This window comes from Nitrosarchaeum koreense MY1, assembly GCF_000220175.1.
Taxonomy (GTDB): Archaea; Thermoproteota; Nitrososphaeria; order Nitrososphaerales; family Nitrosopumilaceae; genus Nitrosarchaeum; species Nitrosarchaeum koreense.
In genome coordinates this window covers 1321997-1379667 of sequence record NZ_AFPU01000001.1, presented here as the reverse complement: position 1 = coordinate 1379667, position 57671 = coordinate 1321997, and the positions used below count along the sequence as shown (strand labels likewise).

Genomic DNA, 57671 nt, shown 5'->3' with positions numbered 1-57671 from the left:
TGGGGGCCCATTTTCAATAAATAATCCTAATTCAGATATTGTGGATTTTAGCTCAAATATTAGCCCTCTTGGAATTTCTTCTATTGTTCGTAAAACAATAAAAAATCAGATAGATTCAATACAAATCTATCCTGATTCAGATTCTAGCCAACTTAGAAAAAATCTAGAACATTATACCAAAATACCATCTTCTCAAATTGTTGTAGGAAATGGGGCTACAGAAATAATCTATAATTTCTGTAGAACTTTTCTATCCAATAAAACACCTGTTTTAATTCCGATTCCAACATTTGGTGAATATGAATCTGCAGCAAAACTATGTGGGGCAAAAATTACATTTTTTAAAACAATGAATCTAGAAAAAAATACTGATGAATTTATTTCTAAAATTCCAAATAATGGATGCATCTTCATCTGCAATCCAAATAATCCCACTGGAAATTTACTCTCAAAAAAAACATTACAAAAAATAATCATATTAGCAAATAAACACAAAACTTTAGTGTTTGTAGATGAATGTTTTATTGAATTAGTGCCAGATTATGATGAATCCATTATTAATCTAATTAGAAAATATAACAATTTATTTATTTTAAGATCTTTGACAAAATCATTTGCATTAGCTGGATTAAGAATTGGTTATGGAATAGGTTCAAAACAAATGGCTATAGTTTTAAATAAAATTAACATTCCTTGGAATATTTCTGGATTGGCACAACAAGCAGCATCTGTTGCTCTTTCGGATAGATTTTATTTAGACAAAGTTAAAAAACTAATCAAAAAAGAATCTATATATCTCATAAATAGCATTTCTAAACTTAAAAATTTTCAATGTATTGATACCTCTACAAATTTTATTTTAATAAAAACAAAAATAAAATCAAACGTATTACAAAAAAAACTACTTGAAAAAAAAATTTTAGTTCGTGATTGTAAAACAATTCGGGGATTAAATAATAATTATATCCGAATTGCTGTAAAGACAAGACAAGAAAATCAAAAATTAATCAATGCTTTGGAGAGATTATGAAATCATTAATGATACAGGGTACATCATCTGGATCTGGAAAAACTACTCTTGTTACATCTCTATGTAGAATTTTTTCAGATAAGGGATTTTCAGTAGCACCTTTCAAGTCTCAAAATATGTCAAATTATGCGTATAAAACAAATGATTTTGAAATATCTCGTGCACAAGCAATCCAAGCAATAGCAGCTAGATGTGAAATTACCTCAGATCTAAATCCAATTTTATTGAAACCTCAAGGAAATTACTATAGTGATGTATACCTCAATGGAAAACTGTTTAAAAAAATGCATGCTTCAGAATATTATAAAAAATTTGTAACAACTAAAGGACTAACGATTGCTACTAAATCATTTAAACATCTTCAAAAAAATTACGATTTGATTATTCTGGAAGGAGCTGGTTCTCCTGCTGAAATTAATTTGCAAAAATTTGATATTGCAAATATGAAAATGGCAGAAATATCAAATTCTTCAGTATTATTGATTTCGGATATTGATAGAGGTGGTTCATTTGCCAGTATCGTAGGTACCATGGCTCTTTTAGAGAAAAAATATCAAAAGTTAGTCAAAGGTTATGTAATTAATAAATTTCGAGGTGATATCAATATACTAAAACCAGGTTTTAAAAAAATTAAAGAAATAACAAATCGACCAATAATAGGTACTATACCTATGATTAACTTAGATTTACCTGAGGAAGATTCTTTGAATGTTAATGCCAAGAATTTGACTTGGAATAAAAAAAATCTTGTTAAAATAGAAAATGAAATTGATAAACTAAGTAAATTAGTAAAATCAAATTTGAATATTGCCGAAATAGAGAGGATGATTAGTTGATAATTGAATCAATTCTAATTGTATTTTTTGCGCTCGTATTAGATTTCACAGTTGGTGATCCAAGAAATAAATTTCACCCTACTGCTTGGATTGGATCCTTAATTGCAAAATTGACCCCTCATACAAAAAATTCATCAGAAACTTTGGAAAAACTTGGAGGTATTTTGATCATTTTAATTTCTATTGGAATAGTTATATCATTAGTTATTTTTTTGGAAATTGGAATTAACTTAATTTCCATAGATTACATCTACATAATTATTTCAATAATCGTAGGAAGTGTATTGTTAAAATCAACTATTGCAATAAAAGGAATGGAAAAACATGCAATAGCAGTTGTTACTGCACTAGAGCAGGACAACATTTCTTCTGCTAGAGACAATTTATCGATGATCGTAAAGCGAAATACTAAAAATCTTGATAAAAATCACGTATATTCAGGCGTACTAGAAAGTATTAGTGAAAATACGGTTGATGGTGTAACTGGACCTCTTTTCTATTTTGCATTTTTTGGTTTACCTGGTGCCTTTGTTTATCGGGTGGTTAATACCGCTGATTCTATGATTGGATACAAAACAGATATTTTCAGAAATATTGGGTGGTTTGGAGCAAAATGTGATACAATTTTGAATTACATTCCATCAAGACTTACTGGATTTATCATGGTAATCAGTGCTATGATTCTAGGAAATAATTGGAAAAAATCTTTTGAAATAATGATTCGTGATGGAAAGAAAACTCAAAGTCCTAATGCCGGATATCCCATGGCAGCTATCGCAGGAGCATTAGGAACAAAATTTGAAAAACTGGATCACTATTCATTAGGTGATGGAAATATTTCATTTACTAAAGATCATGTCAAGTCAGCAATTTTAATAATGAAAGTTACATCGATATTATTTTGTGGAATGGTTGTAGTTCCACTTCTTTTATTTTTATCATATTTAGGTTGGTGGATTCATGCTTAAGGAAATTGGCTCTGTTTTTTCATTTTTGACTATCATTCCAATTGGCAATTCAAATCTTGAAACAATTGCAAAATACATGTATATTTTTCCAGTTGTAGGGATTGTAATTGGTTTAATTGTTGGATCAATAGGATTTGGGCTCTCATTATTTTTAGATCCATTGATAGTAAGTTTACTAGTTGTTACTTCATTTGCAATACTTACAGGTATACATCATACTGACGGTTTAGCAGATTTTGCTGATGGTTTAATGGTAAAAGGTACAAAAGAACAAAAACTTGCAGCAATGAAAGATCTCTCTACTGGTTCTGCAGGAATGGTAACAATAGTTTTGCATATTGTGGGATTGTTAATTGTGATATCATTATCTACTGGATATCAATTATTTTTAGCAATTTTACTAAGTGAAATAATTGCAAAATTTTCAATGGTTTTAATGGCAAGTATCGGAAAATCTGCCTCTCTAGGTTCCAATTCTCCTTTTATCGAGATGATGAAAAATAAAAATAAGTTATTACTATCTGCCATTATTACTTTAATCCCTATGATTTTGCTTGGTAGCCACATAGGTTTACTTGTATTTGGAATAGGCGTGACTTTAACTATGTTCCTAGTTATTTTGAGTACTCGTAGCTTTGGAGGAATCACCGGTGATGTTTTTGGGGCTACTAATGAATTGACACGACTAGTATCTCTTTTGGTTTTTATTTCAGTATGATTGGCATTGTGATGGCAGGTGGCAAAGGAAGTCGAATGAGTTTAACTGGAGAAAAACTCCTTCTAAAATATAAAAAGCCTGTAATACTTCATGTACTTGATGCTTTAAGAGATTCTAATTGCTTTTCAAAAATATTGGCAATCACTAGTTCTAACTCCCCACAAACAAAGAAATTTTTAGAAGAAAATAGTATTGAACTTTTTAATACTCCTGGTGATGGTTATGTAAATGATCTTAATTTAGTTCTTAAATCATTAAATGATTTTGTTTTGATTGCATCAGCTGATTTACCTTTTTTAGATGGTGATATTATTAAAAAAATTATAACTCAATGTAATTTAGAAAATGTTTGGACGACAATCATTATTACAAAAAAATTTCTTGATTCTTTACATCTTTCATCTGATTATTGGTTTGAGTTTGAGAATCAACAATGCTGTTATTCTGGAATTTCATTAGTAAATGCAGAAAAAATTTTAACTATGGAAAATATATCTGAAAAATTTATAATAATTGATGACAAAAGAATTGCTTTTAATCTAAATACAAAACAAGATTATGATTTACTCGGCACTGCCTGAGATCTTACCATTAATTTTTGCTTTAGAACCTGTTGGTTCTGCAATGTTGTTCCCACAAGAATTGCATACAACAACTTGTGAAGCATGAGAATATACCACTTGTAATTCACCGCATTCATTACAATTAACTTTCTGGAATTTACTTGATGGCTTTGGAATTTCAACGTGATCTTTTTTCATGCTGCCACCAACTCAAATTTTCTAATTCTAATACCTATTTTATTATATTTCTTTTTGCATACTGTGCATGTCATTATAGGAGTCACTTTCTTTGTAGTTTTTGCAGGTTTTGCAAGTTTTGGGAATTTTTGTCCACCATACCCTCGTTTACGCTCAGCATGTCTACGTTCTCCTCTTGCTGAACCCCTTCTTTTTCCAGCCTTGTATATGGAGACCTTTTGCTCAGTATGTGTTTTACATTTTGCACAATACTTTCGCATAACCTTGGGTATGTTCATATGAAAAAAACCGCCTCAACGGTAATTTAAGCATTGAATCTATAATAGGTGCATAATCTAAGAAAATTTGTGACTTCGAGCCTAGCAAATTCGATTTCTTCATTAAATTCAGTAGCTATGGGTGACAAAAAAGCAGATCTTGTGTTAAAAAACTGTTCATTGGTGTCTGTTTATACTAAAGAAATTATTCCAAAAATACAGATCGCAATAATAGATGATCGTATAGCATATGTTGGACCAGATGCTGAACATGCAGTTGGATCAAAAACAACTATTATTGATATTGAAGAAAAATATGTAGGCCCAGGTTTTGCTGATCCGCATTTACACATAGATCAATTTGTTTTACCGTCTGAACTTGCAAAAAAATCACTACTATGTGGTGTAACATCTCTTTTCTCAGATCCAATAGATATTGTTAGTGTATCTGGATACAAAGGATTTCAAGAATTTCTAAAACTAGGCGAAAATTTACCAATTAGAATATTTCAAGTTGTTCCAGGAGGTCTACCAGTAGATAGAAAATTTAGTAATAGCAAATCTTTATCGTTATCACAGGAAAAATTAGCAGTAAAACATCCTCATGTTTTAGGACTGGGAGAAGTTTTTTCATGGACCAAAGTAACTTTACGAGATCCTAAAACGATGAAATCTTTGAGTGCTATGTTGGAAGGAGATTGCATAATTAATGGACATACTGCTGGAGCAAGTGAAAAAAAACTTAATGCATACGTTGCATCTGGAATTCTATCTTGTCATGAACCTATCAATTTTGATCAGGTTTTAGAAAGATTACGTCTAGGAATGTGGATTATGATTAGAGAAGGATCAATTAGGCGTGACTTAAAAGAAATTATTCCACGTGTTTTGTCTCATGGGATTAATCTGGATAGACTGATGTTTTGTTCTGATGGACTTGATCCTACAGACTTGATACAGTATGGTCATATTGATCATTGTGTAAGGGAATCTATCAAACTTGGTCTAAACCCAATTGATGCTATTTCAATGGCTTCAAAAAACTGCTTTGATTATTACAACATGAATAAAGACCTAGGTGGCATTGCTCCAGGAAAGCTTGCTGATATCTTAATTTTTGATGATTTAAAATCTGTAAAACCTAACAAAGTCTTTGTTGGTGGAAAATTAGTTGTATCTAACGGTAGTATTATTACTTCGGTAAAGAAAAAAGCAATTCCTCCATGGATTAAAAAAACTATCAAATTAAAAAAACTCTCTCCCAAAGATTTTGTTATCAAGTCAAAAAAGAAAAGTGTTCTTGCAAATACTATTTTTATGCAAACTGAAATTATAACAAAACTCGGTTCTGTTGAATTATTTACTGAAAATGGAAACGTTTTAACTTCTTTGGATCAGGACGTGTGGAAAGTAGCTTCTTTTGATAGAATTCATGGAACTAACAAACATGTTATAGGATTTCTTGAAAATTTTGGAGCAGATATAGGTGCATTTGCATCTACTTGGTGTTTTCATGAAAATGACATGATTGTAATTGGATCTAATGATTCTGACATGTCTATAGCTGCAAATATTCTTATCAAAAATCAAGGAGGACTCGTCGTAGTAAAATCTGGAAAAATTATTGCATCATTACCATTACAATTGGCAGGAATTATTTCTACTGAATCGTTTGAAAAAGTTTTAACTAATTTTCAGCAAATAAATAGTTCAATTGTAGATTCTGGATGCAAGTTTTCACGACCTCATTTGATCCCGCTTTTCTTACCTTTTCTTGCTCTTCCCTCCATTCGAATACTTTCTGGAGGGATTGTCGATGTAAAAAAACGATCTTACATTAACCCAATCTGCTAAGTAATGTTAAAAAGGGGGATCACGAGGATTGTAGTTTATCTAAATGGCATCAATTCAACAAACTCCAAATGGACCAGTTTTAGTTCTAAAAGAGAGTGCGTTACAACAAAAAGGTAAGGACGCTCAACATAACAATATTGCTGCTGCTAAACTAGTTGCTGAATTAGTTAGAAGTAGTTTAGGACCACGAGGATTAGATAAAATGCTAGTTGATTCCTTAGGCGATGTTACTATTACTAATGATGGTGCAACCATCTTAAAAGAAATTGATGTTCAACATCCAGCTGCCAAAATGATGGTGGAAATTTCAAAAACAGTTGATAATGAAGTAGGAGATGGAACCACATCATCAGTAGTTTTTGGTGGTGCTCTTTTAGCTAAAGCAGAAGATCTTCTCAAAAAAGATGTCCATCCTTCTGTAATTATTGAAGGCTATCAAGCAGCAGCTGAAAAAACATTGGAGATCTATTCTCAAATGGCAAAAAAAATCTTACCTGATGATAGAGAAACACTTCTCAAAATTGCCACAACCAGTATGCAGTCTAAATTAATCTCAGAAGATAGTGATGTACTCTCTAAAGTTGTAGTTGATGCAATCTTAAAAGTTGCAACAAAGAAGGCAGAGACATATTCAGTTGATCTTGAAAATATTAAAGTTGAAAAGAAAGCCGGTGGTTCTATTACAGATACTCAAATTATCAAAGGCATTGTTTTAGACAAAGAAGTTGTCCATAGTGGAATGCCAACAAAAGTTGAGAAAGCAAAGATTGCATTGTTGAATTCCGCCTTAGAAATTGAAAAGACTGAGATGAGTTCAGAGATTAGAATCACAGATCCAACACAAATGCAAATGTTTTTGGAAGAAGAAAATAGAATGCTCAAAACAATGGTTGACAAACTTCACAATGTTGGTGTTAATGTATTAATTTGTCAAAAAGGAATTGATGATATTGCACAGCACTATTTAGCAAAATATGGTATCATGGCAGTTAGACGTGTTAAAGAAAGTGATATGATAAAACTTGGTAAAGCAACCGGTGGACGTGTTATTTCTAACCTCGATGATCTTACAGAAAAAGATCTTGGTATTGCAGATATTGCTCATCAGAAGAAAGTTGAATCTGATAAATGGGTATTTGTTGAAGGTTGTAAAAATCCACAATCTGTTACCTTGCTTATCAGGGGTGGTTCACAAAGAGTAATTGATGAAGTTGATCGTTCCATACATGACTCCTTAATGGTAGTAAAAGATGTAATTGAAAAACCAGAAATTGTTGCAGGTGGCGGAGCCCCAGAATCATACGCAGCATCCCAACTTAAAGAATGGGCAGATAGTTTTGATGGTAGGGAACAACTTGCAATCAAAAAATATGCTGAGGCACTTGAAATTATTCCTCTTACAATAGCAGAAAATGCTGGAATGGATCCAATTGATACAATGGCTACATTAAGAGCAAAACAAAACCAAGGTCGGAAATGGACTGGAATTGATGCACGAAATACAAGAATTGCTGATATGCTCTCTATAGATGTTGTAGAACCGCTAGCAGTAAAAGAACAAATAATTAAATCAGCAACAGAAGCAGCTTGCATGATTCTCAGAATCGATGATGTAATTTCTGTTTCTGGCGCACGATAAAATAATTTAACAAATTTAGCTAAAACTTAAGCAATCCTAACTATATTGAATTATTGTTGTACAAACTAGGAATAGATCTAGGCGGTTCTAAAACAGAGGCAATTCTACTCGATGAAAATCTAAACATTATTCAAAGAAAAAGAGTTACAACCCCCAGAAATGATTATTTCAAAATACTAGATACAATTACTTCACTGAGTTCTGAACTTTTAGCAAATATGAAAAATTATTCTATAGGATTATGCTCTCCTGGTGCAATCTCAAAAAAAACTGGTTTGATAAAAAACAGTAATACTCAATGTCTTATTGGGAAATCACTTAAAGAGGATTTAGAACAAAAATTAGGTCAAAAAATATCTATGGAGAACGATGCAAATTGTTTTGCAATGGCTGAATCTACATTAGGTGTTGCAAAAGGATTTGATGTAGTTTTTGGTATCATTATGGGGACTGGTGTGGGCGGAGGAATAGTTATCAATGGAAAGATTCACCAAGGTAGGACAAATATTGCAGGAGAATGGGGACATCATACATTACATCAAAATGGAAATAATTGTTATTGTGGAAAGAAAGGTTGTGTTGAGACATACATTAGTGGTCCAGCATTAGAAAAACGATGGAAAGAACTTACTGGAAAATCACAAAACATGCCTGAAATTTTACAAAATATCGATAATTCTAAACAATGGAAAGATGAGTTTTTGGAAAATTTTGGATTTGGATTGGCAAATGTTATTGATATCTTAGATCCTGATGTAATTGTCTTAGGAGGAGGTTTATCTAATATTGATTTTTTATATACTGAAGGAAAAGAATCAGTATATCAGAAAGTTTTTTCAGATTTAGTTGATACGCCCATTTTACAAAACAAGTTGGGTGATTCTGCTGGAGTCTTTGGTGCAGCATTATTATAAAATTTTATAATAGATTTTTTTCATTTTACGTTTGATTATTTTTTAAATTATATTCTTTTACAATTTTCCATTTTTTTATATTTGGAGAAAATTTTTGTATTGCTAGTTTACTTACCTGAAATTCATTTTTAATATCTAAATTATTTATTATTTTCATTTTTTCTTTAATTGGTAAGATTTTATAAATTAGACTTATGTGTGGTTTGAACTTATATTTTGATACTCTGTCAAAATATTTTTTAAAATTTTTATGAATTAACTCCATCTGATCATTTGATTTTAATTCAATGAATACTGTCTTCCATAATTCCTCAGACTGCAAAATTTCTGATTTTTTAACTAAAAATGAATTTTGATTTAAAATTATTTCTTTCATGATTTTATCAATTTCATTAATTTCTGTATCTATTAATCCATAAACTGTAATATGTGGTTCAAATTTTGGAGCATGATATTTTTCTGAAATTTCATCAATTGTATTTTTTAGATACTCTCTATCGCTTTTCGAAAATGTAAACCAAATAGCATACATAATTTTTCATATTTTAATTAGGGCAACCTTCCATTTTTGCAATAAAATAACCATTTGTCATTATCTCAATTTCTATTTCTTCAGATACTGATTGTGTATGGCAAAATCTACACTCTTTTGTTGTAACTACAGCGTCTTTCTCTCCAATACTATTTAGCCACTCTTTTGCAAACATGATTGCGTTTTCTATATTATTTTTGTCAGTTATTACATCAAAATGCATAGTATGACCATCTTTAGCTTTGACATATGTATCAAATACATGAAAACCCATACCAATCTCAAAAAAATTTGAATATTAATGGATTACTTTTGAAACAATTGAGTTGAATCTACGTCAGATCCTATGCACATATCACTAAATTCATCTGGATTTAATGAATAACATACTTTTGGCTCAAACCGTATGACTTGAACTTCTATTTTTTCACTCAATTTTTTTATTTTCTCTGATGAATTTTTTTCTAATGTTTTTTTGATAATTGATTCTTTTATTTCTAATTTTGTTGGCTCATCTGTTATAAAATTTACAATTCCTCTAAATTGAAATCCTTTCAAATCATCTTTATTAAAAACAGAGATAGTTACCCATGGATTTGCTTGTATATTCTTGTAAGATTTATGTTTAAAAAAATCTAACCAATAGATAACATTTTCATCAACCCTAAAAAAAATTCTTGGAGATATATTTGGTATATTATTTACTCCAGTAGTTCCTACTGCAAAAATTCCTTGTAACTCAATAAACTCTTTAATTTCTCTAGGAATTGTTATCATGAATTTATTATAATTATTTTATATTAAAAAGGTCTTTTGAACATCAAACTTGAGAGCAATCTGAGTTGTTTGAATGTAATTGTTTTATTGTGGCTCAATCGTTGCAGGAGGTTTACTTGAAATAGCATATGTTACCCATGTTACATCTTCAACCTCATTTGTGATTCTATTACTGATTTTTTCTAGTAATTCATGCGGTAATCTTGTCCAATCAGCTGTCATTGCATCAATAGAGTCTACTACTCTAATCATTACAATATTCCCGTATTTTCTCTCATCGCCAACTACGCCTACTGCTTTATCGTCGCCTACTGCTGCATATGCTTGCCAGACTTTACCGTAAAATCCAGATGCTATCAATTCATCTTCAACAATTTTACTTGCTACTTTTGATATTTGCAGCTTTTTTGGAGTTACTTCACCAATAATTCTTACAGCAAGTCCAGGTCCTGGAAATGGATGTCGCATGAAAAGTTTTTCTGGAACACCTAAAATTTTAGCAATTTTTCTAACTTCGTCTTTGTATAACTCACGTAAAGGTTCTAAAATTTCCAAATCGAGCCAATCTGGTAGTCCCCCAACATTATGATGGGATTTTATCACTGCCGCAGGACCTTTTGAAACTCCACTCTCTATTACATCTGGATACAACGTACCTTGTGCCAGCCATTTGAAAGGTCCTTTATTTTTTGCAAAATCTGTAAAAACATTGATAAATTCTTCACCTATGATCTTTCTTTTTCTCTCAGGATCTTCAATGCCTTTTAATTTACTTAAAAAATCTTGAACAGCATCAACCATTGTAAAATTCACATTAAAGTTTTTTTCAAACATCTCTTTGATTTCTATCTCTTCGTTTAATCGTAATAGGCCATTATTTACAAAAACACATTTTAGTCTATTACCAATTGCCTTGTGAATAAGTAAAGCAGCTACTGTTGAATCTATTCCGCCACTAACACCGCATAAAACATCTCCTTCAATTTTTGAAATTTTATTCACTGCAGAATCTATGAATCCCTCCATTGTCCAATCTTGTTTAGCTCGGCAAACTTTCAAAACAAAATTTTTGAGAATTTCAGTTCCTTGCTCTGTATGAACCACCTCTGGATGAAATTGAATTCCATAGATTGATCTTTCATCTGAAGCAATTGCCGCAGCCTTTGCACTTTCAGTGTGTCCTATTACTTTGAATCCTGGTGGTATTTGTTCTGCTTCATCACCATGACTCATCCATGCTCTAACTGAACCTCCAATCCCGCTTAACAGATTCTTATCGTTATCAATTGTTAGTAGTGATGAACCATATTCTTTGTTAGCCCTTTTTACCTTTCCTCCAAACTTATTTACAATTAATTGATGTCCATAACAGATTCCTAGTAACGGTAAATTCATGTCAAAAATTTTATTTTCAGGAACAGGAGCATCGGAGTTATAGACACTTGATGGACCTCCGGAAAAAATTATTCCTTTAGGATTGTGCTTTTGTAATTCTTCATGACTGATATCAAAGGGAACTAGTTCTGCATACACTGAAAATTCTCTTATTCTTCTGCAGATCAAATGACTATACTGAGATCCAAAATCTAAAACTACTATCTTATCCATAAAATCACTTTTTGATTTTTTCTAGCATTCGTGTAAGTGACCATCCTGCGGTGTTGATTATTTCATTTACTCTTTCTTTTTGTCTGTAATTTTTAATGATTATTTCTCGTATATCTGAACCATTTTTGTTAATAATATAATCAATAACTGATTCTTTCTGAATTTTACCATTTTCAGCTTCCGCAGAATCTTTTCGTTTCATCTCTCCAATGATTCTATCAATAAAGAATGATTTGAAGGGTGGAGTATCTGCATTTATCTCCATATTTTCTGCTAAAATTATTGAAACTTGATCAGGTGTGATGTAAGCATTCGCAATAATCTTACCATCACTTCCACTAGTAATTGGGATTGTGCTTTTTTCTAATTTTTCAGTAGGCTCAATAGGGATATTTTTTGATGATTCTGATGTTTTTACTTGTTTAATGGCAGAAGCTTTTGTAAAACTAGATTCTTTTAATATTGAATCTAAAATTGCCAAATTTTTCTGTAATGTCTCAATAGCATTTTGATGCTTATCCATTTGTTTGACAATGTTGTCTCTCATGGCAATAATATCTTGTATTTGCTCGTCTGAAAACTTCATAATTTCTTTGATATGTATATGGGTATTAAATGCATTCTAGGTAATTATAATATCAAGTTCATTATATGATATTTTTTCAAATCCATTGATTTGGCTTGATGTTGTAAATAACTGCGATCTTGAATTTTCTGATAGCCATTCCAAAAGCAATTTAGCTCTTTTCAATTTCTTTAATTTGATTTGTCTTTCGGATGCTTTTGTTTGGGAATATTTTCCAATTCTTTTTCCAAAATCCATTCCAAATAAAATAATTTTCTTTGCCTCAAAATGATTTGCAAGAAAAACACTTCTATCTCCGTCTGTAAAGCCGCCAAAATTTTGTATTTTTTTAAATGGGTTTGTTTGTGTTGTTCCAATACAATTTTTAAAATTTTCAGCAAGTTGTAATTTACTAATATTATCGCCATGTGCATGAACCACAAAAATTGAATCTGTTTTACCAATTTTTTTCAAAGAATGCTCATCTCCATCCAAGTCTGTTACAACAATGTTTGGTTTGATTCCATTCTCTATCAATGGCTTTACTGCGCTATCGGCTACAATTTTTACAACTTTTTTAAATTTTTTCAATTTTGGTATGGCTAATGACAATGAAGGTCCCGCGCCTATTACAAACACTGTCTTACCGGATATTTCATCTCTGATTTTTTTATTAGAAATATTTTTCCTTAAAATTGAATCTAAAATTATTGCTGATTCTTTATCTTGTTCTTTGCTATATTTGAATTCTTTTCGAATCATTGCATATTTTTTATTCCAACCTGCAATCACCATATGACTCAAATTGACATGGTTTATGATAAATCATGTGACTAAGCTTGGAAATATAGGCGTAGGAGGAAAGAACCCGATCCGAATAATGGCAATTTTAAACACTAGTCCTGAGTCATTTTACAAAAAATCAATTAAAATAACAAAACAACAGATTACAAATACAATAAAACAGATGGAAATTGATGGTGCAGATTTTATTGATGTTGGAGGAATGTCCACTGCACCATATCTTTCGACATTAATATCTGAAAAATTAGAAACAAAAAGAGTTCTTGATGCAATAAAGATTATTCAAAATGTATCTAATCTACCAATATCAGTTGATACATGTAGGGCCAATGTTGCAAAATCTGTTTTAGAATATGGAATTGAAATAATTAATGATATTTCTGGTTTAAAATATGATGATCAAATGATTAATGTGATCGAAGATTATTCTCCGTCACTTGTTTTATGTGCCTTTGATTCAAAAACTGTATCTGGAGATCCCAAATCGACTAAAAATCTCTTAAAAGATAGTATTTCACTTGCAAAAACTGCTGGTATTCCGTCAAGCAAGATTGTTTTAGATCCTGCTATTGGATTTTTTAGAAAATCTGAAAGTGGATCTTTTTTTACAAAAATTAAATCTAATTGGATAGATAGAGATCTTTTTATTATTCAAAATTTAAAATCTATTAAGATGAGGTATCCAATTTTGATCTCAGTTTCAAACAAATCATTTATTGGAAAACTTTTAGGTAAGGAAAATGTTTCAGATCGATTATTTGGATCTCTTGCAGCCGAAGTTGTATCTGTTCTTAATGGTGCTGATATCATTCGTACTCATAATGTAGCAGAAACAAAAGATGCCATTACTATTGCATCAAAACTGTCTAGGTGACACAAAGGCTTATAATCCATCTTAGACCATCTTTACAAGGTTTCATTGGAATTCAAAGAAGGATTAACTTTTGATGATGTTCTTCTCGTACCCAAATATTCAGACATCACTAGCAGATCTCAAACAGATTTAAAAACAAAATTATCCCGTAATATTTCAATTAACATTCCATTTGTTAGTGCAAATATGGATACGGTAACTGAATCTGCTATGGCAGTAGCAATGGCTCGGGCTGGAGGAATAGGAATCATTCATAGGTTTTTGACAATTAAAGAACAGGCAAATGAAGTTCTAAAAGTAAAGCGTTCAGGAAGCGTAATGATTGAAAATCCATATGTGATTAATCTTGATAAAACTATTCAAGATGCAATAAATTATGCTGAAGAAAAAGAAATTTCTGGTCTTTTAGTTATTGACTCAAATTCCAAATTGGTTGGAATAGTTACTGATAGAGATCTTTTGTTTGAAACTGATACTACTCATCTTATCAAAGATGTTATGACAAAAGATGTTGTAACTGCTAAACTAGGTGTAAGCTTGGATGAAGCAAAGAAAATTTTACATCAACATAGAATTGAAAAATTACCAATAATTGACGATAATGGCTCTATTAAAGGTCTAATTACAAGCAAAGACATTACAAATATTGAAGATTATCCTTCTGCATCAAAAGACAAGAAAGGAAGGCCTCTTGTTGGTGCTGCAGTAGGTGTAAAAGGAGATTTTATGGAAAGATCAGAATCTCTACTAGATGCAGGTGCAGATGTACTAGTTGTTGATATTGCCCATGGTCATAGTGAAAACGCAATAAGCACAATTCGTAACATCAAAAAGGCATTTCCTAAATGTGAATTAATTGCTGGTAATATTGCAACTGCACAAGGTGCTGAGGATCTAATTAAGGCTGGAGTAGATGCAGTAAAGGTTGGTGTAGGGTCTGGCTCAATTTGTATTACTAGAGTAATTACAGGTTCTGGAGTACCACAATTAACTGCAGTAATGGATTGTGCAAAGATTGGAAAAGATTATGGCATTCCAATTATTTCTGATGGTGGAACTAGAACATCTGGTGATGCCACAAAAGCATTAGCTGCAGGTGCATCTTCTGTAATGGTAGGCAGTATGTTAGGAGGTACTGATGAATCCCCTGGTACTGTATTGACTAAAAATGGTAAACGATTCAAAATATATCGTGGAATGGCCTCACTTGGAGCTTCATTAGGAAGAAAATCAAAAGAAACAGGTTCAATTTCACTTGATGAAGATCTTAATGATTATGTTGCAGAAGGAGTTGAAGCAATGGTTCCATACAAAGGAACAGTGACCGATATTTTAAAACAATTAACTGGTGGCGTTCGTTCTGGTCTGAGCTACTGCGGTGCACACACCATTCCACAAATGCAAGCAAATGCAGAATTTATCAAAATGTCTAGGGCAGGGTTTGCTGAAAGTCAACCGCATGATGTATCTTTGATGTAGTTAATTTTTTAAACGGCATTACAACTCATACTTTTGTGTTATCCAAAAGAACTATCATTGGAATTATTGTCGGAAGTGCTATTATCGGAATTGGGATTTATTCCTTAATTTCTGATATTGGATTGAAAACAATTGAGATTAACGAAACATTTGGAGTCGGCGAAACTACTTCATACCAAATTCGTGCAAGTGATCATGCCAAACAACATATGAAGATTATGGGAGATAAATTTGATATTTCTTTAGCTAGTCCTGGTTTAGGTCTTCAGATTCCAAAAACATCTCACACTAAAGAAGTTACTTTAGATTGGGTCCATCTTGAAGATGGCGTAACTGAAATACATCTTCAAAATACAGGTTCTTCTGAATTAAAAGTAGAAGCAACGTTAGAAATAACAACAGATCCTATTTTGTTTACATACCACATTATTGTTATTACTTCTGGAATGGTAATTATTGGATTTAGCATGGGTTTTACTTTAAGAAAGCCAAAAGGATTCTAGTTTAACTTTGCCGAAGGATAAGATCCAAGTATTTTCATAAATAATGTTTCATCTTTGATTTTTACTAACATCTCTGCAATCTTTGGATTTTTTGCATGTCCTTCAAAATCCACGTAGAAATTATATTCCCATGTATTTGCTTTGGTAGGTCGTGATTCAATTTTTGTTAAATTAACATTGTAATTGTAAAATTTTTCTATAATTCTGTGTAATGATCCGGGTTCATGTTTTATTGAAAAAATTATTGATGTCTTGTCTTTTCCAGTTTCTTCCTTATTGTTTTTTGATAATATCAGAAATCTAGTATAATTATTCAAATTATTTGCAATGTTTTCTGATATTACAGGCATATTGTAAATTTTAGATGCATCTTTGCTTGCAATACAGGCTATGTTTTTTTTATTCAATTCTTTGATTATCTTTACACTTCCTGCAGTATCATACGACGGTACTGTCTTCATGTTGTGTTTTTCGATAAAATTCCTGCACTGCCCCAATGCTTGTGGATGAGAGTAAACAGTATCTATCTCTTCTAACAAACCACTTCCTATCAAGCAATGTTCAATTCTATGATAAATTTCACCAATGGCATTAAGTGATGTTGAATACAACAAATCATAACTTTCTCCAATACTTCCTTCCAATGAGTTTTCTACTGGTAAAATAGAATACTCTGTTTTGTCTTGTATTGTATTTTCTAAAACTTTTGCAAAGGTTGGATGGGGTACTACATTAATCTCTATGTTGAAAAATGCCTTAGCTGCTGCTTCACTATATGCCCCTCGTTCACCTTGGAACGAAACACTTGTCATTTCTTACTCTCTCAGCTTTACGAAATCACTATTGCCATAATTCGTTGAAAGTTTTCTTTCATCAATCCAAGAACATTCTGTACATTTTATGGCATCGCGCATCTGGACTACTTTTTTACCACATTTTCTACATTTTGTAAATAATACCCCCAAATGTGGTTCCTCAATTGTTGCATGAATTGTACCGTTTAGGTGATTCAAAATTTTTAGTGTAACAATATCGTTTACCAAAGCAACATTCTTTTTTCTAAGATTTCTTGTTGAGCAAATACATTCAACTTTAGAAGTGGTTGGTTTACCATTAATGTAATCGATTGATACTGCGATCATAGAAGACATTACTGCTGCTACAGTTCCTATTATGATGTCTCCTACTTTAGGAATTGATATCATTTTTGGATGTTTTATGTTTGCAACTCTAGCTTCTTTGTCCAGTTCTGTCTTACCTACAGTTGATGCACGGACCATATCTCCGTCATCAAAAGTATTGTAGCCTGTTTCATATTCTTCAATAGATGCTATTTTGTCTCCTGGAAGTGCAGCAATTTCAGACATGTTGTATTTTTTGGAGTTATGATTATAATTGTTTGTGGTTTGAGCCTAATTTGACAAATCATATAACCGGAAAAAGTTTGAAATAATCATGAAAGCCCTAGTATATGATAATTATACTACGGATGATGATTTTTCAAAAATTTTAAAAATTAAAGATATTCCTGAACCTATTCCAAAACCAAATGAAGTTGTTTTCAAAGTAAAATATGCCTCTTTGAATTATGATGATATTTGGGGAATGAGAGGAAAACCTTTAGCTGTACCTTTACCTCATATTTCTGGTACTGATGCTGCAGGAGAAGTAATTGCAGTAGGTGAAGATGTAAAAAATATCAAAATTGGTGATAGAGTTGTATCTCATGGAAATATGTCATGTCGAGTTTGTAAATTATGTACAAGTGGAAGAGAATATGATTGCAAAAAGAGAAAAATTTGGGGATTTGAAACTGGTCCACTTTGGGGAGGATATTGTGAAGTTACACATTTACCAGAAGTAAATGTTGTAAAAATACCTGATAATGTAACATATGAATCCGCAGCTGCAGCTTCTATGACTCTGCTTACCTCATGGCATATGTTAGTTGGTAGAGCAAAGATTCAACCTGGACAATTGGTATTGGTTATGGGTGGCAGTTCTGGTGTAGGAAATTATGGAATTCAGATAGCTAAATTATTTGGCTGTACCGTAATTGCAACAGCTAGTCCTGATAAGTTAAATCAATTATTAGAACTAGGTGCTGATTATGCAGTAGATCATAGAAAAGAAGATTGGCATAAAGAAATTCGTGATATTGCTAAAAAAATTATCAAACCATTTGGTGATTCTCCAGGGATAGATGTAATTTTTGAGCACATTGGTGGTTCCCATTGGAATAAAGAATTAACTTTGTTAAAGTATGGTGCAACAATTGTTACTACTGGAGCAACAACTGGCTATGACGCTAAAACAGATTTGCGCCACATTTTTTTCAAAGGAATTAATATTTTAGGCTCAACTCAGGGAACTAGATCTGAATTAGAACATGCTCTATATTGGATGTCTCAGGGAAAAATAAGATCTATTATTGATTCTGTTTATACATTTGAACAAGCAGTAGAAGCTCATACTAAAATGTTAACTGGCAAAGGTCTCTTTGGTAAAATCTTAATGAAACCATAATTTAGAATCAATTATGGCTGGTAATCCAAAAATTGATTCACTTCTTGATGAAGCAAATAGATTGTTTTTAAAAGGAAAATTGCAAGACGCAATTACTTATTATGATAAAATTTTAGATGATGATTCAAATCATATTGCTTCGCTTAACAACAAAGGATATGCATTAAATAAGTTAAAAAATTATGATGGTGCAATTCAATGCTATGATATTGCATTAAAATTAGATCCTAACGATCTGTCTGTTTTAGTAAATAAAATATCTTCGCTGAGAAAAAAAGGTGCATTTACTGACGCATTAATTTACTGTAATGCTATTTTAAAAAACAATCCCAAATACAACATTGTTTTATATCATAAAGAAAGAATTTTGTTTTCGTTGAATAGTTTTGAAGAATCAATTCATTGTTGTGATATTATTTTAGAGGATTATCCTAATAACGGTGATGTTCTTTTTGACAAATCTTGTAATTTTGCAATGCTTTCTAGGTTCGATGATTCACTTGATACACTTGAAAAAGCAATTTCACAAGGAATTCAATATAAAATCAAAGCAAAAAAAACTAAATCTTTTGAAAAACTAATTGGAAATCAAAAATTTCAAAAACTAATATCTTAATTTTAAAGCCAATGAGGAATTTCTAGATATTCATCAATGCTTTCATGTCTTAATATTTTTAAAAGTGCGTTTGCTTGTGGTGTTGAAAGAACAGGCTTATCAAATTGGTTATCTGTAGAAATTCTAGGACATGCTACTTGAATAAATGCATCAATACCTTTTAGATTTTTTAATCTCTCATTTGTGATATCTGTTAATGCAAATAATTGAACAGTTTTTCCTTCTTTTTCTAATTCTTTTTTAAATTTTAAAGCAAATACTTTGGATAACTGTCCTTCTTTAAGTCCTATGATTATTCCAAATGATTGAGCATCAGCTGCTTTGTATATTGCAAGTGTAGCTTTCTTTTTTAATTTTTGAGCAAATTCTGTCACTTCACGTACTTCGTTAAAATATGGATCTAAAACATACGTTAGCTTGTTAGTTGATAGAGCAATTCCAGCTGCATGAAAATTACTTTGTCCTAAGAAAACATATGCATCGACTTTGTCTTTAAGCTCTGTGGCTGGATAAAATTCGCAACCAAACACTTGTCCATCATTTAATTGTCCTTTACCTTTTCCAATTTTCACATAAACTCCTCCGTTAGTCAAAATCTCATTTACTTTATCCATTTGATGTAAATGCTGACTATCAGTGACCAACGATATTTGCTTTCCCTTAAGAATGTCAACACATTTTTTGGCAACGCTATCAAATTCAACATCGTCAAATGCATTAATTAGAATTAGATTTTTTTCAAATGACTCTGTATTTATTGTATGTCCAATATTAAATTGAATTTCAGCTCCTAATACTTTGGAACCATTTGAATTAAGATCACACGTTCCCCAGGTCGTATCAGCTAATACGTATGCAGGAATACCAAATCGCCTAGTGATATTCATTGCAGTTTCTTGTACTTGAGGTAGAATTCCATCTGGCCCGTTTAGTGATACTGAAGCAGGTTTCTTTATTTCAATTTCTTTGAATATGCGTTCTTCATCTATTACTATCAATTCCAGCTAAAAATATGGTGTTATTAATTTAAACCAACTGTACCTTCCAACAACTAAAAATGTCTGAAATTCTATAATTTGTTTATGGCTAATTCACAAATACTCAATATCGGTTTTGATGATACAGATTCTCCAAAAGGAATGTGCACAACTTTTCTTGCTTACAAAATTGTTGATTCACTAAAAAAACAAGATATTGAATTTCTAGATTTCCCAAAATTAATTCGATTTAATCCAAACATTCCTTGGAAAACACGAGGAAATGGTGCAGTTTCAATGAAAATAAGAACAAAAAATTCATCTAAAATTAAAAATCATATTAAAAAACTTGTAGAAAAATACTCTGACATCAAAAATGGTGCAAACCCTGGATTAGTTTTTTATGAGAATAAAGAAATTCCAGATCAGTTTTCTAAATTTAGTAAATTAGCTTTATGGCAATTGATAAACAGAAATCATGCAAAAAAATTTGCCCGAAAAAATAACATGGAATTTTTTTATCAAGGAAATGGTCAAGGTCTTGTAGGTGCTATCGGTGCAATTGGTTATGATTTTAAAGATCATACATTGGAGCTATTAAGCTATAGAAAAAATTCTAAATTTGGAAAAAAACGAAATCTTTCTGCTAAAAGTGTAAAGATAATGCAGGAAAAAACATTACCGTTTACATTTAACAGCTTCGATAATAAAAAAGAGCGAGTTTTAATTACTCCTCATGGTCCTGATCCTGTTTTTTACGGCGTACGTGGCGAAAATATAGATTCACTATTACGTGCAACTAAAATTTTGAAAACAAGTGAAAAATTATCTGGTTATATGATATTCAAATCTAATCAAGGCACTGGAGACCATTTAAAAAATGAACTAAATCCAAAAAATATTAAACCTTATGCTTCCGGAAAAATTACTGGTATTATATCTGATGAACCAACGATAGTAAAAGGTGGTCATGTTTTTTTCTCTATTAATTCAGATGGATTTGAATTATGTTGTGCTGTGTACAAACCTACTGGAATAACATCTGTGGCATCGAGTTTGATCAAAGGAGACAAAGTTTGTGTTGGCGGTGGTATTAGAAAAGCATCAAAAAATCACCCACGGATTCTAAATCTTGAATTTATTGATATAATCGAACTTAAAAAAAATATGATAAAATCTAATCCAAATTGTAAAAAATGTAATAAAAAGATGAAATCAAAAGGAAACAATCAAGGTTTTCAATGTATAAAATGTGGTAAAAAATCTGAAAATAAAGTATCTAGAGAAATTCCTAGAAAAATCAAAAAGCAACTGTATGTTCCAATAGTTTCTGCACATAGACATCTTAGTAGACCAGTACAAAGAATTGGAAGAATTAACAAGGAATCAAAATTTGATGAATCATCTTCATGGTTTTGTGTATATGATAACTAAGTAGCGGGGAGTAGATTTGAACTACTGAACTGCGGGTTATGAGCCCGCCGGGATGACCTAGCCCTAAAGAGTCTGGCTTCCCCACCCCGCTGATACATGAATGAGCACGAGCCGTATATACGCTTTATCAAATTCTTGAAAGTAATTAATAGGATTTCAATTGAATGATTTTTTATGGACAAAAAACTAAGAATCGCAGGAATTATAGCTGCATTATCATTTTCAATATTTTATTTGACATTCTCTTCTAATTCATTACCGATTCCAGAACCACTTTCACCAGTTCCTGAAAACAATTCTGTAGATATTTTGGCAGAAAATCTTGATGAACCACGTTCCATTGCAATATCTGATGATAGAATTTTTGTGACAGAAAAAGATGGACTCATTAGAGTTATTCAAAATAACACTCTGCTTGATGAACCACTTGCTGCATTGCGTCCCGCAAAAGTATTTGATGGCGGATTACTGGGGATTGCACTACATCCTGATTTTTCAAACAATCATCTAATCTATGTTTTTTTGACATATGAAGAAAATGGCGAACTGTGGAATAAAATACTGCAAATTACTGAATCTGAAAACAAACTAGTTGATGCAAAAACTATCTTTGATAAAATACCTGGTTCTGTGTTTACAAACGGTGGCTTTTTAAAATTTGGTCCTGATAAAAAATTGTATGTAGGTACCGGAACAGTTTCTGAATCTTCACATATGCCCCAAAATCTAGATTCTTTATCGGGAAAAATTTTACGATTAAACGATGATGGTACAATTCCTACAGATAACCCATTTCCAAATTCCTCAATCTATTCTTTAGGTCATAGAAATCCACAGGGGATGACCTGGGATGATAAGGGCCAAATGTATTTGTCAGAACTTGGCCCCGAAAAAAATGACGAAATTAATCTCATTAAACCCGGAAAAAATTATGGTTGGCCTGAGCAACAGTGTTCAGGTAATGGTAAATATGAAAATGCAATAATGTGTTATGACCCTAGCATTGAACCTGGTGGTATATTGTATTATTCTGGCGATAAGATATCTCTAGAGGCTGATTTTGTCATGGCTTCCCTACGTGCAACCAATCTATACCAACTAGATTTTTCTGAAGGTCTTTCATCTCAAAAAACTATACTAAGTGGGGTTGGACGTATACGTGATGTCGTGCAAAGCCCAGATGGTAGTCTTTATGTAATTACTTCAAATACTGATGGTAAAGGTTTTCCAGATAGTATGGATGATAAGTTATTGAGGATAAAAAAATGAGCGATTCATCAATTTCAAAATTTTTTGAAAAAACACGAAAAGAAAGATTGGATATTGTTGGTAATTTTGCTGATTTATCTTCTGAAGAGTTGGAAATTTTACAAAACAATGACGGCGGTATCTCTTTTGAAAAAGCTGATAAAATGATTGAAAATGCCATTGGTATTTTTTCATTGCCGTTGGGAATAGCAACTAGTTTTAAAATTAATGGCAAAGACTATCTTATTCCGATGGTTATTGAAGAGCCATCCGTGATTGCTGCAGCTTCAAAGGGTGCAAAAATTGCAAGAATAAAGGGAGGATTTAAAGCAACATCTGATGAGTCTTACAGTATAGGTCAAATCCAAGTATTGGATGTTGATATTGACTTAGCAATTAAAAAAATACAAGAGACTTCTGAAGAGATCATATCTCTTGCAAATTCAAAGAGTACCACATTATCTAAAATGAATAAAGGCACAAAGGAAGTTTCTTGTAAAATAATTGATACTGATTTTGGAAAAATGTTGATTGTCGAGCTGTTAATTGATGTAGGTGATGCAATGGGTGCAAACGTTACAAATACAATGTGCGAAGCTGTTTCACCATTATTAGACAAAATAACTGGAGGTAGAACACTACTTCGTATTTTATCGAATTATTCTACTCGTAGAATTGCAAAGGCTACGGCAATATTTGACAAAAATGAAATTGGTGGGGAAGATGTGGTCGATGATATTGTTTTGGCATATCAGTTTGCCAACAATGATGTTTACCGAGCTGTAACTCATAACAAAGGAATAATGAATGGTATCATAGCTGTCGCAAATGCGACTGGCCAAGACAGTAGAGCAATTGAGGCAGCTGCTAATGCATACGCTGCACGATCAGGCTCATACCGCTCTCTTAGTAATTGGACTAAAGATAATGATGGAAATCTTGTTGGCTCTTTAGAATTGCCTTTATCTGTTGGAACTGTTGGTGGTATTGCAAATGTTCATCCTATTGCAAAAATTTGCATGAAGATTCTCAAAGTTAAATCAGCACAGGAGCTTGCATGCATAATGGCTGCAACTGGGCTTTCCCAAAATTATAGTGCAATTAGAGCATTATCAACAGAAGGAATCCAAAAGGGACATATGAGATTGCATGCAAGAAACTTGGCATCTGCTGCAGGTGCAAAACCTGATCAAATAGACGAAATTGTTCAGAAAATGATTGAACAAAAACAAATCTCACTTGATAAAGCCAAAGAAATACTACAAAGTCTGAATTAGATTATAATTCTTTTAAAACTTTTAAAAATTTCTCATCTTTCCAAATAACCTGCTCTGGATAACAATTTAGCATCTTACCATTTGTAATATTGTAAAATTCCCAATTTTTACATTCTTTGTCATATTCATATGGATCTGTATTTTCAAATTCCCAATCAAAACCGTTCTTGATATCTTCATCTGGATAATTATGACCTCTAATTAACGAAATTGTATTATCTTCAAAATTTGTTGATATCTCAGCATATAACGCATTAGGATATAGATAAATAACATTTGGATGTGATGTTATAGAATCAAACATATTTTTTGTTACATATTCATTATGTAACAATATGATCTTATCATATTTTTTTAATATATCTGGATTTTTATCCAATTCAATATCTGTAATTGAATCATATCCCAATAATTCTAAAATTTTAACAGCATTTGCACTTGATTGTTCTCTCAACTCATCAATTGATACAATTTTTGTTGTTAGACAAGTATTACAATAACCACTGTAAAAATCATAAAAACCATTTTTTGAATATGCACTTGCAGTATATACTGGTATAATGACTAGAGGTTTATTTTTTTCATCATAAACTCCAATTTCAGAATAAGTTTCTGATAAATTTGGTTTTAATTTGAAAGTACCTTTTAATGGTATTTGTCTTCCATCTATGTTTACAATATCTTTTGGATATACAAAAACATCAAACAAGATTCCATCACTCCATTTTATTAATTCTGAATCTATAGGATCGGAGTTATTTTGCATCGGTATGTCCTGCTTTGGTATGTCTTGAATGTTAAATCCAAAATAAAATACTAATACAATAACTGATAATGCTATTGAACCTAAAATGACTGGTTTTACAAATTTCATAGATATAATTTTAAAAATAAATGAAGTTATTATATACTAAGTTTAGAGACATATAAGAAATGTCTCCAATTCGTTTTGCTATACCAAAAGGTAGCCTTGAAGAAGCTACTTTCAAACTTCTTGAAAGGTCTTGGACCAAAGTAAATAGAAAAGATAGGACTTATCGAGTATATCTTGATGATCCAAATATTATAGTAAAGATGCTAAGACCACAAGAAATACCTACACTTGTATCTGAAGGACTGTATGATGTTGGTATCACCGGAAAGGATTGGGTAGGTGAAACTAGTGCTGACGTTGAAGCTATTTTGGATTTAGAATATGGAAAAATACGACTGGTTGTTGCATTTCCTGATAAATACAAGTACAAAAATCTTGATGAAATGATTGCTGATTATGCAAAAAAGAAAAAAACACTTCGTATATCCTCTGAATATCTAACGACTGCATCCAAATTTCTAAAACAATGTAAATCCTATAAAAAATATTATGGCTCAAAAGATCCGTTAATTGTTACTCCGTGGCTTCGACTTGGCACAAACAAAAATGTTCAAATTCATTTATCGTTTGGTGCAACAGAAGCAAAACCACCTGAAGACGTTGATGCAATCATGGATGTTACTGAGACTGGAACTACACTAAAACAAAATAAATTAAAAATTGTTGATGAAGTTCTAACATCTACGGCACACTTGATCGTTAACAAAAAATCTTTACGAGATCCACAAAAACGTGAAAAAATATTTGACATTGTAACTCTTATGCGTGGTGCAGTACATGGGAGAAAATATTTACACATCTATCTCAACGTAGAAGAACAGAATCTCAAAAAACTCTTGCAACAAATACCTTCTCTTAAAAAACCAACAATAAGTCCACTTAGTGAAGAAGGATGGTTTGGCATTAACACAGTGATTCTTAAAGAAGATTTTCACAAATTAATTCCAAAACTACGAAAAATTGCCCAAGGACTAGTTGTTCATGAACCGCGACAAATTCTAGAGCTAGAGGAGATTAAGCGTGATGAAGAAAATTGATGAAAATAATTCGAGTAACTAATGTTGAAAAATTTTCAGCTCAAATATTGCCAAAACAGCCTCAAAAAAACAAATCCATAGTTGAATCTATATTAAAAAATGTACAAAAAAATGGAGATTCTGCAATAAGAAAATATGAGAAACAATTTAGTGGTGCCAAAGTTACTTCACTACGCTTATCTCAAAATGAAATAAAAGATGCATTTTCCAAAGTATCTAAAAATAAAATAGATGCAATACAACTAGCTAAATTGAGATTAGAAAAAACTGAATCTATTGTAAAATCAATCCTAAAAAATAAAACTATCAATACCGATGGAATTAAAATTTCAAAGAAATTTACACCAATACAAAGCGTTGGATGTTATATCCCAGGTGGTCTAGCGAGATATCCAAGTTCTGTCATAATGTCTGTTATTCCTGCAAAAATTGCTGGAGTCAAAAGAATTGTAGTTGTATCTCCTCCAAATTCTGATGGGAAAATTGATCCACTTACTATTGTAGCTGCAAATATTTGTGGTGCGACTGAAATTTATCGTGTTGGAGGTGCACAAGCAATTGCTGCTTTATCATTTGGCACAAAATCAATTCCAAAAGTTGATAAAATAATTGGACCTGGTGGAGCATTTGTAACACTTGCAAAGTTTATGATTAGTGAAATAACGTCAATCGATATGCTTGCAGGTCCTACTGAATTAGGAATCATTGCAGATGTAACTGCAAATCCAAAATACATTGCACTGGATCTGATATCCCAATCAGAACACAGCAACGATACTCTTTGTTACTTGATAACAAATTCAGAAAAACTTGCAAAATCTGTAGATAAAATCATCACCGATATGGTCAATAAAATTAACCGAAGTGACTTTGTTAAAACTAGTCTTAAAGAAAATGGCTTTATTGCCATATGTAAAAATAATTCTGATATGATAAAACTTGCAAATGAATTGGCTCCTGAACACTTGCAAATTATGACAAGAAATCCTGATGCTTTTGGAACTAAAATCACTTCGGCTGGACTAGTGTTGCTAGGACACGACACTCCTTCATCTGCAAGTGACTATCTTTTAGGCTCAAATCACATCTTGCCCACAAATAGATTTGGCAAAACTAGGGGATCTCTATCCGTTTTAGACTTTCTCAAGATTAACACCCAAGTTTCTACATCAAAATCAATTTTATCCAAAATTTCAAAACATTTGGAAATATTTACAGAAGCAGAAGGACTACCAAATCACTACGAGGCAGTACGGGGTAGAATAAAATGAAACAAGACTGGATTAAAAAAAAGATTAATGAATTAGATTCTATTGGCGGATACCAAAAACCTGAGATGCATCCTGATGCACTAAAACTTGATTCTAATGAAAACTATGTTATATCAAAACAATTTCAACAAGATCTAATTAATAACGCCAAAAAAAATTGCGATGTTAGAGAATATCCTTTAGGAGGTGTGGAACGTTTGATTAATCAACTATCAAAATTTCTTAAAGTACCCTCATCTATGATCGGCGTTGGAAACGGCTCTGATCAAATACTTGATTTGATTCTTTCAAATTTTGCATCAAAGCAAACCAAAGTTATTACATCTAATCCGACATTTGGATTTTTTGAAGAACGATGCAAATTATATTCTATTCCAGTTACCGCAATCCCTTTTTCCAGTACTATGACGCTAGACATTAATGATTTTCTTAAATTATCCAAAAGTGCTGATATACTATATCTTGATTCTCCAAACAATCCAACAGGATTTCAATTTCAAAAAAATGATCTACAAAAATTAGTAAAATCATTTAACGGATTAATAATAATCGATGAAGCTTATGGAGAGTTTGGTGATTTTTCATTATCTGGTATGGTAAAATCACAAGAAAATCTGATTGTCGTGCAAACACTATCCAAGTCATTTGGTTTAGCTGGTTTGAGATTGGGCTACTTTATAGCAAACAAAAAATTCACCGATGTCTTTAACCGTGTTTTGCAATACCCATATCCAGTAAGTACGCTAACCATTGAATCTGCAATTGTAGCGTTAGACCAATACACGCAAATGAAAGATGCAGTGCAAATAATCAAAGAAGAGAGAAAAAGAATAATTGAAAACCTCAAAAAATATGAGGCGTTTGAGGTCTTTGATTCCAAGGCTAATTTCGTATTATTTGACGCTCATGGTTCTCACAAAAGAGTCTATAATGCTCTTGCAGAACAAGGCATATCAATTAGAACATTAGGAAAAATTGGAAAACATGATGGATGTCTTAGGGTTACAATTGGAACTAAGGAAATGAACTCTAAATTTTTACTTGCAATTCGTGATCTGTTAGGATGACTTTAACGAAAAAACAATCAGGAATATACATGGATGATTCTGTTTTAGATGATCTTGTTTCTACAGATGGAATAATATTTGACTGTGATGGAGTTTTAATCGATATTACAAAATCATATAACCTTGCAATAGACAAAACTGTACAATATGTTTTAGAAAATTTTTTTCAAATTAAAGATAAAATTAGAATTGACTCCAAAATTATTGACGGATTCAAATCTAGTGGAGGATTCAATGACGAAGTTGATCTGACATATGCAGCAATTCTTTCTCTAACTGCTGCTAAAAAATTAGATAAGGATCAGCATAAATTTATCTTTGATGTAATATCTAATGCTGATTCTTCTGGAATTTTATCCGTAGAAAAATATCTTGAAAGCCTTGTTGATATAAGTGACATTAAAAACAAATTATCGTATCCTGGAATCCGTAATAATAATCCATTATACAAAATATTTGATCAAATATTTTATGGGTCGGAACTTTACAGTAAATTATTCAAACAAAAGTCTCAGTTTTCCGAAAATGGTTTGATAGACAATGATATTGTAATTTTAAATCTACAACTAATTCAAAAACTGAAATCAAAATTTGGAAAAAATGTTGCTATTGTTTCTGGAAGAGGACTAGAATCAATTCGTTATTCACTGGAATCTCTCTTAGACGAATTTGATCTGAAAAATTCTGCATTTTTAGAAGATGAGCCAAGAGAACTTGCAAAACCAAACCCTGAATCCTTAATCCGTTCAATTAATGGAATGAATTCTAAATACTGTATCTATGTTGGAGACTCTATGGAGGATTTTATAATGGCTAAAAAGGCAACAGAACATGGCTGTAAAGTTATTTTTTGTGGGATTATAGGAACCAGCAAAAATCCTCAAGCAAAACTGGAATTATTTCAGCATAATGGTGCTAAATTAGTCTTGAAATCTATTAATCTGATTCCGAAGATGTTAAATTTAGAATAATACAAAGTACATCTCCTGTGAAAAATATGAAGCCCCGAAAAAGTTCCGTAAATCGTAGTACAAAAGAAACCACAGTATCTGTATCTATTAATTTAGATGGAACCGGAAAAACTACTATTCACACTGGGATTAGCTTTCTTGATCATTTGATTACGGCCTTTGGAAAACATGGAATGATGGATCTTAAGGTTAATGCAAAATCAAATGACAAAATCGAGCACCACTTGATTGAAGATACTGCAATTACCATGGGTTTGGCTATTGACAAAGCCTTGGGTACAAGGAGTGGAATTACTAGATTTAGCTATGCATCAGTACCGATGGATGAGTCACTAGCTGAGACTTCAATTGATCTAGTAAAAAGACCATTTTGGAAACTCGTACTATCAGTTAAACGAAACACAATTGAAGGTATCTCAAAAGAGGATTTAGAACACTTTTTCCAATCACTCCTTCAAAATCTAAACATCTGTGTTCACCTTACTGTAAAGTATGGTGATAATGATCATCACAAAGTGGAAGCTGCCATCAAATCATTGGCAGTTGCATTCAGAGAAGCTTCTTCATATGACAAAAAACAAAAAGGTATTCCAAGCACTAAAGGTTCAATGTAGATGGTCAATCTAGCAATATTTGATTACGGAGCTGGAAATATTTTCAGTCTGAAAAATTCACTTGAAAAAGCAGGAGCTACAGTAGATGTTATCACAAATTTTGACAAGCCCAATATTTACTCTGGATTATTACTTCCAGGGGTAGGAAATTTTGATCCTGCAATAAAAAGCATATCTAAATCAAAAACAAATTTTCATGAGTATGTCAAGGATAATACTCCTGTTTTAGGAATTTGTCTTGGCATGGAAATGTTTTTTGAAAAAAGTGAAGAAGGAAACGAGAAAGGATTAGGTGTAATTGAAGGAGATGTAATAGTACTTCCACAATCTATGAAAGTTCCTCATATGGGATGGAACAATTTGGAAATTAAAAAATCTGGAAAAATTCTTGAAGGAGTAAAAAATGAATCTTGGGTTTATTTTGTACACTCGTATAGAGTAAACCCAATTAATTGTGATGCTATTACTGCAGAATCTGATTATGGAATTAAGGTACCTGCAGTTATTGAACAAGATAATTTTTTTGGGACACAGTTTCATCCAGAAAAATCTGGTAATGTAGGAAAAATTATGATTCAAAATTTTTTAAATGTGTGTAAAAAATGAAAGTTATTCCTGCAATTGATCTAATGAATGGCCAAGTAGTACGACTCTACAAAGGCGATCCTAAACAGAAAACCGTATACAGTGACAATCCTGTAGAAGTAGCAAAAAAATGGGAAGCAAACGGAGCTGATATGCTTCATTTGGTAGACCTTGATGCAACACTTGGTATTGGTTCAAATCTGCCAATAATTAAGAAGATTCTTGATCAGATTTCAATTCCAATTCAAGTTGCTGGCGGATTACGAGATGAATCTACTATTACTGACGTCTCAAAAATTTGTCACAGAATTGTTTTAGGTACATTGGCCTTCAAAGATAAATCAATACTGCAAAAATTATTGGTAAATTTGGGTTCTAAAAAAATTGTGATTTCCGTTGATCATCTTGATGGTGAAATAGTGACACATGGATGGCAAAACCAAACAAAAATAAAATTAATTGATGCTATGAAAGAATTTTTATCTATTGGGTTCTCTGAATTTTTACTAACAAATATTAGTAAAGATGGAACACTTGAAGGTCCTGATTTAGAATTTTTATCTCAAGCATGTCAATTAAATAATGCACATGTAATTGCAAGCGGTGGAATCTCAAATATTAAGGACGTTCAAAATGTAAAACAACAAAATGCTTTTGGTGTAATTCTAGGTAAAGCACTTTATGAGAATAAAATATCAATTCAAGAGGCAAAACAAATAGTATGACTTTAACAAAAAGAATCATTCCCTGTCTTGATGTAAAAAATGGACGAGTTGTAAAAGGCCTTCATTTCGAATCTATCAAAGATGCTGGAGATCCTGTTGAACTAGCTGAAAAATATAGTAATGAGGGTGCTGATGAATTAGTTTTTTTAGATATTACTGCATCTGACGAACAAAGAAAAACAATCAAGGATTTGGTAAGAAAAGTTGCTTCTGTAATTGACATTCCATTTACAGTTGGAGGTGGGGTAAAATCATTAGAGGATGCAAGAAATATTTTACTAAATGGTGCCGATAAAGTTGGCATAAACACTGGTGCAATAAAAAATCCTAATGTTATTTCTGAACTAATGAAACTATTTGGACGACAGTGTGTTGTAGTTGCAATCGATGCTAAAAGAAACTATGATCTTAAAAAAGATAAGAATATTTTTTCCGAAAATGGAAAAAAATTCTGGTTTGAAGTCTTCATTTATGGTGGAAAAGAAGCAACTAGTATTGATGTTGTTGAATGGGCAAAAAAAGTAGAAAAACTGGGTGCAGGAGAAATACTTCTAACTAGTATTGATAAGGATGGAACCAAAGACGGCTATGATCTCGTTCTAACTAGGGAGATTGTAAACTCTGTATCTATCCCAATAATAGCCTCTGGTGGATGTGGTAAGCCTGATGATATGGTAAATGTATTCAAGGAATCAAACGCTGATGCTGCATTAGCGGCTTCAATATTTCATTATCAAACACATGGTGTAAATGGTGTAAAAAAATATCTCAAAGACAAACAAATTCCTGTAAGATTATAAACAATACTTTGTGATTTTAAATGATGAAAAAATCTATTGAAGATATTGATTTCACAAAAAGTGATGGGTTAATTCCAGTCATTGTTCAGGATGCAAATACAAAAGATGTACTGACATTAGCTTACTCAAATAAAGAATCATTGGAACTAACTAAAAAAACTGGTAACTCTTGGTTTTGGAGTCGTTCTAGAAATAAACTCTGGATGAAAGGTGAAGAATCTGGCAATACACAAAAAGTCAAAGAAATTCTTGTCGATTGTGATTCTGATGCAGTAATCTATCTTGTAGAACCATCAGGACCAGCATGTCATACTGGTGAGAAAGTTTGTTTTCACACCAGATTAGAAAAATAATTTAGCATACAGGTTCTATGTTTGTTCCTGGAACAACTTCATCTGTAATTTCAAAATATAGATTTGGATAGTCTGTTCCTCTAAAAACTACTGCCCATTTTCCCATCAAGTCATCTATTGAACATATTTCTCTGGTTTTTGAAATTTGTGGTTCTACATAATAGTTGAACACATCTTTTTTCATACCATCAAATGGTATTGTCATGTATACGGAATAATGTGTATCGTTTAATGGTCTCATAAATACAATCTGTCCTTTTTCATTTCCAGTTATTCCTCCAATTACTAGGAAAATTTTTTCACCTATAGCATACTTGCTTCGGTCAATCTGAAATGGTCCAGAAGTTATCCATTCTCTTGGTTTAGGTGAATATTCATTTTCTAAATTGATTTTTTCTACATCGTCTATCTTTTCTTCAATCTCTGGAGTTTCAGTTTCTGCAATAACTTCTTTATCTAATGTATCTTCAACTTCTATTGAATCTGATTTTAATTCAGAATCCAAACTTATAGCTAAAATAATTATTGCAACACTTACACCAAGTATACCTCCTATAATTAGTCCTTTTTTCATGGTTTTTCCTTTCTAAAAATATCTAAAAACCTTCCTCATAATTGTTAATTCATTCATCTTTTTTGCAAATCTTCAAAACTTTACTAAATTTTTAAAATATGATTGTGTTTTCATTATATTTTTTACTCAGTAAAGTTAAGTATTGCTTAACTTGATATTAGGATTTTTTATGTATGGTTTCAAAGGAGAAACTGATCTTGGCTAGAACATCACTGCAGTGCAGAGAATGCAAAAAACAGTACGATACTGCTTTCAAGTATATCTGTGATGACTGCTTTGGACCACTAGATGTAAAATATGACTTTCCTGCAGTCACAAAAAATACCTTTACAAATCGTGAGCATAACTATTGGAGATATTTTGAATTACTACCAATAGAAAACAAATCTAACATTATTAGTATTGGTGCAGGAATGACACCACTTATCAAAGCTGACAATCTTGGAAAAAAATTAGGACTAAACAATCTATACATCAAAAATGACTCTGTAAATCCGACATTTTCATTTAAAGACAGACCTGCAGGAGTTGCAATATCAAAAGCAAAGGAGTTTGGACTATCAGCTGTTGGATGTGCATCTACTGGCAATTTGGCATCTGCAACTGCAGCACATGCAGCAAAAGCTGGGTTACCATGCCATGTATTTGCACCAAGTAATATTGAGATGGCAAAAATTGCACAGGCATTATCTTATGGAGCAAATTACATTGCTGTAGATGGAACATATGATGATGCAAATAGAATAGCTGCACAAATTGGTGACAGTAAAGGAATAGGAATTGTAAATATTAACATGCGCTCTCATTATGTAGAAGGCTCTAAAACACTTGCATACGAAGTTGCAGAACAACTTGACTGGCAAGTTCCTGATCAACTCATAGTTCCAGTAGGAAGTGGTGCAATGCTAAATGCTATCTGCAAAGGATTTGAAGAATTGCAGATAGTTTCATTGTTAAATAATGTATCAAACATGCACATGATAGCAGCACAGCCACATGGGTGTGCACCTATCGTTGATGCATTTAAGAAAAACAATAAAGAAGTAATTCCCGTAGAGAATCCTGACACTATTGCAAAGAGTTTGGCAATAGGTGATCCTGGAGATGGTAGATATGTTTTGAAACGATTAGTCCAGTACAATGGATTTGCAGAAGAATGTAACAACAAGGAAATTTTAGATGCAATATTGCTTTTGGCAAGGACAGAAGGAATCTTTACAGAACCTGCAGGTGGTGTATCTGTTGCCGTACTTCAAAAGATGATTGAACAGGGAAAAATCGACAAAAACGATTCTATAGTGTGTTATGTCACTGGAAACGGACTAAAGGCAACTGAGGCAATAATGGAAGTTTTACAAAAACCAAAAGTGATGAAGACAAACATTGCAGAAATATCGGCGGTAGTAAACTAGAATGGCAAATATCACATTTACAATTCCATCGGTGCTAAATTATGGTGGTGGAGAGAAAAAAACAGATATTTCAGCTGACTCCATTACTGACGCATTTGTAAAGATATCTGAAATTATGGGTGATGACTTTAAGAGACGAGTTTTGGAAAGTGATGGAACTCCGCGTTCTTTGATTAATATTTACATTAATGGAAAAAATGCAAAATTCTCTGATGGGATGAATACCACACTAAATAACGGAGATGAGGTGTATATTCTGCCTGCAGTGGCTGGAGGTTCTGACGAGTTGTCTGCAAAAGAGCTTGATAGATTTTCAAGACAAGTGATGCTAGAAGACATTGGTTACACTGGACAGCTGAAATTAAAAAATTCCAAAGTATGTGTTGTAGGTGTTGGTGGGTTGGGAAATCCAATCACATCAAGACTAGCTGCAATGGGTGTTGGTACTTTGAGAATTGTTGATAGGGATGTAATAGAATTATCTAATTTACATAGGCAAACAATGTTTGATGAATCAGACGTTGGCCAAGTAAAAGTGGAAGTTGCAGCAAAGAAATTACAGAAACTAAATCCTGATTGCAAGATAGAAGCATTAGCTGTTTCAGTAAATGATTACACTGCACTTGAAGTTGTAGAGGGTTGTGATGTTGTAATTGATGCACTTGACAGTGTCAATGCAAGATATGCTCTAAATAATGCATGTGTAAAATTTGGAATTCCTTTTGTTACTGGTGCTGCAGTCGGAGTATCGGGTCAAGCATTTACAATTTTACCAAAAGAATCCGCATGTTACTATTGCATGTTTCCTGAGCTAAACGAAGATGCAATGCCGACTTGCAGTATTGATGGAGTTCATCCGTCAATACTTTCCATTGTTGGAGGAGTTGAAGTATCAGAAGCTGTAAAAATCATTATTGGAAAAAAGCCAAGCCTGTCACAAAGAATTCTTCACATTGATTTAGAACATCTTGATTTTACAAGTACCAAAACATTTCGAGCTGAGGAATGTCCTGTATGTGGAACTGGAAAAAAAGAAGAAACAGTAAAGGAAGAATTTATCTTAGAAGAACTATGTGGAAGAAATCGTGGAAAGCGAACATACTCCATTACTCCTACTGATATATTTAATATCGATACTACTATAGTTTCTAACATCGCAAAAAAACAAGGATTTATAGTAGAAAATCTTGGAGATTTGGGAATATCATTGCGGACAAATGATCTCTCCGTAAGTTTTATGAAAAAAGGTTCAGCAGTAATTGTTGGATCAAAAGACGAAGATGATGCCGTATCATTATACAAAAGTCTACTTGGTAGGGAATTAAGTGCAAAAACTAGCCTATAAAAATTTCATAAATTATACTAAAAAAATACAAAATACATCGATCATATTATGGAAAGAAATCAAAAGTGTAATTTTTATATCTAAAATATATGATATTTTTATAAAATCATATAACATGATAAAAAAATCTTAAAAAATTGTCTAATTGTGGACAATTCGTCCATTAGCCTTATATACAAATTTTAAAGAGAAAAACCAATAACATGAATAACGAAATAGGACGAAAAATAACTAGTCTTACATTAATGACAATTATGTTAGCCGGTGGTTTGACATTTGCTGCTCCATCTATGATGCCAGTAGCACATGCAGCCAACGCTAACCTATTTGTTTCCGCAGAAAACTCGCAGTTCAATAACTACATGTCAGGACCTCAAGTAATTGAGGTCGTGGTAATAGATTCTGATATCAATGATACTGATGAGGCAAAAGGTGAACCAGACGTTACCGTAAACGGCAAGAAACTTAGAATGGTTCAAGCAGTAGACGGTAACTGGTATGGTTACTTTGCAGATAAGACAATGGCAACAACAGCAGACCAAACAGTTGTGGGTAAAACCACAGGTGAAGGTCTTGACTTTGGTACATTCTGTAGTTCAGCTACATTACTTGATCCATCTAACCTAAACGTAACCGTCTCCGAGACCGTAGGTATCGCAGTCGGTGCAGGTGTTACAGGTGGTACACAAGGTACAACATCTCCATTTACAGCATGCACAACTTTCACTGCTGGTGACACTCAAAATGTCATCCGTGAACAAAAGGCAGCTAATGGATTTCCAACATCAGCAAGAGTTGGACAAATTGGTATCGATGCAGATGTATGGCCATTTATACAACTCTATACTCTAACTACAGGTGGAAACGTTGTAATTCAATATAACAAAGGTGGTGGTGTTCAAACAACAACACTTACTTTTGATACCGTTGACCAATTTTCCGGTGTATCTTTAGATAGAACAACTTATCCGCAAAAAGCCCAAGTTCATGCAACGATTACAGATCTATGGTTAAACATTGATCCAACTGATGAAGACTCCTGGACATTTGGTGCAAATAGTACAAACTCTGAAAAGGGTACGTACTACCAAGTATTCAATGAAAATGGAGGTTCAGATGGTGATCAAGAAGCACTTGGTGTAATTAACATTGACTCAGCCTTAGGTAACCTCATGTGTGAGGATAACTGTAGACTGTTAGTTAATGTTAACAAACAAGGTGCTACTAACCCAGTATTAACTCTCCAAGATAACGGTGATACCGTATTATTACTTAACGGAACAGATGCAAATCTTGCATCTAAATTCCAAGTAAATAATACAGACTCCACAAACGCTGGTGGTCCAGGTCACACATTCTTAGGTATTAATACAGTACCAGTAACAATTACTGAACAAGGACCAAACAGTGGTATATTTGGTACATATGATGAATCAGATAACTCTGTTCTAAAAATAACCAGCAATGCAGCAAGGGGAACCTCTGCAACTGTTGATTATAATGCGTCCCCAGTAACAGTTCTTGTAGGATTTGGCTTTGCAACCGTCGATATACAACCAACAGATGCTGAATGGACCTCTGGTGAAGAGATTCCAGTAGTCATCGTTGACAATGATGCTAACAAAAATAGCCGAGCTGATGAAGATCTAGACTTGTTTGATACTAATGTAACATTGATTCCAGCACTTCAAACTGGTGATCCATTTACATTGGGTGAAGCAGGTTTAACAGCACCAAAAGCTATTTGGGGAACATGGCAATCATTCAACGGTACTTCCGCAAATACGACAACAACATTAAATGTCCCAGCAACAGGAATTGCAACAACTATAAGTGTTGACAAGTTTAGTGAAAGAGCAATCCTCACTCAAACAGGTTCTGGTACATCTAATGGACTTGTTATCGATTTGCGAACAACGATTGATGAACTTAGAAATTCAATTAGAAATCCAATTGGAGGTACTTTCCATGGTTTCAACTTCCTTAACTTAGATCTTAGGAGTTTGAATACTACAGGTACATTCGATGTTTATCTATTGAACAGTACAGGTAACATAATCAACACAGCAACTAATAATATTACAACTACTGCGCACGTTAGCAGTTTATTGATTGCAGATAACGTCAACCCACAAAGCTTGACATTACTCAATTCAACCGCTACTAACGCTCAACTATTCGATAGTACTACTGGAACTAACCAAGTCGGTTTATTGATAGTAAGTAGTGTAACAGGAGGTATAACAACAACACAAACAACTGATGCTATTGTAGTAGATTTCTTCTCCTTTGGATACTTGAATGATGGATTAGCAGCTGGAGACAGAGTAGCTAACCAGATTGTAAGAATCGAAGCAGAAGAAACAGGCGATAATACATCTACCTTTGCAGGTAGTTTGGAATTTGTCATGATTAATCAGCTAAACATACTTGACGTAAACACCTACTCAGATCTAACTCCAATTGCCGATGATCCAAACTTCATCGTCATTGAAGATCTAACTGATGAAGACTCACCTAGAGTCAACTATAACGACTTAGGTGCAGATGGTGTTACAACTCAAGTCGCTGATCAACAAGCAGCTCCAAGTCACTCAGGTGTTGTGTCTTTCAATGCAGAATCATACAAGAATGCTGACACAGTTATAATTACACTACAAGACTTAGATCTTAACGTCGATTCTGACTTAGTGGATATCTATACTACAATTTCCGCAGGAGGTAGCTTACGTGATGTTGTTGGAAGCAACTCTACATCAACTATACTATCTACTGGCGATGATCTTGGTAGATTATTAGATGTCACTTTTGATGATCAAAAATGGACAACACCAACAGTTAGTGCATGCGCAACAGCATTATCTAACGCAGGTGTAACAGATACAGGATTAGCTGCAACTGGATTTACTCTGGTTGAAACTGGACCTGAAACTGGTATATTTGTAGGTGATTTCCAAATCCCAGGAGCATGGTGTAGATCAGGTTCAACTACAACTGAATCTGTCACCGGTCTCGATATTGAAGTCAACTATGTTGACTTTAGAGATGCATCTGGTGAAGTCATTGAAGTAGGTGACGGTGCAGGCGTTCGCGCTAACACTGGATCCGTCAGTCTCGATCGAACCGTTTACCCAGTACCATTTGGTGTCCCAGACAACTTTAGTACTGATACTGATACAACCCCAGATGGAAGATCCTTATTCCCAATCCATCAAACTGGAATGAATACAGCTGGAACAGCACGTTCTGGTTCAGGACTTCAATCTGGTGAGTTTATTGGTAGCGGAGATCTAACAATTCACGTCAGAGTTAATGATCCAGACTTCAATACATCCGCAAGTGGTGAAGACATTATAGGAACCAACAGCACAGCCGGTAACGGACCTGTTAAGATCTCTGTATTAAGAGGTTCTTCAGCAGTCGTACTCGGTTTTGCTGGTGGTCCAGCAGCATTAGCAGGTACAATTGATACCAATAATGTTAATCTTAAAGATGTCAGACAATTTGGTCCAATGGGCGAAATTGCACCAGATGCAGGAATATTTGAATCTGATATAGTCATTAGATATACCGATGGTCCAGCAAGTACTGTTTGTCCAAGCACAACAAGTGTATGGACTAACCTTGATGGTTCAGGTACTGCCGAAACAGACAGATTTGATGTTGCCGCAACTACTGGTGATTACTGTATCTTACAAGGAGATATTCTCCAAGTAGAATACACTGATCCAGCTGATGCATCAGGTGATATCAATACTGTAACTGATTCTGCTACCTTTGACCTAAGAAACGGTGTATTACAATCTGACAAATCAGTGTATATTATTGGATCCGACATGATCTTGACCCTCATTGAGCCAGACTTCGATTTGGACAATGACCAGGCTGAGACATATGACTTGGACTTAATTGAATGGGACTCTGATGCCGCAACCGTTACCATGGGTGACGCTGACGGACAAGGAGCCAACTTCGACCCAGAACCATCTAACTTTAGAGAAACAGGTGACAGCACTGGAATCTTCCAGATTGTCGTCGAAATTCCTTCAGAATTAGATGGTGACAAACTAGAAAGAGGAGAAGAAATTGTCCTCGAGTACAGCGATTGGGGTCCATCCGGATCTGACTACGTAGGTGACGAAGACGAAGATGTCAACTTGACACTCTTTACTTCAAACTTCGGAGCAACTGTAGAGCTTGACCAAAAAGTTTACACATGGACTGATAAAGTATACATTACTATTGTAGCCCCAGATCACAACTTCGATAGCAACCTAGTCGATGAGATTGGTGACACTAATGAAGACCCAATAAAGGTCTCAACTAGAGGTAACAAACTCAACAACTACAAACTAGTCGAAACTGGTACTGACACAGGCATTTTCACTGGTGAGGTAATTCTTACCGGCTTTACACATAATGCTGATGGCGATACCACAACTGGTACAAATGGTAATGATGTAACAACCACTTCTCCTTCTGGCACTGGTCCAACAGATGGACTGTTGCCAGCTGATGATGATGACGGCATAACTATCTCCTTTGAATTCTCAGAGGATGAGACTATTGTCGGCTCAGCATTAATCAGATGGAATATTGGTGAGGTTCAGTGGCTTGAAGCAAGCTACCCAGCAAGCGGTACAGGTGTTGTAAGAGTAATTGATCCAGATATGAACTTAAACCCAGAAGCAGTTGATAATTTCAACGCTGACGTGTGGTCTGACTCCGATGCCGGAGGTATTGATCTAACTGTAACTGAGACTAATGAGGCAACCGGAATATTCGAAGGTACTGTGTTCTTCACAACTACTGACGAATCATCTGGTCACAGACTCAGAGTCGCAGAAGGTGACACTGTCACTGCAGAATATTCAGACAATACATTGCCTAATCCATACACAACAGCAGATGAACTTGATATTACTGCCACTTCGCTAATCGGTACGGTTGTACCACCTCTTGAGAGAGCACCAGCTGCTAACTTGAGAGTTGTTGACGCATTCGGTAACAGCTTAAGCACTGTTAACGTTGATCAACAGGTGCAAATAACTGCCGACCTAGCAAATGGTCAGGATAGAGAGCAAGCATTTGCCTACTTGGTACAGATTCAGGATGGTAACGGTGTTACAGTCTCACTAGCATGGATTACAGGTTCATTATCCGCTGGTCAATCATTCAGCCCTGCTTTATCATGGATCCCAACTGACGCTGGCACTTATACTGCCACTGCATTTGTCTGGGAATCTGTTGATAATCCAACGGCATTATCACCACCAGTAACTACGACAATAATCGTACAGTAAGAAACTAGTTCACATTTTCCTTTTTTTCTTTTTTTTGAATCAACACTTAACGTAAGTTATAGATCATTTTTCCAGAAGCAATATCTAGGAGATATTATTCAATTATTTTAAATTGAAATCACAAATTTTGTTATTGTCTTTTATTTTATTATTAATTATTCCTGTCAATGAAGCATTTTCAGAATTAGAAATATCTACTACCAGCCAAGTTTATTCCGAAGGACAACCTCTTTTTGTATATGGAAAAGGTCAGCCCGATGAAACCTTGATAATTAGATTATTTTCACCAGATGATACTATTGTAGGATTTGATCAATTAACTACTACTGATGATGGTTCTTTTAATCATGTATTACTAATATGGCCAAAACCAACTTCTAGCTTTCCATTTGGTACATATACTATAGAAGTAATTAGTACTGAGCAAAATGGAATCTCTCAAAAACTAGATGTAAAATTTACGTCTACAACAGATCTGATGGAAATACCAATAGAACGACATGTACTCACATCTGTGTTTGCTCCGGAGACCGCAGCAATTAACAATCCATTTAGAATATTTGTACAAACTACAAGTGATGGTTTGTTAATTGGTGATGATCCAAAAGAATTACTTCAAACAACTCACATTCACTTACCTTCAGGAAAGGTAGAAACAATATCTAATGCGTTTTCAACACTTCATCAGGGATTATACTATCTAGATTATACTCCAAAAGAAGAAGGAACATATGTTTTTCACGTGGTATCTTTTAATCAAGGAACAATATCTCACGCTTCTGTTGCAACTAATGTTCTAAGCCAGGATTTGGGTGGAATCTCAAATCAAATAATAGAACTAAATTCAGTTTTAAAAGAAACATCAGATGAATTAGACACACTAAAATCAGAAATTGAAAGATTTGGTTCTACTTTGGAAGATGCTAGTACAAATATTGATGCAAGCGTAACTTCGGTATCAAATTCTGTGTTTAACATTGAAGAAGCATCATCTCAACTAAACTCTTTATTTTTCCCAATTGTGGCATCAATTGGAATCATTGTGGCGCTTCAAATTGCAATACTTGCCAGAAGAAGATAGTTATAATAATGCAAGAAAGGAAAAATTTATCATAATGCCCAAAGTGGCGATTCTTTTTTGTATTCTTCTTGTTTCAGGAATGTTTGTAAATTCTTATGCATATGTAGGTGGAGACATACCTCTTGAAAATAAGATAACATCAAACAATTCTGTTTTATTTGATTCTGATATCATAAAAATAAATTCAGATTTTTTTAAACAAAATAATTTTAAGCGGTACATTATTTTTGGAACAGACTCTGACTCTAATTTTTTAAAAAATAACTCTCTTTATGGGATTGAATCTGGTGGAGGATTTTTTTATGTTGCAGTACTTCCAGAAAATTCCATTTCAAATTTCATTTCTAAAGGATATACTGTGATAGAAGATTTCAAACTAGACTTTCATTCAGATATATCCATTCTTGATGCATCAAGAATTGGAGAAATAACTGGTTCTACTTTGGCACAAACAAAATACAACGTAAATGGACAGGGAATTAAAATAGGAATAGTAGATACAGGTGTTGATTTTTCAAATCTTGATATACGAAGTTCTTTAGCTAGAGACAAAAACAATCATCCCATAATGCTTGATGCAGATGGTCAAGGAATAATTCTTACAAATTCCACTTTTTTTGCATTCATTGATAAAGATGGAATCATTCGAAACAACACAAAACCACTTCCAGAAGAAATGACTTCATCTGTTTATCAAACAAGAGATGGAATTTTTTTAAACATCTCTCAAAATGGTAAAGGAACAAAAATTCCAATTTACAACTCTTTTTTTCCTCAATCTGGAAATGCTCCTATCTTTGAAGGAATATTAGATACTGATATGAAAATTGGTAATGATAATAGAAATTACATCAAATCAAAAAGTGGAATTTACCATTTTGGAGTGATGTATCAGGGAGGTTTAGAAGGACCATTAGCAAGAATACAAGTAGTACCTATACTCGTAGTTGATTCTAATACAGCTGGAGTTTACGATACTATAATTCCCGATATGAGTACGTCTTGGGAAGATTATACTAGATTTGATTTAAAATCAGGAGAGAGACCAAAATATGATTTTGATTTTACTGATGAAAAACCTATAATTTTAGGAAGTGGAAATGAATTTCTCGTTTATGATTCAAATGGTGATGGTAAAGCAGATTATAGTGCAGGAACAGTTGGCGCTCAAGTACTAGATGTTTATGGTGTAATTCAAAACAAAACGTCAGATATTGATAAAACACTAAATGCAATTAACGGTACTTTATTGCCTGCATTTGATTCTAAAGGAATGTTTTTTGGAGTGATGACAGATTTTGCAGGACATGGAACATCAAGTGCTTCTTCTATTACATCAAAAGGTAATCAGACATATGACATTTACAACAATACCAGTAAATTTACTATCACAGGTGTTGCACCAGGTGCAAAAATTGTACCTGTAAAATCATTGTGGGTAGGTGATACTGTTTATGCATGGTTGTGGTTATCGGGTTTTGACAGTAATGATCATAGTTGGAATTTTACTGGAAAACCAAGAGTGGATATAATTTCAAACAGCTGGGGCATCTCAAATTTTCCATCATTTAATTCTGCACCTGGAATGGATATTCTTTCTATAATACTTAGCATACTTGCTACCCCTCATTCACTTGATGATAATTATCCAGGAATAACAATTGTATCTAGTGCTGGAAATTCTGGACATGGATATGGAACAATTGGAATGCCAAACTCATCTCCATTTGGAATTACAGTAGGGGCTACTACAAATAATGTCTATGTTGGATATGGTCCGTTTAAGGATCAACCTAGATTTGGTAATGGCACTTTTCACTTTAATGATGTAGTAGATTTTTCAAGTAGGGGCCCTGGAATCATTGGTGATCCAAAACCTGACTTGATGAGTATTGGTGCTCATGGTTTTACTCCGTCTAATGTTATTAAAACAAAAAAAGATTCAAAGGATGAATCTTTTTCATTATTTGGGGGAACTAGTATGGCAGCACCTCTGGTTTCTGGAAGTGCAGCACTTTTAATGGAGGGACTAAACAAACAATCAAAAGATTATGATTCATTTACAATTAAAAATATTCTAATGTCTACTGCAAAAGATCTTCAAAATGATCCATTCACTCAAGGATCTGGACTAGTAGATGCAAGTGTTGCATTAAGTTTTGTAAACGGTGAAGATGGAAAATTTATTGTTTACAATGATGTATCATACAATAATATCAAAGAAATTTTAAAATCCCCACTTGAAACAATTAACTCTACATCCCTTGGATTTGAGAAATTTGAATTTCCAACAAAGACCATGCCTATGACAAGTTGGTTTGCAGGCCAATTACATCCTGGTGAATCTACTAAGACAACTTTTACAATTGAAAACCCAACTGATAATCCAATTCAAATATCAATCAAACCAACTACAATATCTTTGATCAAAAATACTCTATATGATGGAACAACTAAAGTACAACAAAAAGATCCTATGCTAAACAAATCAGATGCATTTATTCCAAATTACATCAAACTATCTGATGTCAAAAACCCTAAAGAGTTAGGCGAGTTTTTTGATAACAATTCAATTCCAGCTGAATCATCATTGATGATATTGAATCTTAATTTTCCATTTGATAATTTTATGAATAAAACTGATGTTCTTTATGCTAATGACATGAAAATTTCTTCATTATATCTTTATGATTGGATTGATAAAAACAATGACACTAATGTATCTAGCAATGAATTGTTAATGGTTAGCAGAGCTGGATCATGGGGAACAGTTCAAGAACTTAGAATCTCTGAACCAAATGAAAAATTCAAAGGAATCCCACTAGTCGGTGTGTATCCAACTCCAACTAGATACTCTTACTATCTCGGTGACACAAAACAAAATTCAACTTCAATGGAATACACATTATCTGCAAGCTATTATCAAAAAGATAAATGGTCTGTAATCTGGCCAGAGTTTGAGACAATTACTGTACCTGCAAACGATGTTGCAAAATTAAATGTCTCTTTAATTGCACAAAATGATTTTCAATCTGGTAACTATCAGGGATTCATATCATTTGAAGGAAAAAATCATACTGTAAATACTCCAGTATCATTTGTTGTTAAGGAACCAATTAATCAAAAAGATTCACTTGTATTAATTGATGGAAAGCAAAGTAATGATATTCTTTATGGTAATGGTTATGTCAAGGGCGCATTTGATATGGCAAATAGATACATGGCAGGTGATTGGAGACAATATTATTTTGATGTAGTTGATGACTCGATAAATTCTGCAGCAATAGAATTATCTTGGAAATCTGATGACACAAACTTGTCAGTATTTGTTGTTGATCCTAAAGGAAAAATAATTCAATCTAATATGCCATCAGGAGTATTTGGCCATTTTCTTGGATGGCCTTCACTTGATTGGTTAGGTAATTCTGTTTTTAGTCAAGGTGGTGGATTCTATCCAGTAAAAAACAAAGATAATAATTCTACTGTACTTTATGTCCCAATAAATCAAACAGGAACATATTCTCTTTTAGCTCATACTACATTGTTTGGTGGAGATGAAACTACAGAATCAATTACACTCGCAGCTAAATTTTCAAACATTTCTTCAAAAAATCAGCCATTACAAACTCAATTAAATAACACAGAAATTATGTCAACTTTTAAAAACGAAACTAATTCTGAAATTATTGATCAAACCATCACAAATAATTCTCAAACCATCACAAATGATTCTCAAATAATAATAAATGATAATAATGATAATTCGTCTTTTAATATTGGATTATCTATTGGCATTGGAGTTGGGATTGCGATCGGAATTGTTCTATTTTTGATTCTTAGACAAAAACAAACAAATTATTGAATAAGGTTTATAAGCAATTTGGCGAGTACGACAGCTTGAATGTCTGAGCAGGGGACAAAAAAGTCTGGCGGATTATCTCGAAGGGATTTTCTAAAGTTAATGGGGGCTGCAGGCACTGGGTTGGCTTTTGCTCCTTTTGTTCCATTTGGAAATTTCATGCCAAATCCTTCACAGGCAACTCTCGAAAAAGTTAAAGTCATTTTACCTGATGGCACTCAAGCAAACGTCAAAACATTTCCCATTAATCATTCTGAAGTAATTACATATCCTAGTACTGGTGATCCAGCACTTGATGCAGAAGCATTTAGAAAATGGCAATTCATTAGATTGCCGCAAGAACTTGGCGGGGATAAACAAAACGTTTCATCTTTTCGAGCATACAGCATGGTGTGTCTTCATCTTTGGTGTTTATGGAAATACTGGCCTGAAGAAGGACGAAAGAGAGGAGAATGTCCTTGTCATGGAAGTATGTATGATCCTACAACAGGAACAGCATTTGCTGGACCTGCATCATTACAAGCTGCACCATCTAATACATTAGCACAATTAAATTTTGAATCTGATGCAGATGGCTTTTTATGGGTTTTACCACCAACATGGGGTGTGAATGATAATGGAGTAATTGGATATGGCCGTTTCGCTTCATAGACGTACTGGGGCAGTTGCCTTTTTTTACTGGCTCTGGGATGGACTAGACAGAACAATTTTTACTGCAATTAAATTTTCATTTCCTGCTAGATTTGTAAGTCCATTTGGGTTCTTGGGAATGCTTACATTTGTTGTGTTTGTAATTCTTGGAATTTCTGGTGCACTTCTAATGTTTTACTACCAACCAATGTTGGATAGAGCTTGGGATAGTGTCCAGTTTATCAATGATGAAGTACCATTTGGTTTTCACATTAGAAATATTCACTATCATGGTTCCAATGCCATGGTTCTTTTAGCAATTTTACACATGTATTACCAATACTTTAGTGGAAGATACAAAATTAGAAATGAAATCTTATGGGCAACTGGTGTAATTCTTGGAACCGTTACAATTCTAGAAGCATTTACTGGCTACGATGTAATATTTAGTGAAAGAGCAGAACTTGCAATTAGCATAGCGGCATCTCTTACCACTTCAATTCCGATAGCCGGACCGACAATTCGTGATGCAATGTTTGGTAGTGGATTTTCAGACTTTGTGTTACGATTCTATGCACAACACGTGTTTCTCTTGCCTCTTGTAATGCTTGGATTGATGGCTGTACACTTTCCAAGGTTTCTTGTGTTTGATGTACCAATGGTTATGGCAATAGGTGGTGCAATTCTGGTAACTGGTGGTGTGTTTCCAATTGATATGGGATTCAAGTTTGAACCGACAGTTCCACCTGGGATCACTGTACCTGAATGGTATCTGACAGGACTCTATGCATTTTTGAGAACTCAATATGACAAGTTTGTAACAGGTGTCTTATGGCCTGGACTTTTTATTGCATCATTTTTACTGATCCCATTTATTGATAGATATAAAAAATTCTCTTGGAAAGATCGTCCAATAATCACTGCATTTGGTATTACTGGAATAGCTCAAATAATGGTCACAACATATTGGGGATTCTATATTCCATCTGATACTACCATTCCACTTGTGCAACGATTGGTAATTGATCCAGTCTTTCTATATACAGTAATGATATTGCTAGTTCCACTAGGATTTGGATTCTCATATATGATGATCAAGCTTGCAAAAGAATCTGAAAGAAAAGCCAAACTTGCAAAAGACAAGGGTCCAAAGAAAGTGGCAACAATTAATCTCTCACAAAAATGGATTAATTGGCTAATTGTTGCACTGTTGGCATTTCAAGTATTTCTAAACATTGCAGCATATAATGCAGCCTTGACAGGAATGAAAAATATCTCGTTATTCTTCATAGGAATTATCTTGATAGTCTTTGCTGGGTTCTTCCATCTTTACAGATATGGATTAAACCAAGCAAAGAACGCACCTCCACCCCCACCTGTACCTATACATGAAGAAAAACCACAGGAACTACCACAATCAGTTCCAACTAGTGGAAAACTTCCAGAAGAAAAATCATTAGATGATAGTAAGAAAGAAACAAAAGAACTTGCTCCACAAATTACACCGCCAAAAGTTCAAGCTGATTTGGGAGTTGGTACTAATACAATTCCAGATTTTGGTTCTTCAGATCTAAAAAAACCCTAGTCTTTCAAAATTCTAAAAAAGCTTTATAAGAACTCTAAAGACCTACAAAAATCGTTGAGTGCAACATCAAGTCATGCATATGGCATTGGAGTTATGGCAATAATCATTGGCGCATCTGTAGGGGTAGTATTTTATACATCATTTTATCTTCCAGAATCTTTAATGAAGCCTTCTGTTGATGAGCATATCTTACATCCTGTAAAAGAAACTATTATTGAAATCATTGAAGGTTCTGCTAGCTCTGCTCAACAAGATAATTTTGTACCAAAATTAGTTAACATTCAATTGGGAATTGACAATCAAGTTATTTGGAAAAATGTTGATACAACTGCACATACTGTAACTCCAGATCATAGAACTGAAGACTCTTACAGTGGCGTTTTTGGTTCACAAGGTGTTATAAAACCTGGATATGACTATGAGTTTCTTTTCACAGAAGATGCAATAATAGAATATCATTGTGAACCACATCCATGGATGAAAGGTAAATTGGAAATTACAAAACAAAGATTCTAGATAGAATATTTTGCAAATATTATTTTACTTTCAATTTCTTTATGTTGTTCAATAATTGACGCTCTGAATTTTACCTCATGTGCTTTTTTTGGTTCAAATTCTATTATTGCAGTAAAGTCTGCTTTATTATCAGGCATAACATCTTTGCTGATGAATAATCGTGCAACATTTTGCGATATTTTTTTTCCATTATATGACTTGTAGATAATATGTTCATTTGAATCTAAAATTTGTGTATTAATTACTACTCCGTCATATCTGCCTGGATATGATACAACAATTGCCCCCTTTATCTCGGACTTTGGATGGATCTCTTTAGGATTCAACTCAAATTCAATATCTTTCACGTAAACAAACTATTCGGGTCTGCATAAATAATTTTGTTAAAACGGGCCGGAAGGGCTTCGATCCCTTGACCACTGGATTAGAAGTCCAGCACTCTATCCAAGCTGAGCTACCAGCCCAAGAATCTAAAAATTAATTGTCATTTTAAGGGTTTACAACCATTTTTTCTGGTAATTCTCTCTTTCCATTTTAAACAAAAACTGTTGTGCATATCCAGCATATGGCCCAAAATAATTTACAATTTTTTCATGTAATATATTATATTGTTTTTCTGTAATTGATTTTGTCTCAATTTCAAATTTTTCTAAATAATATTTTTTTAAAATTCTAATCATCCAAGTGTCTAATGGGAATGCTTCTGTCTTTTCAAGTGAAAATAACAAAACACAATCTGCAACTTTATTTCCAATTCCAAATACAGTTAGAATTGTCTCTTTTGCATCATGATAATTTAATTTTTTAAGATGTTCAAAATCTATTTCGTTTGATTCTACCATTTTTGCTGCATCAATAATGAATTTTGCTCTATATCCCACACCACAACTTTGAATTTCTTGAATAGATGCATTTGCTATTTTGATTGGTTCTGGAAAACCATAAAATTCTTGGTTATCAAATTTAATCTTTGTACCAAATTTTATAGAAATTTTTTCTAGACTTGATTTAATTTTCTGAATATTGGAATTTGAAGAAACAATAAATGATATAAAACACTGAAATGGATCTTGTCTGATCAATCTTAATCCGAGATATTTTTTTACAGCAATTTTTGTTGTTTTGTCTTTTGAAATTGATTTAATTATTTTTTCAATGTTGTCATTACTTCTAAAAAAATCATATTTTTTATTACTATATGATATGACATTTCCTGAATTATTTATTTTTAAAATATCTTGACCATTAACACCATACCAAAAATCATCTTGTTTTTTCCAAAGAAAAACCTGTCCACTATTTATTGTATTTTCTATGTTAATTGTACTATAATCTATCATCTCAGATAGTAATTATCTCATTTACATCTGGAGCATGTGTATCAAAACCAAATTTCTCATGAATTTCCTGAGCAAATTTTTTACATGATTCAGAGTCTCCGTGAACTGTTAAGACTTTAGGATTACCTTTGATTTTTTCAATTATTTCAAAAAGTTCATTTCGATCTGCATGACCTGAAAATTCAAATTGTTTTACCTCTGCAGCAACTCTTAGATCTTTTCCTCGGGTGGATACTTTTCCTGTATCTAGTAATTTTTTCCCAGGAGTTCCTTCACCTTGGTATGATACAAGTGCAATTCCGTTGTTGCTGTTAAATGAAAGCTCTTGCAAATAATATGTTGCATTACCTCCTACTAGCATTCCAGCAGGTGAAATAACAACACATGGTTCATCCAAAGCATGCTTTCTTTTTTCATGATCTCTTATTGCAACTGATTCATTGATTGCATCTGCAAACACTTTTGGATCTCTTAGATATTCTGGATGATTAAACATTATTTCATTTACTTTTAGTGCCATTCCATCCATTATGATTTTGTGTTTAAAGTTTGAACTTCTTAAAATACATGCCATTTCTTGAGAACGTTCAACTGAAAATGATGGGATAAATAATACTCCTTTTCTATCCATAACCTCATTTGCAAATTCAATTAATTCTTTCTCAGATTCTTTTCTAGGTTTTTGTTCTGTTTGTGAATATGTGCTTTCAATGATTAAAAGATCAATATCTCCTACATCCAAATCTGCTTCACGAAGCATTCTTGAACCATGTGTTTTGATATCACCCGTATAGAAAAGCCGTTTCTTCTGAGATTCTACTAATACAGAACCTCCTCCAATTACATGTCCTGTCTCTCTTAATTCAAAAGTTGCATTGCCTTTAGTAATTTTTTGTCTAAATCCTATCTCTTTTGCATTTCGCATCATATTGTTTAATTCAGGCTGTCCGAATGGCTGGGCATCTTTTGTAATTTTCAGCATATCTTCTATGAGTAATCTTGTTAAATCAAAAGTAGGTGGTGTTGCATAAACGTCTGTATTGCCACTGACAAATAATGATGGAACATTTCCTGAATGATCAAGGTGAGCATGAGTAATGATAATTGCATCAAGATCTTTTGGTTTTACATGAAGTGGATATTCTGGTGGCGATCCACGTTTTCCAAACAATACTCCATAATCTAATAATAGATTTGTTCCATTACAACTTACCAAAAAACCTGAACGCCCTACTTCATTGGCTGCTCCTAAAACTTTAACCTCCAAGAAATAAATTGAATTTTGCTCTACCTTAAAACCTTCTTAGCATAGAACCGATCATTATGCTTATCATAGAATCTACAAAAGCTTTAATTAGTGTAAGCTAAGACTCGATCCTCATGGGAAGAAGCTTCCAAGAATGGTTAAAACAACAAGATCAAGCAGTAGTTGCTAAAACACGTGCAGGCGACGAAGCAAACAAACCACTTCTTAACCAACTTAACTGGATCTGGGTTAACAATCTGATGAAACAGAGAGCAGACCTAAATCCATCTTCAGCTGAATTACTTGACTGGGTAACCTCTGGTCAAATTGATGCAATGAGAAAATAAACGTGTAACACACGTTATCTTTTTGTTTTTTATTATACTGATAATTTTTCTTCCTTGATATTATTTCATTTTTGGCATTTTTATTTCCGATCCATTTCATAACAGGGTTATGAATTTTGATTATGGTTTAAATAGCAACCAAGCAGACATTATGTTGTAATGCCAATAGCAATACTTCCAGACATTGATGAACAAAGATGTATCGGATGCGCACTATGTGTAGAAATCTGTACAACTCTTGGTCCTGATGTCCTTAGAGTAAAACCTGTTGAAGGCTGGAAGAGAGGTAAAGCATTTGTATTTTATCCAGAAAGATGTATTTCTGATGGTGCATGCATCGGTGTATGCCCAACAAAATCAATCTTTTGGATGAGACCAATGAATTACACAGCTGGACAACCAGTACCTCTTCACAAAAACGGTATCTTCATCAAAGGTTGGGCAGAAGACGCTGCACTATAAGCAGAATCTTTTAGCACACACTTTTTTCTTATTTTTATTTAAACAATAGATTTCTTTTTGATATCTTTTTGATATCTTTTGGAAGCATTTTGATATAGTACTTCAAAAATTCATCAGTCTTATCAAAATAAATTTCTGAAAATTGATTATTTTTAAAAAATACATTCCAGGTGTTTTCAAAAGTTGGAAACTCTGCGGGGTTGAATTTTAATCTTGAAGTTTCGTGATGTGATGCAGGAAAGACATCTGAAATTTCTAGTGGGATTAATCCTAAATGTGGACTGTATTGGCAAACTTGAATATTTTTCATCTCTTTGAACTTTTGTTTTAGTGAGAAATACTCATGCGATAAGTATGCTGGTTTTGTATTGGATTCTTTGGTTATGATTAAAGTTTTTTTCTTTGACTTGAATTTTCTAACCGTTTTATGGTATGACTGAACTTCTGGACGATACTGATCCTCTTTCCCATAAAGGAAAATGGCTTTTTCTTTGAATTTTGGCGTTGATGTTTCAAAGTAATTTGAATTTTCAGTAAAAATATCAATCATCTCAAATAACTTTGGATGTGCTCTTGCTTTTTTTAAGACATATTCCCATAATCTTCCTTCATGGATTGTCTGTTTTACTTTATCTACTTCGTTTTTTATTGAATAAAGGTTGTGTAGCGCAATTTCATTAATTTTTTCATGAATTTCTAATTGACGTAACTCATCAGGGGTATACTTTGAGCAGACTTCACAGTTACATGGAAATACCGAAATATCTGAAAGATTTCTTGTGCCATCATCTGTGATGTACCTTTCTTGTTTAGCATATAACATGTAAGATGCAGAATCAAAAGTATCACAACCTAATGCAACTGCAAATGGTATAGTTAATGGGTGTCCTGCACCAAACAGATGTAAGGGAATGGAATGCGGAATCTGTTTTTTTGCAGTTACAATCATCTGTGCTAACAATTTGTATTCATATGATTCCATAAATTCAACTGGACTACCTAAAGCTAGCATTTGAAAACCCATATCGACTAAACCTTTAGTTGATTTGGCTACCAGATCAAAATGTTCTCCACCCTGAATTGGTCCAATCCAGATCTGGCCATTATTTTCACTGTCTTCAAGCGTCTTCTTTGAGACTTTGAGAGTATGGTTGACATATGATTCAGCTTTTTTCCATGGTAGTCCGTAACCTGTTGGTTTATCCAGCGGAATTGCAAAATCTGTAAGTATCTTTCTTTCAAATTCTGCCATCTCTGGTGGTAAAACTTTGACATCGCCATACTCTAAAACCTGATAACCTCCAGAGTCTGTCATTATTGCGCCGTCAAAATTTATTATATTATGAATTCCTTTTTTTATGGCTTCGTCACCGTAATTGTTTCTGGTGATGTATGCATTTGTAATTACTAGATCAAAACCAATCTCTTTAATTTTCTTAGCTGGAATAGTCTGTTTTACAGGATGAATTACTGGGACATAAGCAGGAGTTTCAATTTTTCCATGATTTGTATGAATAACACCAATTCTTCCAGCCAAATCGCTTTTTAAAATCTCAAACAAGTTACAGATTCTCAATAATAGCGTTATTTAATCAATAAGCAAAAAATTTTTTCAAATCGTCATGTTTTGCTACTAAATCAAGCCAATCAACATCTTCACTTGAATCTTCATCGTTGATAACACTCATCACCTTATCTGTCACCTCTAAAACACTCTTTGCTGTAACATCCACCTGAAATACCTTTACTCCAAATTGATTTATTGCATCATGTGCTATTATTCCTAAAATTTCACTACCTGTATTTTCTTTAGTTTTTTTATCTGAGTACTCTCTTTTTTTATAAACTGAAATCAAATCATATGGATTTCTTCTCAATACGATAATTTTCTTTATTTGCTCTGATGATAAAACATATGGTGCTAAATGTCCAACAATTAAAGATGGTTTTGAAATTTTCTTGTTAATTATTTTTTTTAATTCTACTGTATCCACGTCATTTGTATCTTCATCTCTTTCAAATAATCCAAAATCTTTAGCGATATTGTTTATGTCTAATATCTGTAATTCTAACCGCTTGGCAATTTCATTGGCTATAGTATGCTTCCCCACTCCAGGATTTCCAGTAATTACTATTGACATATTATAAAACAAACATGAACCAAATTAAACAATTTCTGCAATACTAATAAGTACAATAGCATTTTTGTGTGTATTGCAAATTGGTTTATTAGGTAAAGCAAATGTTGGAAAATCTACATTTTTTTCAGCTGCTACTGAAACTCCTGTTCCTATAGGTAACTTTCCATTTACAACAATTCAACCAAATGTTGGTGTTGCCTATGTAAAATCTGATTGCGCCTGTAAACATTTTGAAATTAAACATCAAAACCCCCTATGTGTAAATGGAACTCGTTTTATCCCCATAAAACTAATTGATGTGGCCGGATTAGTTCCTGGGGCACATGAAGGAAAAGGTTTAGGAAACCAATTTCTTGATGATGCAAGGCAAGCTGAAGTCTTGATACACGTTGTTGATATTGCTGGAACAACTGACATTCAAGGTCAACCAGTTCCTATCGGTACACATGATCCTATAGAAGACGTTAATTTTGTTGAAAATGAATTTGATCAGTGGTTTACAGATATTCTTAGAAGGGAATGGGATAAACTTACTAGGGAAATAGAACAAAAAAGAGCAAAACTCACTGATGGAATTGCAAAACGGTTTACTGGTTTAGGAATTAAAGATTACCAAATACAAGATGTTTTACATAAACTAGAACTTAGCTCAAAAAATCCTAAAGAATGGAACGATTCTGACATTCAAACTTTTGTTAAGGAATTAAGAAAAAACACAAAACCGTTTATCATTGCAGCAAATAAAGCAGACCTTTGTAAAGATCTTGATATAATCAAAAAAATTCCTGATACGATTGTAGTTCCCTGTAGCGCTGAAACTGAATTATTATTGCGAAAAGCTTCTAAATCAGGAATGATACATTATGAATCAGGCGATGAAAAATTTTCTATAGTTGAAAATAAGGAAATATTACCACAACAACAAAAGGCTCTAGATCTAGTAAACAATGTTTTTACAAAAATCCATTCAACAGGAATTCAAAAAATTTTAAATCTAGCAGTGTTTGATTTGTTGAAACTCATTGTTGTTTTTCCTGTAGAGGATGAAACAAAATTAACTAACAAAAATGGTGATGTTTTACCTGATGCAAAATTATTGCCATATGATTCCACTGCAAAAGACTTGGCAGGTTTAATTCATGCTGATATTGCAAAGGGATTTTTACATGCAATTGATTGTAAAACAAAACAAAGAATCGGCGGTGATCATAAATTGAAAAATGGAGATGTGATCAAAATTGTTTCAACATTAAGTAGGGGATAATATGCTTGGTCTTGGAGTTGAAAGCACAGCTCACACTTTCTCATGTGCTATAATAGAAAAAAACGGAAATAAAGGAAAAATTTTATCTGATGTTAGAAAAATTTATCGCCCACCTGAGGGCGAAGGAATTCATCCTAGAGAAGCATCAAGGCATCACGTTGAAAATAGCCCCATTGCATTATCTGAATGTCTTAAAGAAGCTGGCGTTAAAATCAAAGATCTTGATATTATTTCATATGCTGCAGGTCCTGGTCTAGGTCCTTGTTTGAGGGTAGGTGCAGTAGTAGCACGTTCTCTTGCATCTTATTATAAAATTCCAATTTATCCTGTTAATCATGCATTAGGACACATTGAATTGGGAAAATTACTTACTGGCGCAAAAAATCCACTAGTTCTTTTAGTTTCTGGTGGTCATACAATGCTTCTTGCATTTCTAAATAAACAATGGAGAGTATTTGGAGAAACATTGGATATTACACTGGGTCAACTACTAGATCAATTTGGAAGATCAATTGGATTTGCATCTCCATGTGGAAAAAATATTGAGGATTTAGCTTCTTCAACTTCTAATTATGTTCTACTTCCATATTCTGTAAAAGGCAACGATGTATCGTTTTCTGGATTATTATCTGCATCAAAACCAATTGCACAAAAAAGTAAAGCTGATGCATGTTTTTCATTACAAGAAACTGCATTTGCAATGATCAGTGAAGTAGTAGAAAGAGCACTATCTTTTACTGGAAAAAAAGAATTGCTAATTGTTGGTGGTGTTGCTGCAAATAATAGATTATCTGAAATGCTACAAGATGTTTGTAAAAGACATGCTTGCAAATTTTTTATTGCACCTCAAAAATATGCAGGTGATTGTGGTAGTCAAATATGTTGGACAGGATTGCTAGAATCTCAAGTAAAAAGTGGTGTTTCTATTGAAGAAACCTTTGTACGACAATCATGGCGATTAGATTCAGTTAAAATAGATTATTGATTTTTATGCTCTTTTATGGCATTTTCAATATTTTTTAGCCAATCTTTAGTATTAAAAACTCCAAACTTGTATGTCTGTTCACCTTCTTTTGTTTTGGAAGTAAAACATACTTTTTTTATCAGTCGTCCCTCTTTCCAAACTTTGTCTACATCATTTAGTGAAATATCCATTACTGTATCTCCAAAACGTTTTGAAAAGTCCATCATTCGTGATTTTGTTTTATCAAAAGCCAGTCTTTTATTAGTTAAAGTTAAGATTCCTGCACCGAGTTTATCTTCGTTACAATCTTCCTGCTTTAACCTCTTTTCTCCGTCTTCCATGATTCGTTTTTACCCGTATCTCTAGGTTATAATTTTAATGAAAATTATGTTAAATAACTCTAAATTATAACATTTCAATTATCTATTTTATGAATCTACTAAAAAAAGGCGCAGAAGCAGATATCTATCTTACAAAATGGAGTAATTTACCATCAATATTGAAAATAAGAAAGACAAAACCATATCGTAATTCTGTTCTTGATACAAAAATTCGGAAACAAAGAACAATTAAAGAATCTCAAACAATTTCAGAAGTAAAGTCCTTTGGAATCCCAACTCCACTTGTATACTTTGTAAATTTAACAAATTCATCTATTCTAATGCAAGAAATTCCTGGCATACCTGTTCACGATTTACCTGATTTGAAGATAATTAAATTATCCAAGGAAATTGGTAGACTAGTTGGAATTATGCACAAAAACGGTATTATGCATGGTGATTTAACAACCTCAAATTTTATCTTATACAAAAATAAAGTATATGTGATTGATTTTGGTTTATCTCAGAAAACAATCAAATCTGAAGATCATGCTGTAGATTTACGATTAATAAAAGAAATTCTTAACAGCGCACATGCAAAAATCATGGAATCTGCATGGAAAAATTTTATTTCTGGCTACAAATCTGTAGTTGGTACTATAACCTATTCAAAAATTATGCATTCAGTATCTGATATTGAAAGTAGAGGAAGATATGCAACAGTCATCTGATCTTTTCTTTGTATCATCAAATCCTCACAAATATCAAGAAGCAAAAAAAATTTTAGA

At 33.1% G+C, this 57671-nt stretch carries 58 protein-coding genes and 2 tRNA genes (2 of these 60 running past the window's edge); 39 read left to right on the top strand and 21 right to left on the bottom strand.

Annotated features, from left to right (window positions below; genetic code table 11):
• The 5 genes in view from hisC (MY1_RS07980) to MY1_RS07960 are tightly spaced (each overlapping or abutting the next) and all read left to right on the top strand, a layout consistent with a single transcriptional unit that may run on beyond the window.
• Positions 1–1030: the 3' portion of a histidinol-phosphate transaminase gene (gene hisC, locus MY1_RS07980; RefSeq protein ID WP_007551444.1), read on the top strand. The gene continues 44 nt to the left of window position 1, outside the view; the window shows 1030 of its 1074 coding nt (coding positions 45–1074); the start codon falls outside the window, past its left edge; the stop codon is at positions 1028–1030.
• Positions 1027–1866 carry a cobyric acid synthase gene (locus MY1_RS07975; RefSeq protein ID WP_007551443.1) on the top strand — a complete coding sequence of 280 codons (840 nt, stop codon included), beginning with the start codon at positions 1027–1029 and terminating at the stop codon, positions 1864–1866. The genes hisC (MY1_RS07980) and MY1_RS07975 overlap by 4 nt, the downstream gene beginning before the upstream one ends.
• On the top strand, positions 1863–2834 hold the full coding sequence (locus tag MY1_RS07970) for a cobalamin biosynthesis protein (RefSeq protein ID WP_007551442.1): 972 nt from the start codon (positions 1863–1865) through the stop codon (positions 2832–2834). Before MY1_RS07975 ends, MY1_RS07970 begins: the two co-directional genes overlap by 4 nt.
• Complete coding sequence (cobS, locus tag MY1_RS07965) at positions 2827–3552, top strand: adenosylcobinamide-GDP ribazoletransferase (protein ID WP_007551441.1); 726 nt, start codon at positions 2827–2829, stop codon at positions 3550–3552. The genes MY1_RS07970 and cobS overlap by 8 nt, the downstream gene beginning before the upstream one ends.
• Positions 3549–4133, top strand: coding sequence for an NTP transferase domain-containing protein (locus tag MY1_RS07960; RefSeq protein WP_048110073.1), 585 nt, complete (start codon positions 3549–3551; stop codon positions 4131–4133). Before cobS ends, MY1_RS07960 begins: the two co-directional genes overlap by 4 nt.
• Here the strand turns inward: MY1_RS07960 and MY1_RS07955 are convergent.
• Positions 4116–4313 (bottom strand): 30S ribosomal protein S27e, encoded by a 198-nt coding sequence (locus MY1_RS07955; protein WP_007551438.1) that lies wholly within the window; start codon positions 4311–4313, stop codon positions 4116–4118. The genes MY1_RS07960 and MY1_RS07955 overlap by 18 nt on opposite strands.
• Entirely contained in the window at positions 4310–4591 is a 282-nt protein-coding gene (locus MY1_RS07950; RefSeq protein ID WP_048110071.1) for a 50S ribosomal protein L44e, read from the bottom strand. Before MY1_RS07950 ends, MY1_RS07955 begins: the two co-directional genes overlap by 4 nt.
• A 117-nt stretch (positions 4592–4708) precedes the next feature.
• Here MY1_RS07950 and MY1_RS07945 point away from each other — a divergent pair, with 117 nt between their 5' ends.
• The 3 genes from MY1_RS07945 to MY1_RS07935 are packed head-to-tail and all read left to right on the top strand — an operon-like array spanning position 4709 to position 8977.
• Complete coding sequence (locus tag MY1_RS07945) at positions 4709–6424, top strand: adenine deaminase (RefSeq protein ID WP_007551436.1); 1716 nt, start codon at positions 4709–4711, stop codon at positions 6422–6424.
• A 43-nt stretch (positions 6425–6467) separates the two neighbouring features.
• Positions 6468–8063, top strand: a complete 1596-nt coding sequence (thsB, locus tag MY1_RS07940; RefSeq protein WP_007551435.1) for a thermosome subunit beta — start codon at positions 6468–6470, stop codon at positions 8061–8063.
• 56 nt (positions 8064–8119) lie between these two features.
• Positions 8120–8977, top strand: coding sequence for an ROK family protein (locus tag MY1_RS07935; protein WP_007551434.1), 858 nt, complete (start codon positions 8120–8122; stop codon positions 8975–8977).
• 25 nt (positions 8978–9002) lie between these two features.
• Here the strand turns inward: MY1_RS07935 and MY1_RS07930 are convergent, their stop codons facing one another.
• The 6 genes from MY1_RS07930 to MY1_RS07905 form a co-directional block, all read right to left on the bottom strand.
• Entirely contained in the window at positions 9003–9509 is a 507-nt protein-coding gene (locus MY1_RS07930; protein ID WP_007551433.1) for a 2'-5' RNA ligase family protein, read from the bottom strand.
• Positions 9510–9522: 13 nt separating this feature from the next.
• Positions 9523–9783, bottom strand: coding sequence for a DUF2024 family protein (locus tag MY1_RS07925; protein ID WP_007551431.1), 261 nt, complete (start codon positions 9781–9783; stop codon positions 9523–9525).
• Positions 9784–9815: 32 nt separating this feature from the next.
• Positions 9816–10286, bottom strand: coding sequence for a pyridoxamine 5'-phosphate oxidase family protein (locus MY1_RS07920; protein WP_007551430.1), 471 nt, complete (start codon positions 10284–10286; stop codon positions 9816–9818).
• Between the two features lie 84 nt (positions 10287–10370).
• The gene (gene guaA / locus MY1_RS07915) at positions 10371–11894 is read right to left on the bottom strand and encodes a glutamine-hydrolyzing GMP synthase (RefSeq protein WP_007551429.1); all 1524 of its coding nucleotides are present in this window, start codon (positions 11892–11894) and stop codon (positions 10371–10373) included.
• Between the two features lie 4 nt (positions 11895–11898).
• Positions 11899–12480 (bottom strand): hypothetical protein, encoded by a 582-nt coding sequence (locus MY1_RS07910; RefSeq protein ID WP_007551428.1) that lies wholly within the window; start codon positions 12478–12480, stop codon positions 11899–11901.
• Between the two features lie 36 nt (positions 12481–12516).
• Positions 12517–13254: a 6-hydroxymethylpterin diphosphokinase MptE-like protein gene (locus MY1_RS07905; protein WP_007551427.1), complete on the bottom strand. Its 738-nt coding sequence runs from the start codon at positions 13252–13254 to the stop codon at positions 12517–12519.
• Positions 13255–13276: 22 nt separating this feature from the next.
• Between MY1_RS07905 and folP the strand changes: the two genes are divergently transcribed.
• Genes folP through MY1_RS07890 form a run of 3 tightly spaced genes read left to right on the top strand, consistent with a single transcriptional unit; the run spans position 13277 to position 16119 of the window.
• Positions 13277–14137 (top strand): dihydropteroate synthase, encoded by an 861-nt coding sequence (folP, locus tag MY1_RS07900; protein WP_007551426.1) that lies wholly within the window; start codon positions 13277–13279, stop codon positions 14135–14137.
• Positions 14138–14182: 45 nt separating this feature from the next.
• A complete protein-coding gene (guaB, locus tag MY1_RS07895; RefSeq protein ID WP_007551425.1) occupies positions 14183–15616 on the top strand; it encodes an IMP dehydrogenase in 1434 nt (477 codons plus the stop codon).
• A 35-nt stretch (positions 15617–15651) separates the two neighbouring features.
• Entirely contained in the window at positions 15652–16119 is a 468-nt protein-coding gene (locus MY1_RS07890; protein ID WP_007551423.1) for a hypothetical protein, read from the top strand.
• Here the strand turns inward: MY1_RS07890 and pheA are convergent.
• Positions 16116–16931, bottom strand: a complete 816-nt coding sequence (pheA, locus tag MY1_RS07885) for a prephenate dehydratase (protein ID WP_007551421.1) — start codon at positions 16929–16931, stop codon at positions 16116–16118. The two genes, MY1_RS07890 and pheA, sit on opposite strands and share 4 nt — an antisense overlap.
• 3 nt (positions 16932–16934) lie before the next feature.
• Positions 16935–17486 (bottom strand): exosome complex RNA-binding protein Csl4, encoded by a 552-nt coding sequence (locus tag MY1_RS07880; RefSeq protein ID WP_007551420.1) that lies wholly within the window; start codon positions 17484–17486, stop codon positions 16935–16937.
• A gap of 88 nt (positions 17487–17574) precedes the next feature.
• On the opposite strand from MY1_RS07880, the gene MY1_RS07875 reads away from it, so the two are divergent.
• On the top strand, positions 17575–18645 hold the full coding sequence (locus MY1_RS07875) for a zinc-binding dehydrogenase (RefSeq protein ID WP_007551419.1): 1071 nt from the start codon (positions 17575–17577) through the stop codon (positions 18643–18645).
• A gap of 13 nt (positions 18646–18658) precedes the next feature.
• On the top strand, positions 18659–19261 hold the full coding sequence (locus MY1_RS07870) for a tetratricopeptide repeat protein (RefSeq protein ID WP_007551418.1): 603 nt from the start codon (positions 18659–18661) through the stop codon (positions 19259–19261).
• 2 nt (positions 19262–19263) lie between these two features.
• On the opposite strand, the gene dph2 is transcribed toward MY1_RS07870, so the two are convergent.
• Positions 19264–20259, bottom strand: coding sequence for a diphthamide biosynthesis enzyme Dph2 (gene dph2, locus MY1_RS07865; RefSeq protein ID WP_007551417.1), 996 nt, complete (start codon positions 20257–20259; stop codon positions 19264–19266).
• 84 nt (positions 20260–20343) lie between these two features.
• Here dph2 and MY1_RS07860 point away from each other — a divergent pair, with 84 nt between their 5' ends.
• Positions 20344–21672: a tRNA(Ile)(2)-agmatinylcytidine synthase gene (locus MY1_RS07860; protein WP_007551416.1), complete on the top strand. Its 1329-nt coding sequence runs from the start codon at positions 20344–20346 to the stop codon at positions 21670–21672.
• A gap of 1 nt (position 21673) precedes the next feature.
• On the opposite strand, the gene MY1_RS09725 is transcribed toward MY1_RS07860, so the two are convergent.
• A tRNA-Met gene (locus MY1_RS09725) sits at positions 21674–21763 on the bottom strand.
• 83 nt (positions 21764–21846) lie between these two features.
• On the opposite strand from MY1_RS09725, the gene MY1_RS07855 reads away from it, so the two are divergent.
• Entirely contained in the window at positions 21847–22941 is a 1095-nt protein-coding gene (locus MY1_RS07855) for a PQQ-dependent sugar dehydrogenase (protein ID WP_007551415.1), read from the top strand.
• Positions 22938–24197: a hydroxymethylglutaryl-CoA reductase, degradative gene (locus MY1_RS07850; protein ID WP_007551414.1), complete on the top strand. Its 1260-nt coding sequence runs from the start codon at positions 22938–22940 to the stop codon at positions 24195–24197. The genes MY1_RS07855 and MY1_RS07850 overlap by 4 nt, the downstream gene beginning before the upstream one ends.
• Position 24198: 1 nt before the next feature.
• Here the strand turns inward: MY1_RS07850 and MY1_RS07845 are convergent, their stop codons facing one another.
• Positions 24199–25071 (bottom strand): hypothetical protein, encoded by an 873-nt coding sequence (locus MY1_RS07845; protein WP_007551413.1) that lies wholly within the window; start codon positions 25069–25071, stop codon positions 24199–24201.
• Between the two features lie 59 nt (positions 25072–25130).
• On the opposite strand from MY1_RS07845, the gene hisG reads away from it, so the two are divergent.
• Genes hisG through hisI form a run of 9 tightly spaced genes read left to right on the top strand, consistent with a single transcriptional unit; the run spans position 25131 to position 32494 of the window.
• Positions 25131–26108 carry an ATP phosphoribosyltransferase gene (hisG, locus tag MY1_RS07840; protein ID WP_007551412.1) on the top strand — a complete coding sequence of 326 codons (978 nt, stop codon included), beginning with the start codon at positions 25131–25133 and terminating at the stop codon, positions 26106–26108.
• Positions 26108–27379, top strand: a complete 1272-nt coding sequence (gene hisD, locus MY1_RS07835; RefSeq protein ID WP_007551411.1) for a histidinol dehydrogenase — start codon at positions 26108–26110, stop codon at positions 27377–27379. The genes hisG and hisD overlap by 1 nt, the downstream gene beginning before the upstream one ends.
• On the top strand, positions 27376–28446 hold the full coding sequence (gene hisC, locus MY1_RS07830) for a histidinol-phosphate transaminase (protein WP_007551410.1): 1071 nt from the start codon (positions 27376–27378) through the stop codon (positions 28444–28446). Before hisD ends, hisC (MY1_RS07830) begins: the two co-directional genes overlap by 4 nt.
• Complete coding sequence (locus tag MY1_RS07825) at positions 28443–29417, top strand: HAD family hydrolase (RefSeq protein WP_048110052.1); 975 nt, start codon at positions 28443–28445, stop codon at positions 29415–29417. Before hisC (MY1_RS07830) ends, MY1_RS07825 begins: the two co-directional genes overlap by 4 nt.
• A 26-nt stretch (positions 29418–29443) precedes the next feature.
• Positions 29444–30031 (top strand): imidazoleglycerol-phosphate dehydratase, encoded by a 588-nt coding sequence (locus tag MY1_RS07820; protein ID WP_048110049.1) that lies wholly within the window; start codon positions 29444–29446, stop codon positions 30029–30031.
• Positions 30032–30637, top strand: coding sequence for an imidazole glycerol phosphate synthase subunit HisH (gene hisH, locus MY1_RS07815; protein WP_007551406.1), 606 nt, complete (start codon positions 30032–30034; stop codon positions 30635–30637).
• Positions 30634–31341: a 1-(5-phosphoribosyl)-5-[(5-phosphoribosylamino)methylideneamino]imidazole-4-carboxamide isomerase gene (gene hisA / locus MY1_RS07810; protein ID WP_007551404.1), complete on the top strand. Its 708-nt coding sequence runs from the start codon at positions 30634–30636 to the stop codon at positions 31339–31341. The genes hisH and hisA overlap by 4 nt, the downstream gene beginning before the upstream one ends.
• A complete protein-coding gene (gene hisF / locus MY1_RS07805; RefSeq protein ID WP_007551403.1) occupies positions 31338–32141 on the top strand; it encodes an imidazole glycerol phosphate synthase subunit HisF in 804 nt (267 codons plus the stop codon). The genes hisA and hisF overlap by 4 nt, the downstream gene beginning before the upstream one ends.
• A 23-nt stretch (positions 32142–32164) precedes the next feature.
• Positions 32165–32494 carry a phosphoribosyl-AMP cyclohydrolase gene (hisI, locus tag MY1_RS07800; protein WP_048110533.1) on the top strand — a complete coding sequence of 110 codons (330 nt, stop codon included), beginning with the start codon at positions 32165–32167 and terminating at the stop codon, positions 32492–32494.
• A 1-nt stretch (position 32495) separates the two neighbouring features.
• Here the strand turns inward: hisI and MY1_RS07795 are convergent, their stop codons facing one another.
• A complete protein-coding gene (locus tag MY1_RS07795) occupies positions 32496–33068 on the bottom strand; it encodes a hypothetical protein (protein ID WP_007551401.1) in 573 nt (190 codons plus the stop codon).
• Positions 33069–33265: 197 nt separating this feature from the next.
• Here MY1_RS07795 and MY1_RS07790 point away from each other — a divergent pair, with 197 nt between their 5' ends.
• The 8 genes from MY1_RS07790 (at position 33266) to MY1_RS07755 (ending at position 48799) form a co-directional block, all read left to right on the top strand.
• Positions 33266–34480 (top strand): threonine synthase, encoded by a 1215-nt coding sequence (locus MY1_RS07790; RefSeq protein WP_048110528.1) that lies wholly within the window; start codon positions 33266–33268, stop codon positions 34478–34480.
• 1 nt (position 34481) lies between these two features.
• The gene (locus MY1_RS07785; RefSeq protein WP_007551399.1) at positions 34482–35825 is read left to right on the top strand and encodes a ThiF family adenylyltransferase; all 1344 of its coding nucleotides are present in this window, start codon (positions 34482–34484) and stop codon (positions 35823–35825) included.
• Between the two features lie 203 nt (positions 35826–36028).
• Positions 36029–41128: a beta strand repeat-containing protein gene (locus MY1_RS07780; RefSeq protein ID WP_048110047.1), complete on the top strand. Its 5100-nt coding sequence runs from the start codon at positions 36029–36031 to the stop codon at positions 41126–41128.
• Positions 41129–41240: 112 nt separating this feature from the next.
• Positions 41241–42209: a hypothetical protein gene (locus MY1_RS07775; protein ID WP_007551396.1), complete on the top strand. Its 969-nt coding sequence runs from the start codon at positions 41241–41243 to the stop codon at positions 42207–42209.
• 34 nt (positions 42210–42243) lie between these two features.
• Positions 42244–46071, top strand: a complete 3828-nt coding sequence (locus tag MY1_RS07770) for a S8 family serine peptidase (protein ID WP_192805796.1) — start codon at positions 42244–42246, stop codon at positions 46069–46071.
• A 39-nt stretch (positions 46072–46110) separates the two neighbouring features.
• A complete protein-coding gene (locus tag MY1_RS07765) occupies positions 46111–46719 on the top strand; it encodes a ubiquinol-cytochrome c reductase iron-sulfur subunit (RefSeq protein ID WP_007551394.1) in 609 nt (202 codons plus the stop codon).
• Positions 46700–48283, top strand: a complete 1584-nt coding sequence (locus MY1_RS07760; RefSeq protein WP_007551393.1) for a cytochrome b — start codon at positions 46700–46702, stop codon at positions 48281–48283. Before MY1_RS07765 ends, MY1_RS07760 begins: the two co-directional genes overlap by 20 nt.
• A gap of 54 nt (positions 48284–48337) precedes the next feature.
• Positions 48338–48799, top strand: a complete 462-nt coding sequence (locus tag MY1_RS07755) for a cupredoxin domain-containing protein (RefSeq protein ID WP_007551392.1) — start codon at positions 48338–48340, stop codon at positions 48797–48799.
• Here the strand turns inward: MY1_RS07755 and MY1_RS07750 are convergent.
• The 4 genes from MY1_RS07750 to MY1_RS07735 all read right to left on the bottom strand — a co-directional run bounded on the left by MY1_RS07750 (position 48796) and on the right by MY1_RS07735 (position 51406).
• Positions 48796–49146 carry a hypothetical protein gene (locus tag MY1_RS07750; RefSeq protein WP_007551391.1) on the bottom strand — a complete coding sequence of 117 codons (351 nt, stop codon included), beginning with the start codon at positions 49144–49146 and terminating at the stop codon, positions 48796–48798. The genes MY1_RS07755 and MY1_RS07750 overlap by 4 nt on opposite strands.
• A gap of 42 nt (positions 49147–49188) precedes the next feature.
• Positions 49189–49263, bottom strand: a tRNA-Arg gene (locus tag MY1_RS07745).
• A 33-nt stretch (positions 49264–49296) separates the two neighbouring features.
• Positions 49297–50139: a DNA-3-methyladenine glycosylase 2 gene (locus MY1_RS07740; RefSeq protein ID WP_007551390.1), complete on the bottom strand. Its 843-nt coding sequence runs from the start codon at positions 50137–50139 to the stop codon at positions 49297–49299.
• A 1-nt stretch (position 50140) separates the two neighbouring features.
• Positions 50141–51406 carry an MBL fold metallo-hydrolase gene (locus MY1_RS07735; protein ID WP_007551389.1) on the bottom strand — a complete coding sequence of 422 codons (1266 nt, stop codon included), beginning with the start codon at positions 51404–51406 and terminating at the stop codon, positions 50141–50143.
• A gap of 113 nt (positions 51407–51519) precedes the next feature.
• Here MY1_RS07735 and MY1_RS07730 point away from each other — a divergent pair, with 113 nt between their 5' ends.
• Both MY1_RS07730 and MY1_RS07725 read left to right on the top strand, forming a co-directional pair.
• Positions 51520–51732: a hypothetical protein gene (locus MY1_RS07730; RefSeq protein ID WP_007403031.1), complete on the top strand. Its 213-nt coding sequence runs from the start codon at positions 51520–51522 to the stop codon at positions 51730–51732.
• Between the two features lie 159 nt (positions 51733–51891).
• Positions 51892–52194 (top strand): ATP-binding protein, encoded by a 303-nt coding sequence (locus tag MY1_RS07725; protein WP_007403030.1) that lies wholly within the window; start codon positions 51892–51894, stop codon positions 52192–52194.
• A 34-nt stretch (positions 52195–52228) separates the two neighbouring features.
• Here MY1_RS07725 and tgtA read toward each other — a convergent pair whose 3' ends face one another.
• Positions 52229–53755, bottom strand: coding sequence for a tRNA guanosine(15) transglycosylase TgtA (gene tgtA / locus MY1_RS07720; RefSeq protein WP_007551388.1), 1527 nt, complete (start codon positions 53753–53755; stop codon positions 52229–52231).
• 31 nt (positions 53756–53786) lie between these two features.
• Entirely contained in the window at positions 53787–54335 is a 549-nt protein-coding gene (locus MY1_RS07715; protein WP_007551386.1) for an adenylate kinase family protein, read from the bottom strand.
• A gap of 73 nt (positions 54336–54408) precedes the next feature.
• Here MY1_RS07715 and MY1_RS07710 point away from each other — a divergent pair, with 73 nt between their 5' ends.
• Together MY1_RS07710 and kae1 are read left to right on the top strand one after the other, a co-directional pair.
• Positions 54409–55599: a redox-regulated ATPase YchF gene (locus MY1_RS07710; RefSeq protein WP_007551384.1), complete on the top strand. Its 1191-nt coding sequence runs from the start codon at positions 54409–54411 to the stop codon at positions 55597–55599.
• 1 nt (position 55600) lies between these two features.
• On the top strand, positions 55601–56584 hold the full coding sequence (kae1, locus tag MY1_RS07705; RefSeq protein WP_007551382.1) for a KEOPS complex N(6)-L-threonylcarbamoyladenine synthase Kae1: 984 nt from the start codon (positions 55601–55603) through the stop codon (positions 56582–56584).
• On the opposite strand, the gene MY1_RS07700 is transcribed toward kae1, so the two are convergent.
• On the bottom strand, positions 56578–56904 hold the full coding sequence (locus tag MY1_RS07700; protein WP_007551381.1) for a hypothetical protein: 327 nt from the start codon (positions 56902–56904) through the stop codon (positions 56578–56580). The genes kae1 and MY1_RS07700 overlap by 7 nt on opposite strands.
• Positions 56905–56993: 89 nt before the next feature.
• On the opposite strand from MY1_RS07700, the gene MY1_RS07695 reads away from it, so the two are divergent.
• Together MY1_RS07695 and rdgB are read left to right on the top strand one after the other, a co-directional pair.
• Positions 56994–57614, top strand: coding sequence for a KEOPS complex kinase/ATPase Bud32 (locus MY1_RS07695; RefSeq protein ID WP_007551380.1), 621 nt, complete (start codon positions 56994–56996; stop codon positions 57612–57614).
• Positions 57598–57671: the beginning of an RdgB/HAM1 family non-canonical purine NTP pyrophosphatase gene (rdgB, locus tag MY1_RS07690; protein WP_007551379.1), read on the top strand. It continues 490 nt past the right edge of the window; only the first 74 of its 564 coding nucleotides appear in the window; it begins with the start codon at positions 57598–57600; the stop codon falls past the right edge of the window. Before MY1_RS07695 ends, rdgB begins: the two co-directional genes overlap by 17 nt.

What these genes read in the sequence shown, in the direction of transcription:
- MY1_RS07905 (WP_007551427.1), bottom strand. Translation starts at nt 13,254, where the DNA reads ATGGTGATTGCAGGTTGGAATAAAAAATATGCAATGATTCGAAAAGAA.
- MY1_RS07920 (WP_007551430.1), bottom strand. Translation starts at nt 10,286, where the DNA reads ATGATAACAATTCCTAGAGAAATTAAAGAGTTTATTGAGTTACAAGGA.
- MY1_RS07975 (WP_007551443.1), top strand. Translation starts at nt 1,027, where the DNA reads ATGAAATCATTAATGATACAGGGTACATCATCTGGATCTGGAAAAACT.
- MY1_RS07825 (WP_048110052.1), top strand. Translation starts at nt 28,443, where the DNA reads ATGACTTTAACGAAAAAACAATCAGGAATATACATGGATGATTCTGTT.
- MY1_RS07950 (WP_048110071.1), bottom strand. Translation starts at nt 4,591, where the DNA reads ATGAACATACCCAAGGTTATGCGAAAGTATTGTGCAAAATGTAAAACA.
- MY1_RS07850 (WP_007551414.1), top strand. Translation starts at nt 22,938, where the DNA reads ATGAGCGATTCATCAATTTCAAAATTTTTTGAAAAAACACGAAAAGAA.
- hisH (WP_007551406.1), top strand. Translation starts at nt 30,032, where the DNA reads ATGGTCAATCTAGCAATATTTGATTACGGAGCTGGAAATATTTTCAGT.
- MY1_RS07770 (WP_192805796.1), top strand. Translation starts at nt 42,244, where the DNA reads ATGCCCAAAGTGGCGATTCTTTTTTGTATTCTTCTTGTTTCAGGAATG.
- pheA (WP_007551421.1), bottom strand. Translation starts at nt 16,931, where the DNA reads ATGACAAGTGTTTCGTTCCAAGGTGAACGAGGGGCATATAGTGAAGCA.
- MY1_RS07880 (WP_007551420.1), bottom strand. Translation starts at nt 17,486, where the DNA reads ATGTCTGAAATTGCTGCACTTCCAGGAGACAAAATAGCATCTATTGAA.
- MY1_RS07960 (WP_048110073.1), top strand. Translation starts at nt 3,549, where the DNA reads ATGATTGGCATTGTGATGGCAGGTGGCAAAGGAAGTCGAATGAGTTTA.
- hisF (WP_007551403.1), top strand. Translation starts at nt 31,338, where the DNA reads ATGACTTTAACAAAAAGAATCATTCCCTGTCTTGATGTAAAAAATGGA.
- hisI (WP_048110533.1), top strand. Translation starts at nt 32,165, where the DNA reads ATGAAAAAATCTATTGAAGATATTGATTTCACAAAAAGTGATGGGTTA.
- MY1_RS07765 (WP_007551394.1), top strand. Translation starts at nt 46,111, where the DNA reads ATGTCTGAGCAGGGGACAAAAAAGTCTGGCGGATTATCTCGAAGGGAT.
- MY1_RS07725 (WP_007403030.1), top strand. Translation starts at nt 51,892, where the DNA reads ATGCCAATAGCAATACTTCCAGACATTGATGAACAAAGATGTATCGGA.
- MY1_RS07740 (WP_007551390.1), bottom strand. Translation starts at nt 50,139, where the DNA reads ATGATAGATTATAGTACAATTAACATAGAAAATACAATAAATAGTGGA.
- MY1_RS07860 (WP_007551416.1), top strand. Translation starts at nt 20,344, where the DNA reads ATGGCTAATTCACAAATACTCAATATCGGTTTTGATGATACAGATTCT.
- MY1_RS07955 (WP_007551438.1), bottom strand. Translation starts at nt 4,313, where the DNA reads ATGAAAAAAGATCACGTTGAAATTCCAAAGCCATCAAGTAAATTCCAG.
- cobS (WP_007551441.1), top strand. Translation starts at nt 2,827, where the DNA reads ATGCTTAAGGAAATTGGCTCTGTTTTTTCATTTTTGACTATCATTCCA.
- MY1_RS07875 (WP_007551419.1), top strand. Translation starts at nt 17,575, where the DNA reads ATGAAAGCCCTAGTATATGATAATTATACTACGGATGATGATTTTTCA.
- MY1_RS07760 (WP_007551393.1), top strand. Translation starts at nt 46,700, where the DNA reads ATGGCCGTTTCGCTTCATAGACGTACTGGGGCAGTTGCCTTTTTTTAC.
- kae1 (WP_007551382.1), top strand. Translation starts at nt 55,601, where the DNA reads ATGCTTGGTCTTGGAGTTGAAAGCACAGCTCACACTTTCTCATGTGCT.
- MY1_RS07700 (WP_007551381.1), bottom strand. Translation starts at nt 56,904, where the DNA reads ATGGAAGACGGAGAAAAGAGGTTAAAGCAGGAAGATTGTAACGAAGAT.
- MY1_RS07780 (WP_048110047.1), top strand. Translation starts at nt 36,029, where the DNA reads ATGAATAACGAAATAGGACGAAAAATAACTAGTCTTACATTAATGACA.
- MY1_RS07910 (WP_007551428.1), bottom strand. Translation starts at nt 12,480, where the DNA reads ATGAAGTTTTCAGACGAGCAAATACAAGATATTATTGCCATGAGAGAC.
- MY1_RS07730 (WP_007403031.1), top strand. Translation starts at nt 51,520, where the DNA reads ATGGGAAGAAGCTTCCAAGAATGGTTAAAACAACAAGATCAAGCAGTA.
- MY1_RS07795 (WP_007551401.1), bottom strand. Translation starts at nt 33,068, where the DNA reads ATGAAAAAAGGACTAATTATAGGAGGTATACTTGGTGTAAGTGTTGCA.
- MY1_RS07930 (WP_007551433.1), bottom strand. Translation starts at nt 9,509, where the DNA reads ATGTATGCTATTTGGTTTACATTTTCGAAAAGCGATAGAGAGTATCTA.
- MY1_RS07820 (WP_048110049.1), top strand. Translation starts at nt 29,444, where the DNA reads ATGAAGCCCCGAAAAAGTTCCGTAAATCGTAGTACAAAAGAAACCACA.
- MY1_RS07945 (WP_007551436.1), top strand. Translation starts at nt 4,709, where the DNA reads ATGGGTGACAAAAAAGCAGATCTTGTGTTAAAAAACTGTTCATTGGTG.
- MY1_RS07695 (WP_007551380.1), top strand. Translation starts at nt 56,994, where the DNA reads ATGAATCTACTAAAAAAAGGCGCAGAAGCAGATATCTATCTTACAAAA.
- folP (WP_007551426.1), top strand. Translation starts at nt 13,277, where the DNA reads ATGATAAATCATGTGACTAAGCTTGGAAATATAGGCGTAGGAGGAAAG.
- MY1_RS07855 (WP_007551415.1), top strand. Translation starts at nt 21,847, where the DNA reads ATGGACAAAAAACTAAGAATCGCAGGAATTATAGCTGCATTATCATTT.
- MY1_RS07785 (WP_007551399.1), top strand. Translation starts at nt 34,482, where the DNA reads ATGGCAAATATCACATTTACAATTCCATCGGTGCTAAATTATGGTGGT.
- hisG (WP_007551412.1), top strand. Translation starts at nt 25,131, where the DNA reads ATGTCTCCAATTCGTTTTGCTATACCAAAAGGTAGCCTTGAAGAAGCT.
- thsB (WP_007551435.1), top strand. Translation starts at nt 6,468, where the DNA reads ATGGCATCAATTCAACAAACTCCAAATGGACCAGTTTTAGTTCTAAAA.
- guaA (WP_007551429.1), bottom strand. Translation starts at nt 11,894, where the DNA reads ATGGATAAGATAGTAGTTTTAGATTTTGGATCTCAGTATAGTCATTTG.
- MY1_RS07870 (WP_007551418.1), top strand. Translation starts at nt 18,659, where the DNA reads ATGGCTGGTAATCCAAAAATTGATTCACTTCTTGATGAAGCAAATAGA.
- hisA (WP_007551404.1), top strand. Translation starts at nt 30,634, where the DNA reads ATGAAAGTTATTCCTGCAATTGATCTAATGAATGGCCAAGTAGTACGA.
- MY1_RS07715 (WP_007551386.1), bottom strand. Translation starts at nt 54,335, where the DNA reads ATGTCAATAGTAATTACTGGAAATCCTGGAGTGGGGAAGCATACTATA.
- hisC (WP_007551410.1), top strand. Translation starts at nt 27,376, where the DNA reads ATGAAACAAGACTGGATTAAAAAAAAGATTAATGAATTAGATTCTATT.
- hisD (WP_007551411.1), top strand. Translation starts at nt 26,108, where the DNA reads ATGAAAATAATTCGAGTAACTAATGTTGAAAAATTTTCAGCTCAAATA.
- MY1_RS07845 (WP_007551413.1), bottom strand. Translation starts at nt 25,071, where the DNA reads ATGAAATTTGTAAAACCAGTCATTTTAGGTTCAATAGCATTATCAGTT.
- MY1_RS07925 (WP_007551431.1), bottom strand. Translation starts at nt 9,783, where the DNA reads ATGGGTTTTCATGTATTTGATACATATGTCAAAGCTAAAGATGGTCAT.